This window comes from Chryseobacterium sp. UF-290, assembly GCF_058245615.1.
Genome location: NZ_JBSICB010000005.1, coordinates 57,672 through 115,342, shown reverse-complemented (window position 1 = coordinate 115,342; position 57,671 = coordinate 57,672). Strand labels below are relative to the sequence as shown.

Genomic DNA, 57,671 nt, shown 5'->3' with positions numbered 1-57,671 from the left:
CCTAATTCAAATGTTACGGTGGATGCTGAAACAAACATCAATGTAACATGGGATGTAAACCAGACCAATGTCTTAAAAAACACGGTCAATATCCTTCTTTCCACTGACGGAGGAGATACTTTCCCCTATACACTTGCTTCAGATGTTCCTAATAATGGAACGGCTACGGTAGCTTTGCCATTTGTTCCCTATACAGATAAAGCAAGAATTAAGGTTACTGCTGTAATTAATGATTATGCAGAATTTTTTGATGTGTCCAATACTAATTTTATCATCAACTCCGATTGTAATGCTTTCCAGACTATAATGGTAGAAAATCCAAAGTTGGTAACAGCAATACAGGGAAGCCCGGAAGCTAATCTTAATCTGCTGCCGCAAACTCCGTCTAATGATACCTATCATTCTAAAACACTAACTTTTGATGCGGCTAATATGAGCCCAAGTAGCTGGTATATATATAATCAGACGCAAACGGCTCCTCATCTGCTTAATTCAAGTGCAAGTATGCTGCCTTTCAGAATTAAAGTAACGGAAACCGGAAATTATACGCTAAGCTATCCTTCTCCCAGTGGAGTGGCTGTTACCCTATATAAAGGAAATCAGACAGGAACGTCTAATTTCTTAACTTCCAACGCGGTTTATTCCGGAACCGGAACCAGCTTTACGTATTACAGATCATTCAATGTAAACCTGGAAAAGGGGACAGAATATTTCGTGACCACCAGAAACCTGAGCAGTACACCGGCAGGATCAAGTGTTGTGCTTAGCATTAACGGACCTGGAAAATTCTATGCTATTGTAGATGCGCCTGCCGGAGTTAATTTCACTTATGCAGCCATTAATACTGCTACCAATACGATCATTGCTACAAGCTCCACAGCGAACTTTACAACTTTACCTGTAGGAACATATACCGTTCAGGGAATTTCATTTACCGGAGCAGAAAGTACCTTGCTTAATAAGTCTATTGCTGAGCTTGATCAAGCCAAAGCCTGCTACCAATTAAGTAAAAACAATATTACCTTACATATTACTTCCACATTGAGTACCATAGAGCCTGACAAAAAACAAATCGGCCTGGTTCCGAATCCTGTAAAAGATTATCTTCAGGTGCATAGTGATGAAAAAATCACTCATTATGAGATTTATGATATTTCAGGAAGACTGATGGAGAATAATACGATGAATGCTTCAGAAATCAACTTCTCTAAATTTAAAACAGGAGTCTATATGTTAAAATTATTAAATGGTAAAACTTTGATTCACCAATCAAAAATTATCAAGAAATAACAGACAATACACATGTAAAGAGGGCTATATCAATATAGCTCTCTTTTTTGTATAGAATTTGTATAAGTATTGGATAACTTACCATTCAAGAAGATGAAAAACATTTTAATATTTTTATTTTTTACGATATTTTGTAACGCACAAGGGCAGTCCCAAAGCTTCACTTTCGCTTTTAATCCTAAAAAATTCATACAGGAAAATAAGCTGGACGAGGTGAGCAGGAAAGAAATTATTTTTAATTTATATGATATAAACGGTAAGGAAACAAAATACATTACGGTAGATAAAACAAGTGAAATATTGAGAAAAGAGAAGATCTACAGTTTTAAAGGCAAATCTGAAGATGGTACAAAGCTTATTACCTTAACCATTGCTTCCGGAAAGCTGACAGGGGCTTATCTGGAGAATGGCACATCTTATTTCATTGAGCCGCTGGAAAAAAAATGTAAGAAGAAATACAGGATCTATATAAAATCCGACAAAGGCTACCACGTCGGGCAGCCTGATGATTTTGTCAGATAAGAGTATTATTAATACGTCAATACTCTTTGAAATTATATTTTTAAATATTTACCTGTTTCATAGAAGTGATTTTCTTTCATTTTCTTAATTTTACTCTATGAAATTTTCATTCAAAAACGACTATTCAGAGGGATGTCACCCGAATATCTTACAGGCACTTTTACAGTATAATCTCGATCAGCAGGCCGGTTATGGCGAAGATGAATATTCAGTGAAAGCAAAAGCACTGATCAGGGAAAAAATCAGCAGTAAAGACTCTGAGATCTATTTCGTTTCCGGAGGAACCCAGGCGAATCTTATTGTGATCTCTGCCATTTTAAAACCCTATCAATGTGTAATCTCTGCTTCTTCAGGACACATTCTGAATAATGAAACGGGAGCGATCGAAGCAACCGGTCATAAAGTATTAAGCATCGAAAAAGAAGACGGGAAACTGACACCATCAGATATTATCCCGGTATTGGACAGTCATAGAAATGTTCCGCATCAGGTAATGCCGAAGCTGGTGTATATCTCGAATTCTACAGAATTGGGAACGATCTATCAGAAAAAGGAGCTGGAAGAGCTGTCAGCATTCTGTAAGCAGAATCATTTGTATCTGTTTATGGACGGGGCAAGATTGGGACATGGGCTCACATCGGAAATCAGTGATTTTACCCTGGAGGATGTCGCTTTGCTGACTGATGTGTTCTACCTTGGAGGAACCAAGAACGGAGCTTTGATAGGAGAGGCTATTGTCATTAATAATCCTGTCCTTCAGGAAGATTTTGCCTTTAATATCAAACAGAAAGGGGCGTTACTTGCCAAAGGCAGACTGCTGGGAATACAGTTTTTAGAACTGATGAAGGATAATCTGTATTTTGATCTGGCGAGACATGCCAATCAGCAGGCCATGAAAATGAAGAATGCTATGCAGGAAAAAGGAGTGAAATTTCTTTCGGATACCTATACCAACCAGATCTTTCCTATTCTGCATCATGATCTTATTCAGGTATTATCAGAAAGCTTTGAATTTTATGTCTGGAAAAGGATAGATGAAGATTATTCAGCGATCCGGCTTATTACTTCCTGGAATACCGGCGATGAAGCTGTAAACCGCTTTATTGAAATTATTGAAAGGGAATTGCCATAAAATAAAAACAGCCTGTTTTGAAGGCTGTTTTCATTATGGATGGTTATTTTAAAGCTTTGGCTACCACTTTACAGTCCGCGGTATTCAGGGTTTGCCCGTCTTTATAGCTGATCTTCTTTTCATCAGCATATTTCGATTGTCCGTCTTCTTCTTTGTGATCACCAATTCCTTCCGTCAGGGTATTCTCTTTTTGAAGGAAGTAAATGTCTCTTTTGCTTTTCTTGCCTTCAGAAGTAAATTCATAGGTAAGTTTCAGGGTATCTCCGGATTTGAAACCGGTTACATCACCTGTTGAACTGTCTTTTTCGCTATTCCTGTAAGATAATTTTCCGGTAATGGTTCCCAAATTATCATCAATAGAAGCAAAAACACTGTCTTTTCCTGTAGCTCCTGCATAGCAGAAGGATTTTGGACCCAAGGTATCCACTACAGGTTCAGAGACAGCAATAGTGTCTTCTTCCACTTTCGGAGCCGGGATTTCAGTTTTCTTATTACAATTGATCAGAAAAACTGATACGGCTCCCAATAACATTAATTTTTTCATATCCTTAATTATATTAGCATCAAATTTCTATGCTGCTAAATTAGTAATAGTATTTGTATATTAAAAATAGGATATCAACGGATCATGTTTTTATGTTGAAAATTGGTTTTTAAATTGTGGTTTTTAAGAAAAAATATTCATTTGCCGGATGGATGGAGGAGGGGGATGCTATATTTTAACCGCAGGTACAAAAGTTTTTGAACACTTAAGTTATCTGAAGTTTAATTGTCTGAGTCTATAAGTTTACATAAGCTTTGAAAAATCGAAGTTTTTTCAGTCCGGATTCTATACTCTTATACTTTTAAACTTCCCCTAAAGCCTCTCGCTGCATAATAAGAATCGGCTCCGTTGTGATAGGTGAAAACGGTGTTGTAACGTCTGTCACAGAAGATCGCTCCGCCAAGTTCTCTGATGGAAGATGGCGTTTTTATCCAGCTGGAAGTTTTCAGGTCAAATTTTCCGAGCTCCTGCAATTGACGGTATTGTTCTTCTGTTAAAAGCTCAATCCCCATCTCAGAAGCTTTATCAATGACATTGCTTTCAGGTTTATTGGCTTTTCTTGATTCCCAGGCCGGATAATCATAGCAAAGGCTTCTGCGTTTCGGGCTTTCAGGGGAGCAGTCGAAGAAGATGTATTCGTCTGTTTTTTTATTATAACTTACGACATCGGGCTCGCCTTCCGTTTCCTCCATTTCGTTCAAAGACCATAACTTTTCAGGCTGAGCTTCCAGTTTTGCCTGTATCTTTTCCCATTTCAGGTCTTTGTGACGGTTCATATTTTTTTCAAAACGGCCTTTCAGTATTTTGAGAAGAGCTTCGGTTTGTTTCGGAGTTAATGGTTTCTTTTTCATATCAAATTTTTTAAATGGTTTTAAAATATAAATATAAAAGTATTAAGGAGTAAGGGAAATTTTCCTGTTGGCAGGTCTGAAATACCAGGAAATGATCACTAAAGCAAACAGCAGTACAGCAGGTAATGTTCTGGCGGCCGTATCCCCGACAATGAGATGGGAGATTACCGCTCCTGACATGACGAAGAAAAATCCAGCGTAGGCCCATTCTTTTAATAATAAACGTTTCGGAATCAGTATTGCTATAACCCCTAAAATTTTCCAGACTCCGATGATGACCATCAGGTAGGAAGGGTAGCCCAGATTAGTAAAATTGGCCAGCTCGTCTTTATTTTGCATAAGCTGGACGATAGCTGTTGAAACCATTCCCAATGCCATCCACAGGGTAAATATCCAATAGATGATCCTGCTTCTTTTTTGTGATTGATGTTGTGTTTCCATATTGGCTGGTTTTATATTGTTAATCGTTCAATCCTTTTCCGGTAAGGATTTGTGGAATATATTTTTCAATTCTTGCTTCCCGTGTTTTGGATTGTTTGGCGGAAGAAAAATGGAGCAGGTAAGCTCTTTGCCGTCCCGGAGTCAGCGCTTCAAAAGCTTCCTTTAAAGCTGGGTTGGTGTCCAGTTTATGCTGAAATTCTTCAGGCACTTCAAATTCTCTGGTTTTCTTCATGGGAACTTTTATCCCTGATTTTTCTACTTCTACCGCCTCGTAAACATAGGTTCTTATCTCTTTTTCCAGATCTTTGATTTCTTTCAGGCCTGTAAAACGGATCTGCCGTGCTGCCTGTACATTTTCAGTCTGTTGGGTCAGGATCTGGTTGGTGTCATTTAATAAGGCTCCTTTGAAGAATAAAAGTGCACAATATTCTTTGAATCCGTGGATCAAAACAATATTTCTGCCGTGATAAGTGTAACAGGGACAGCCCCATTTAAGCTCTTCTTCCAGCCCTATGTCCAGCAGAATAGTTCTTAATTTTTTAAATTCTTTTTGCCATTGTCCTTCTGCTTCGAAGAAAAAATCAGTTTTTGGATTCATGTGTTTTAAGTTTGAGGGTTTTCTAGGTTTGAGGGTTTGAGAGTATTAGAGTCGGTATGGCAATTTCATCGTTTCAGTATCTAGCTTCTAACCTCTAATTTCTAACTTCTTTAAAAATTTCCTGCAAACGGTTATGCGCCATATTGATTCCCTGTGCAAATGGTAATTTCAGGTGCTGATCCCTGAAGTCCACAGATTGATAAATGGTTTGAATGGTAATTTTGCTGGTGTTTTCCGTTACTTTGTCGAACTGTAAAAATTCGATCTGGGCAGGGAAAGGTGTATTTTCCATTTGAAATGTCCGTACGATCTTCTGATCGGCAACAACCTCATGAATGGTTCCGTTAGCACTGAAAACCACATCACCCTGAGGATTTGATGTTTCAAACCGGTATCCTCCGTGCTGTTTGTTTTCGAGTTTTATGACTTTGGTTCCCATCCATTGTTCGATCAGCTCAGGTTCTGTATAAGCTTTGAAAAGCAATTCTACGGGAAGATCAAATTCTCTGATAATGAAAATTTCCTGCTTTCCGTCTTCAGCGTGGATTTTTGTTTTGAGTTCCATATTTTGAGTTTGAGGGTTTTAGTATGGTAGAAAATTGATACTATTTGAGATCTATTATCTATTCGTCTCTCATCTTTTATCTCTTAATTATTTATGACTAACGTTCTGATACGCTTTCATCACACTTTCCAGTTTGTTGAACCGGTCGTCCCACATTTTTCGGAAAGGCTCTATGAAGTCAGCAATTTCTTTCATTTTATTGGGATTCAGGTGATAGATAATTTCACGGCCATTCTGTTCTGATCTCAGCAACTCACATTCTGTAAGGATCTGGAGATGCTTTGAAACGGTAGGTCTTGCGGTATCGAAATTGGAAGCAATAGCTCCAGCAGTCATGGATTGAGCTGCCACCAGCATCAATATGGATCTTCTGGTAGGGTCGGCTATGGCCTGAAATACATCTCTTCTTAAATTCATTGTGTAGCTATTTGACTACAAATATATGTGTAGTTATTTAGCTACGCAAGTTTTTTGTGAGAAATTGTTGATTTTGCTGGATCTAATAATCTCTCGCAGATTTTGGGGATTAGGCAGATTGGGAAAGTATGGAGATCTGCGACATCTGCCTGATCAGCGAGAGGTAAATTCAAAGCTCTAAATGAAATGGGTCCTATTTAGAGAACTAATAAGGGTAGGTTAGCCTTCCTGATGAAGGTTTAATAATCTCTTGCAGATTTTGGGATTAAGCAGATTGGAGAAGTACAGAGATCTGCAATATCTGCCTGATTAGCGAGAGATATTATTCTTTTGGTTTTTTATTCAAAACCGTGCATTTGACGATGATATTGTAAATTTGAGATATTTAATGTATGGTTAGAGTTAATTACTAACTCACCCGTTATATTTCCAATGAGTTGCAAATTATTTGTAATTGAAAATACACCTTTATCAAACATAATATGATGATTAGGGCAAAGGCAAATAAGATTATTTGGATTATCATCTCCATTATGTGGTTTACCTAATGGTTTGATATGAGCACCTTCTGCATAGTGGCCCAATTTTGTCGGAATGGAAATTTGGCAAATTTGGCACTTGAAATCATATAATTTTTTTATTTGCCATGCAACTTTCGTATCTCGTACGATTCTTAAAACCGTACTTTCTATTCTTTTTTTTGTTCTTTCAGAATAATCTAATTCAACTTGACGAACTGTTTTTTTTAATTGATTATTGCCAGAATATTCTAAACGGAATCTGCAAATTTTGAAACCACTTTTACCAATCTCTTCCCAAGCATCTACTACGCTATACAATCCCGCGTAGGAATAACCTTCTTTAGGTGAAAAATCAGATTTATGTGCTGAACCACGAATAACCCTTACTGGCAACCCTTGATCCATGCTTATTAGAAGGCCTGCATTTCCTCTATTTTCCCAAGATTGATCTTCTATTTGCTTTCTTGTAATAGGATCATTACCTCCAGCACCAGTATAAACAATCTCCTCTCCAAAATCTAAATCATCTTCATATCCTCCGGAAAGAACAATAGCAGCAGTTCCTTCTTTCGCATTCCCATCAATTCCAGTTCCCCAATTTCTATGAAAGCTTGTTGGCATCATTTCTTTTCTATTATTAAAATGATATCCCTCTTCAATACCTTCAATCTCACCAAATATAATAGGTTTGCTCATACTTTTTGTATAATTGCAAATATATGGTTTTAGGTGAAAAAAATAACTGTAAATAAACTGTTTTAGTATAATTTATTTCTTAATAAGAAAGAATATCATGATTTTTTCTTATTAAAATCAATATATGTAAAACGGCAGAAGAAAGAATGAAAACAAGCCCTATAAAACGGAAGATTGAGTTTTATAGGATGAATTGAGAATATTTTTACTCTTACATATAAAACACATTAAACTTATGTCCATCAGGATCTGCAAAGACAAAACCATAGTAATGATCTCCAAAACTTTCAGGTTCTGAAACTATTTTCCCGCCGGCTTTCTCCACTTCACCGGCCCAATGATATCTACCTGATCTTTGTTTTCAGCCGACAGAGTAAATATGATTTCATTGGGACTTTGCGAATCCGCAAATTGTACGTTTTTCACATTGGCTTCGAGGAGTTCTTTTAAGAAAAAGTGAATGATAAATTCATTTTCACCGGCAAAAAAGCTTACCAGCTCTTTTGAAGACTGAGGACCATTGGGCTTAAATCCAAGTTCTGTATAGAATTTTTGTGTCCGTTCCAGGTTGGCTACAGGTAAGTTTGCCCAGATCATTTTAGGTTTCATACTATTTTATTTTGGTTGAGATAAAGGTATTGGGTTTTGGCGTGATAAAGCTTGTCATGTGGCAAGATTTTGTATTTTTAATGCATAGATGATGATAATGGAAAAAACGCTTCAAAGATTAGATTCACATATTAAAAAATTAAGGCCGGATTTTTATAAAAGCCTGCATGAACCATTGAGCAAAGAAGAAATTCAGAGACTGGAAGAGCAGTATAATGTTCAGATTCCTGATGACTTAAAAGCTTTCTATCAATGGAAAAACGGGCAGGAGAGCAGCTGTTATGATTCGTTTGTTAATAATTCGATGTTTATTCCGTTGGATGAAGCCCTTGAAACGGCAGAGGAGCTTACTTCCATGATCGGGACAGATTTTGAAATAGAAAACTGGTGGAACAGAAACTGGATTCCGGTTTTCCATAATGGAGGGGGAAGTTATTTGTGTTATGATAGGGAAGGAACATTTACCGGAAATAGAGGACAGATTCTTGAATTCTGGAACAGGGACTATGACCGGAATGTCATAGCTCCAGACTTTCAGCACTTTTTAGAACAATTGAATATATATTATTATATGGGCAAATCTGCCGAAGAATTTGATGGGTTTTTCGATGTTGAAGATATTGACGGATTTCCCAAAAGGTTTATTGTCGGTTGATTTAACATAATATTATCTTTTAATACATAATTTATCCTAAGCTTTGAAAATTAGCACTATAGTTTGTGCGGTATTAAACCGTTAATAAATAAGAAACAAGCCAGAAATGAACGAACAGATTATAAATAAACTGAATATATTAGGAGGAAAGACGGATGCAGTAAGTGCTGGTAAAAGAGTTGTTAAAGAATACCTGGAAAGGAAATTTGGAAAATAAAGGATTCTAAGGCTTTTAGTGCTCTATTCTGATTATAATTATTTTATCCTATAATTTATATTATGTTAAATTGTTTATAATTGTATATTTATTAGAACTTTTTTTGTTATAAATTGACTGCATAATTCAATCCAATCATCTATTGTAATTTCTCCGTTAATTTTAATTAGCAAATTGCTAATGTATAATATAAACCCTAAACCCGTAATTTTTGCAAACTACTGTTAGCAGACGTTTTTTTATTTATTTAATTTTTCTAATTCGGGTAATTCACTTTTATACTTTTCAACGTCCCAAATTAAATTCCAATTTTTAACATAGTCAGAGATTGGACCTAACCCAACTTCTGTTCTTCTTTTATCTACATTGTCAGGATCAATTAAAGGTAAAACATATAGAGTTTTATTATTTGGATTGGTTCCTATTTGACTTCCATATATTTGTTTTCTACCTTCTCGAATTTCTATTCTGTCAATTAACAAAGCTAAAGAACCTGAACTTGCATTTCCTTTTGTTACAGCGTCTTTCATCATAGGTAAATATTTTTTTTGCGTTTCCAAATCTGAATGTTGAATGACAAGAAATAATGCACTATTGGCTTGTGCGCCTACTTTGTCTTTACCAACCCAACCTTTTTCATCTAATATTTTTTTTACTTTTAATAAGTTAAGTGAATCTTTCTGAATTGTTATTTTCCAAAGGTCATTCATTTCTTTAGAATCTGGACCGAATTTTTTTTGAGTTTCATTCATTTGCATTCTATATTTTTGGTCTTCCTCAAGAATTGTCAATAATTCAGCCTGCAATGGTTTGTCATAATTTGCTTCTATTACCTCTATTTTTTTTTCTAACTTTTCAATTGTTTTCCCCCATTCTTTTTTTGAATGTAAATTTTCTAAATCAGTATCAGAATTTAAGTGCTTTAGATTTGTCCAACCTTTTTCTATTGATAAGTTCAACCATTTAAATGCTTTTTTTGTATTTCCTGCTAAAGAAGATGCGCATGCGCCATTATATAAGTGATTTGGATTTTTGCTTTCAATTTTAAAAGCTTTATTATATAAATCAGTAGACATTTTATAATCTTTTGTTTTATATAATTTATCAGCTTCACTTATTAATTTTGAATATTCTTGTGCATTAATGCTTGTGAATAAAAATAATAATAACAAAGTATAAATATTGTTTCTCATTTTTTCTGTATTTAATTGCTAAATTTTAGATGTTTACATCCTGTTTTCAAAATGTCTGCTAACTTTCAAATTTACGCATTGCATCAACTGATTTATATAACTTTCGTAAAGCCATTTATGCTACTAATATAAAATTTATTTTGATGATTTGATTGTTAAGTGATTATAAATATTTTTCATCTTAATTTTTTAAAGCAATACTGATTCTTATCCTAAAGCTCCATTATTGTTTGATCACAATCAAAATGAAGACCTCATATAATCCAAAAAAAACCGCCCTTTTCAGAGCGGTAGACATTTTAATTTTTTACTGTGTGCTGATTAGCAGGTAGAACCACATTCTAGCAATCTGATGTGGATCACACCATTGATTACGCATTGTGTCTGGCATAGAGCGTTTCCAACAACGGTACCAACACCGCCAACTACTCCACCAACTGTAGAACCTACGCCGGTAACAACACCGCCTACGATAGTTCCTACACCTCCTACTACTCCACCAACTACTCCACCCAGTCCTCCGATCAATCCTCCGATTGGATCAAGAAGTCCTTCTCCTGAAATAGCTTTTAATTCGTTTCTGTCTAATTTTTTTAAGTTTTTCATAACTATAATTTTATATGATTATTACATCACGAATATATGAATAATTATAATAACTGTATATTTTTTCGAATAAAATAATTAAATATTTTTATAATTTAATATTCTATTAATATAAATGTATTTTTATGCGAATATGATTTTTATTTATATCTGATTGATTTTCTAAATGTTAAAAAACATAACTCAATTTGAAAAAGGTGGAGTTAATATTTTACATTAAATAATGCTTTTTTTTATGATTTTTTTCAAAGCTTGAAAAAATGATTCATATTGGGATGAAAACCGATCTCATCAGGTAAAAATCAACTCCAAAAAAGTGAGCGAACTTAAACATTTAAAAAAAACTGTTGAAATTCTCCATTTCTTAAGGTAAAACCTGTGCCAATCGTTGATCACGAAAATCAAATTTTGTATTTTTGCCCACATACTTTTATCAATGTCGATTTTTTCAAATAATATACGCTTCCTAAGAGCAAGGAGAAAGCTCTCCCAACAAAATGTAGCCGATGAATTAATGATTTCCCGTGTCCGGTATTCCAAATATGAGAACGGAATATCTGAACCCCCGATTGAGCTTCTGGTAAAAATATCCAAATACTTCCACGTAAGCATCGATCTTCTGCTGTCTGTTGACATCCAGAAATACCCTATGGACGAAATGCTTAAACTTCCGGACAACAGGATCGTTCTTCCGGTGGCTGTAGATCATCATGGAAATGATACGATCGAAATTATTCCCCAGAAAGCGTCAATGGGATATCTGGAAGGCTATAGTGACGTAGAATATATTGAGAGTTTACAACGTATTGCTCTCCCCTTTTTAACCAACGGAAAATACAGAGCCTTTCCTGCAGACGGAGATTCTATGCCGCCATTCAGAAACGGCTCTTATATTGTAGGAAAATATGTGGAGGGAATCAATGAGCTGAAACCCGGGAAAACATATGTATTTGTAACCCTGAATGATGGGATTACTTACAAACGCTTTAAGGAAAGAAAAGGAAATTCCATCTGTGTAAGTGCTGACAATTCGTTTTATGAGCCATATGACATTCCGTTTGAAGAAGTGGTTGAAATCTGGCAGTATGCTTCAGGTATTTTTCCTGAAGATTTTGAGCCCGGAGATTATGAAAGCTATAATTTTAAAGAAATGTTCCGGGAGCTGAGACAGGATATAAAAGAGCTGGACCGGAAAGTTTCCGGTCGCCGAAGAAAGTCATAAGATAAGTTTCTTCCGGACCATTATAATTGTGGCCTTGACATATCGTTCAAGGCCACTGTATATTGTATATCTCCAGATTGATGATTACACTTTTTGCTTTGAAACTGCAAATTCTACAGCAGCATCCACATGAATTTTGATGGTATCAAATACCGGAACGGAGACATCTTCCTGGCTGATCAATAACGGAATTTCTGTACAACCCAAAATAATACCTTCAGCACCGCGGTCAATCAGATCCTGGATAATTGTAAGGTATTTTTTTTTGGTCTCAGGATTGATAATTCCCCGGCTCAATTCATTTCTTAAAATATCTTCTATATAATCCCTGTCTTCCCTGCTTTCAGGGATCAAAGGCTCCAAACCGCCTTCAATCAACTTGTCCTTATAAAAATCCAGTTCCATCGTATAGCTGGTTCCCAATAAACCGACTTTTTTTAATCCTTTCCGGCTAACAGCATTGGCTGTAGCTGTTGTAATATGGATGAGTGGCAGTCCTATTTGCTTTTCAATTCTATCAGCAACAATATGGGCCGTATTTGCACAAAGTACAATGGCTTCAGCTCCGGAGTTTTTTAAATTTTGAGCAGCATCAAAAAGTAGCTCAAATGTAGCATCCCAATCGTAATCGGCGTTAAACTGTTGGAAATAGTTGAAATTAACTGAATAAATGATACATTCTGCAAAATTCAATCCCCCCAATTCCTGATTAATCCTTTCATTTAATAAGCGGTAGTAATCCAAAGTAGAAGCCCAGCTGATCCCTCCTACTAATCCTAGTTTTTTCATATTCTTCTTATTTTTTTATTCTCAACAAAAGTATATATCTTTATCCTGTTGTAACAGATACAAAAAATGAATATATTAATGTAACAGATGAAGGATTTTCAATATATAGCCCTTGCAGATCAATTTGAGCTCTTTATTAACAACGGTACCTATCCTGTTGGGTCCAAGCTTCCATCACTGCGCAGTGTCCGGGAGCAATTAAAAGTAAGTGTAGGTACTATACTCAAAGCTTTTATGGTTCTGGAAGACAGGGGGCTGGTTGCCGGAAAAGAAAGATCGGGTTTTATTGTACTCCGTAAATCGGTCTCTTCCATAAACCTCCCCCGGTATGCAGAAAATAAAACGGTCGCCCAGGAGGTCACTATTGGAAAAGTTTTGCGGGAAGCCTCATTTCCTGATCCGGAAAATAACTCTTATGTATCGTTTTTTAATGCTGTTTTAAGCCCTGACCTTTTACCTTTTAATGCTTTACGGAGAAGTTTACAGCAGGCCTCCAGAGATTTAACCGGGCAACATCTGCAGTATGAATCCGCCGCCGGAAATATCCACCTGAGAACAGAAATTGCCAAAAGATCTTTTCTTTGGCAGGGAAAATTAACTGCCGATGATGTAATCATTACCAATGGTGCTTTGGAAGCGGTAAGCTTATGTCTGCGTGCTGTAACAAAAATGGGTGATACTGTCATTGTTCAGTCACCTGTCTACTATGGGATATTACAGACTATAGAAAGTCTGGGTTTAAAAATAATTGAATTACCGGACAATCCTCTTACCGGAATCAATGTTCAGGACTTGGAAGAAATCTGCAACAGTCAGAAGATTTCAGCCTGTATATTGATTTCAAACTTTAATAATCCAAACGGTATTATTTTCAGCAATGAAAAAAAACATGATATAGCCGCTTTTGCCGAAAGAATGAAAATACCGGTAATAGATGATGATATTTATGGTGACCTTCATTTTCAGGCACAGCGACCTGCAAATATAAAAAGTTATGATGAACAGGGCTGGATAATGCTTTGCTCTTCTTTCTCTAAATCGGTTGCGCCTGGCTACAGAATCGGCTGGTGTGCTGCTGGGAGGTTCACAGATAAGGTGATAAAGCTAAAAGCTGTTACCAATGTAGCGACTGCGAGCATCGTGCAGCTATCTTTATTACAGCTTTTAAAAACAGGTGCTTATGACAGGCATTTGCGAAAGTTGAGACCCGAATTGCACAGGCTCATGTTATTAACTACACAGGCTATAGAAAATTATTTTCCTTCAGATATACGGATGAGCCGTCCTGAAGGAGGTCTGGTGCTCTGGATAGAATTGCCGGGCTATATCAATGCTTTTGAACTTCAGCAGAGGGCAATTGATCAGTTTGTAAATGTTGCTCCCGGCCCTTTATTTTCCAATAACGGGGATTATATCAATTATATCCGGATCAGTTGTAATAATGTATGGAATGTTAAAGTTGAAAAAGCCTTAAAAAGACTAGGTAGTATTATAAAGAGTATGCGGTAAAGCCAATAGTTAAAATAGATCTTCTACTTTATATAATATTATAAATCATAGTACAACGATTTCAGGGAATATAATAATTAAAACGAGGCGAATAGTATTCACCTCGTTTCCTTCAAATTAAATATGATATGAAAAATATGAATAAGATTATACAGGAGAAGCTTTCAGCATCAGATCATGCAGATCTGTATTTTTAATAAAAGGCTGTAGATGTTCACTTCCTGGCCCATAGACGGCTACTTCCACATAATCTCCTGAATGGTCCATGCTGATCCAGCCTACAGAATTATGTTTTTTCTGAATTTCAGAATAGAACTTAAAAGGCAGCTTTTTATAATTGTAGAGGCCGTCTTCCTTTTCAAGTCCGTTATAAAAGCTGAGCAGATGTTTGGCTTCGTCATCATTCAAAACAATTTTATTCCCTTTGTAGATCCAGTCTTTGATCTGTTTTACCGAATAATCTTTGTGGATTTCATTTAAAATGTACTCATTGGTATATTGGTAATCCGAGATGCTGTTAAAATTTTTAGTAGCATCAGATCCATAGATTGTTCCCGGATTTGCATTCCCATGATCTGTAGTGATGATGACTAAAGTATTTCCGTCTTTTTCAGCAAAATCCATTACGGTCTTTACAGCTTCATCAAATGCCAGCTGATCGTGGATCAGTGCTGCAACGTCATTAGCATGGGCTGCCCAGTCCACTTTCCCGCCTTCTACCTGAAGCACAAAACCTTCCGGGTGCTCTTTCATCTGGTTGATAGCAGTTTGGGTCATCTCAGCCAGTGTAGGAGTATTTTTAAATTCAGGAAGATGGGCTCTGTCAATACTGTAAGGCAGAGCGCCTGTACTGAAAATACCTAAGACCTTCTCTCCTTTTTGTACATTTTTCAGATCTGTACGGGCTTGCAGGATCCGGTACCCTTTCTTTTGATAAACAGAATAGAGATCTTTTTGGTCCTCTCTTTTGGCGGGATTAAAAAATTCGTCTCCACCTCCCATCAATACATCCACCTCCAGGTCCGCATACATTTCTGCTATCTGAGGCTCTGCGTTTCTCCTTGCGGAATTGACACAAAAGCCTGCCGGTGTAGCATGGGTAATGGTAACTGTCGTTACACAACCTGTCTTTTTTCCTGCTTTCTTAAACTTCTGCCATATAGGAAGATGCTTTTCGCCATTGGCTCCTATATTCAAGACTCCGTTTTTTACTCTTATTCCTCCTCCGAAAGCTGAGCTTGCAGCGGCTGAATCGGTTACCATAGAGCTTGCTGAAGCAGTATCCATTAATGCACGTGAAACTTTTTTCTCATGATACAGATTCATCCACCGGCTTCCTTTCCCAAGAATATTTCTGGAATACTGATCCGCCATTGACAGAGTTCCCAGGCTCATACCGTCACTTACCATGAAGATGATATTTTGGGCTTTTCCCTTATGGGGATGTTCAATATTTCTTTTGGAGCTCCAGAGCTCAGAGGGTGATAAGGTTAGTAACCCAGAAAGAAGTGCTGAACCTTTCAGAAATTTTCTTCTGTCCATATGCTGTAAAAATAATACTGCAAGTTATCATATTTAGTTTCATATGGTAACTTTGTTGCATTAATAAATAGTTAATTTTAAATGTTTCTTGGAAAAGGATCTTCAAAATTTTGTTTTTGCTCAAACAATTCTTTTTCTGATCCATTGATAAGACAATTCTGAAGATCAGACAATATCTGATCTTTGTTCAGATTCTGTCCTATAAAAACAAGCTCGTTGATTCTGTCGCCCCAGTTTTTGTCCCATCTGCTCTCTATAAACTCCTGATGCTCCGCAAATGAAGCATATTGCATTCTGTAATTCATTGGCATGCTGCACCACCATACTCCTGCCTTTTCCAGGCGGAAAGAACCTCCTGCCTGAGAAAAATTCAAAGCATCGTCCGGCCTGGAAGCCAGCCAGAATAAGCCTTTTGCCCTGATAGCACCCTCAGGGTACTGATGATTAAGATATTTCCACAGCCTCATGGGATGAAAAGGTCTCTTATCTCTGAATATCAACGAACTTATACCGTATTCTTCCGTTTCAGGAGTATGATATCCGGCCTGTAATTCTTTTTGCCAGCCTGCAGAAGACTGAGCTTTATCAAAGTCAAAAAGTTTTGTATTTAAAATCTGTTTAGGATCAACCTTACCGAATTCCGAATGAAGAATAGTGGCCTCGGGATTCAGCTTTTTTATAGCAGCCTTTAAAAATCCTGCTGTTTCAGCATCTATCAGATCGGTTTTGTTGAGAATAATGACATTGGCAAACTCGATCTGGTCGGTAAGAAGATTCACAATGGTTCTGTGATCTCCTTCCATATCGGTAAGATTACGGTCTGTCAAAAACTCATTGGAGCCAAAATCTTTTATAAAATTGAAGCCATCAACTACAGTGACCATAGTATCTATATAGCTGAAGCGGGAAATATCAATTCCGCTTTCTTCATCAATGTAGGTAAATGTTTGAGCGACCGGAACAGGTTCGCTGATTCCGGTACTTTCAATGAGCAGATAATCAAAACGGTTTTCCCGGGCCAATCGTTCCACCTCTATCATCAGATCTTCCCTGAGTGTACAGCAGATGCATCCGTTGCTCATTTCCACCAGCTTTTCTTCTGTCCTTGAAAGCGTATTTTGGTTTTCAACGAGACGCGCATCAATATTCACTTCACTCATATCATTCACAATGACGGCTACTTTCAGCCCTTGTTTATTATGCAGGATATGGTTCAGCAAAGTTGTTTTTCCGGCTCCCAGAAATCCGCTCAGTACCGTTACAGGAAGTTTTTTGGTCATATCGTTAATGTTTATGATTTTTAAAGTTGATAAGGTGTCCTGTAATTAAACCTGCTGCTCCAGCATATATTAAAGGAATATGAACTTCAAATATGAGGTCGGTCAGTACGGAAATGAAGATCAGGATAAGAGAGGTCCAAAACAAAAGTTTCAGCCAGCGACTCGTTATTTTTTGAGTGACTCTGAAAACAACAACAGCACCGATGGCTAAAAATGCCATGTCGATATAAGGGTTATGTGAAATGCCTAAAGGAATGATCATCAGTAACGGGAAAACAATACAATGAACCAGGCATAAAACAGCAGCAGAAATTCCTACAGCATCGAGGATTTTTGATTTCATAAAGCGATGGGATTTAATTTTTATTGTAACTTTATTGCAAAAGTAAATATAAAAATCTAAATAACGCAACTTTGTTGCATTAAAATATGAAACAGATCAGAAATACTCACGCAAAAACTGAAATTTTAAATCTCATTAATAAGTCTGATGTAGCCCTTACCCACTCTGATATTCAGAAAAAATTAGGAGATCTATGCAATAGGGTTACTATTTACAGAGTATTGGAAAGACTTGAAAATGAAGGAGCCATTCATAAAATAGTCAATGTGGATGGTGTCGTGAATTTTGCAAGATGCGGCGGAAAATGCACACATGAGGAGCATTTTCATAATCATGTTCATTTTAATTGTAAAGTATGTCATTCAGTTACCTGTATAGAAAATGCAATTCCTGAAGTCAGCCTGCCTGAACATTTTGTGGCTCAGGAGTATAATTTTGTCATCAGTGGAATCTGTCCAAAATGTTCTGATTCATAGGTTTTATACAATGGTGATCCTTATAATTTAGAAAAGGGGGCTGTAATTCATTTAAAATATATTAATTTGGAGAATATAACTAAGCTTTTTATGAGTGCCAAAACAGAATTTACGAAAACAAAAGGTTCTGAACAGTCTGTAGAGCAGCTCTATGATGTAATCTATCCTTTAATAGTTTCTGAGGAATAAAAAACCTCCTTAAAAGCATTTTTAAGGAGGTTTTTTATGGCTGAAATATCTGCTATAAAGGAGATATATAGACTTCTATTTTGGTTCCGTCATAGTTAAAAGTTCCATCGGAATTCTTTTTTCCTAAAACCCATTTCAGGTCCACAGGAACTGACCAGGCAGATCCCAGGGAAAAACCGTTTACTGACCGGATTTCATTCATATGTCCGGTAGTAATGGCTGAATGGAAAAAAGTTTTATCTATAAGCCTATAGAATCCAATTGCTTTTCCTTTAGGGATGATAGAATATCCGTCCCATTTTTCTCCTGAAGGATAATTAAATTTGGTTAACCATCCTTGTCCTGCAGACTGTACCAGCTCATCCGGACTAATGCGTGCCCCATACATATATAAGGTATAGGCTACTACATCATGACATACGCCGCTATTGTACTTTGAAATATTTTCCGCACCTGCAAGTAGTGCATTGGCAACGGGTTTCCTTTCCGCTAAACCTAACTGGGCTTTTCTGGCTCCTTCTGGTGTTATGAATGACATATTAATAATTTTTTGGTGTACGTAAAGATACATCTTTTATATTAAATGAGTCAGGAGCTGCAATCTCATGGTGTATTCGGTCAGAAAGCAAAAGAGCGGTTAATGCTGATTTAAAGAATCTGTTTCATACCTGATTCTGATCCAATTGATACTGTCTGATGTCTGAAGTTCCTTATCAAATTGCTGTTTCCAGTTCTTTCCCAAGTTTTTTTCAAGGCTTTTGAAATAGATCTTGTTAGAGGCTTCATATTGTTTTTTCAGATCTTCTATACTGTCTGTGATGATACATCCGGCCTCAATGCGTTCGTAGCACAGATTCCATTTTTTTACCAGGCTGTCGATAGCCGAAACATCAATATCCTGCAGACCTCTGCTAGCTACCATTATTTTCGTCAAAAAATACCAAAAAATGAACAGATTTTCTGCTTATTCAGAATGGGTATAAATTCCATCTAATTCACAATGATCCGTTGGGTGGAGAAAATAAAAATATTATTTTTATCGCCCTAATTAAGATAAAGACTAATTATGCCCACTGATGCTTCTCACAAGCTGATTCCGATGACTGCCTTCGTTATTGAATATTATTCAAACGAAGGATATGCCGATCTTCAAATATTAAGTTTGATGAAGAACTATGCGAATTTTCTGAAACAATCCCTTACACTGGGAATGTTTGTTCCTGTAGATGAAGATGGCAATGTATTGAAAGAACCTAAAAATTATGCTTCATGGAAATTGCCTGAGCATAATGAAGGAAAAAAAGCACATGCTGCCGGCTCCGGAGAATATAATGATTATCTGAAGGCTGAGCAGAATTGTATGTTTGAAGGCTTTAGGGTTGATTATAACGGATATTCAAAAGTAAGGATCGTGGCTTCATATGATCCCTCTATAGAATTGTCTTTTAACAAGAATGATCTGTTGCCTTCAGGATTTACGGATGTTGAATCACTTATTGTTTTTGATGACATTTACCTGACTTCAAGTGCTTTAAACAGAATCGGGATAAAAATAAAATCCTGACTTCATAAAAATTACAAAATAAAACTCTTTATCTGCTCTGGTAAAGGGTTTTTAAATTAAGTAAACTTATCTGGTGCATTCTCGAAAAATTATAATTTTATTAAAATTAAATATATTTAAGGGTCTGTTTGGCTTTTTAATCTTGCTCCTAATTCTATGATCAGCGAAGCTTGTGCAGGATTAATCCGCTTCTTTGCCTCTTCTGAAATGAACCACTCCCATTGGTCTACTTCAGGTATTTCGATTATTCTACCTGATTTGGGAGGCCATTCTACTGATAAGGTATTACTGTAAAGATCTGATGTTTCGATATCTCCTTCCAGCGCCCAGGCGTGAACGGTCTTGCCTCCTTTTTGTCTCACAGGTAACAATTCGATAAATTTTTCTGCCATCAAAGCTTTTCCGGTTTCCTCTTCAAATTCGATCAGTGCACGCTCCAATGGATTTTCATCAGGAAGTATCTCTCCTTTGGGAATAGACCATGCTCCGATGTCTTTATTTTTCCAGAACGGTCCACCAGGATGAACCAGGAAGTAATACAGATCTTCTCTTTCTTTTTTAAAAAGCAAAATACCCGCGCTTGTTTTCATAGGATTCAATTTTGGATATTCATGAAAAAATTGCACCAATAAATAAAAATTGCAAAGGTAAACTTGTTTTCTCTGCTTTCTTTACATTAAAGCTGTTGAAATTTTTCTAATGAAAACCGCAAAAGACTCATAAAAGGTTAAACACTTAAGTTGCTTTAGGTAACAAGCTTTGTGCATAATAAGTACACTTAAGTTTTTGAGAATCTTTGATTTTCTTCTTATGTGGATTTTTTATACAATATCATTTTAAACTAACTTAAGTGGGCTAAAGTGTTTAGAATAAATATTTTAGCGTCTTTTGTGATTGAAAAACATCTGTGATTGAAAAACATCTCCATTCTTAGGAGATAAAAAGTTTAAACAGTTTCCTTATAAAAGAAGAGATTTCACAATAGTAACCATGCTCATTAAAATCACTACGATCCCAACGACAACAAACATTTTCTTGGTAGGAAGTTTCGATGTGAGCATAGCCGAAAACGGGGCTGTAAAAACGCCGCCCAGCAGAAGTCCCAGTACAATATTCCAATGGTGGATTCCTATCGTAAAGATAAAGGTGATGGCACTTGTGATTGTCAGCAGGAACTTGGCAACGGTCGAACTGCCTACGACATAACGGGGAATTCTTCCTTCTTTGATCAATGTTCCGGTTACTAATGGACCCCATCCTCCCCCTGCAAAAGAATCTATAAAACCTCCCACAAGCCCCAATACCCTGAGATTGGTTCTCCGTTTGGGTTTACCCCGGTTTGTTTTTTTATCTTTAAATGCATTTTTAAGGATATTTAACCCAAGATATAAAGTATAGCAGGCAATGATGGGCTTTACAATATGAGCATAACGTTCGCCATAATGGGACAAAGTTAATGCCCCGATAATCGAACCCACTATAGCCAGAGGAAACAGTACCCAAACCATTTTTTTATTGACATTTCCCAGCTTATAATGGCTGAACCCTCCTGCTGCCGTTGTGAAAGATTCTGCAGAATGAATGCTTGCGCTGACAACAGGTGGCGGAACATTCAGCAATAACAGTATGGTTGTGCATATTACGCCATACCCCATTCCCATTGACCCGGCTACAATTTCTGCCATAAAGCCGGCAAACAGCATCCAATAGAAAATATGTCCGTCTTTACTGAGAAAATCCTGAATATCTCCGGAAAGATCAAACTGATAGACAACAAGACCAAATATTCCGAAAAAAAGCATAAGCCCTATAATGGCCAGATAAATATTGGCTCTTCTTTGGGCTGTTTTGGTAATGCTGATCAGCTTTTCGATCTCCATGTCAGACTTTTCTGAAGAGCTTTTTCCTTCAGCCAGGTATTGGGTGGTGATCTTATTGAGTTCCTTTACCTTATAATTAAAATCTCCTTTCAGCTGATTGCGGATGTTGTGCATATTATCCAGCACATGATCCATTTCATCAGGAATGATCTCTGTAAAGGTTTCCCGTAATCTCTTGGCTATGGTGGGAGACTTTCCATTGGTGGAGATCGCTATTTTAAGACTTCCTTTTTTCACTATGGAGCCCAGATAAAAATCACATAAACCGGGCTTGTCCGCGATATTCACCAATACATTTTTTTTCCGAGCTTCTTCCCTGATCTGTCCGGCTAATGCAATATCATTGACAGCGATGATCGCAAGGTCCGCACCATTAAAATCCTGGCTTATGTAAGCTCTTTCGGATAACAGTAAATTCGGATATTGGTTTTGTAACATTCTGACTTCAGGAATAATTTCCCTGGCTACCAGCTTTATGACCGTTTCAGGTGAATTACCGAGTACGGATTCCAGCTTTTCAAGAGCAACTGTACCGCCGCCGATGATAAGCAGCGAGAGGTTTTCAAGCTTTAAAAATACAGGATACAAAGAATTACTCATCTTGATCATAATTTTAGGTCATATGTAAAGGCCAGATAATATAAACCTCCGATCTCAGGACCTGCCGCATATTGAAAATAATGGCGGTTAAGCAGATTGGTCGCCCCAATCTTTACATTCGCATGGATTTCCGGTAGCTTCCAGGTCGCCTGGGCATCAATGGTGTAATAGGCAGGAATTGTCCCCGATGCTAACGGGCTTTCCCACATGAAACTATTCTGCCATCTCGCTACAAGTGTCAATCCGATATTCCTGAAAATCTCTCTGTTTCCCACACTTATATTAACCATCCATTTCGGAGTGTTGAAAGCGGTAATAAACAGATCTGAAGTAGTGTTGGAAGCAAGGTCGTTATAAGAAACATTCGTATTGATGTTATAATTTCCTGTTATATTGTAACGGATGCCTAAAGAAGTTCCATAACTCTTGTAAGTGCTGTTGCTGTTGGTATATACTCTGTACCGGTCCTGCTGGCTCCTGTCAAGCATTGCAAGAACAGCAGCATTGCTTCCTACCTGGCTGTTTTTTGGGACAGCCACTTCTACCTGCCCGAGGAACCCTTCATAGATGTTGTAGTAAAAATCCCAGTCCAGAACCAGCTTATTGTTAAAGAAAACAGATTTGTACCCTACTTCAAATGAATTGATCTTTTCAGGCTGTAATTTTTGCAGATTGGCTACCGCTAAAAGCTGTTGATTGTCCTGAGCTGCCTGACTCTGGCTTTTACCGCCGTCTACATCAGCATTTACTGCAGAAGTAAATCTGTCAATAGAAGCAAGTGTATAAGAATTCTCCAGGTAACCCAGTCCTTCATTCACTTTTGAAAGACCTCCCACTCTTCTCACATTCCCGTTATTCACAAAAGAAAGCGCTTCAAACAGGGATGGGAAACGATATCCGTTTTGAAAGGAAGCTCTGAAATTGTGCTGGTTAACAGGTGAATATACAACGCTTATCCTTGGATTCAGCTTGGCTTCAAATTCCGGATTTCTGTCGATACGTAAGGCAGCATTCAGTTTTAATTTATCATCAAAGAAAACCTTGGTAATCTGGGCAAAAGCGCCGTATTTCTGATAGATTACATCTTTACCAAATGTACCATTGGCTAAAGGAATATTTCTTTCATTTACCGGTCTGTTAAAATCTACAAAATTGTTCCCGTCCGGTGTTATACTGTATAAACGGTAATCGATACCGGCAAGAAGATTGAAAATTTTCACAAATCTGCTGAGATCATACGTTAATTCTCCCTGGTAGAATCGGGATTTCTGCTCAAGTTTAGCGCCTCCGGTTGCCGGAGCACCTGCAATGCCCACATTGGCTGAATCCCAGTTGTTGATTCCGATGATGGTATTCTTTAATTGCTCAAAGGCCGCAGTTCCCGGAACGACTCTGTTTTTGTCTGCTTCCTTACGGGCGAGAATAAAAGCATCATTAAGATTTACGCCCGCATTGATGTTGTTCTGCAAAGCTGTCTGGAATATATTTTTCCAGTTGTTGTTTGAAAGATTGGTGAGATCCAGATTGTCTGCCAAAGGTTTAAGATTATAGGAATCTCCTGTATTTTCTATGGATGCATAAGCCCGGAAAGTAAGCTCTTTACCTGTAAGCTCTACTTTGTGATTCTGGACGGTAGCATTCTGCAAACGGATTTTGTTTCCTCTCTGGAAAGTTCCGTCCAGCAATCCGTAGCGGTATACGTACGATGCTTTCCACTGATCACCAAAACGGTAATACAGTCCTGCATCAAACTTGATATTTTTGACATCAGGGCTTACAAGATCTTTTTCCAGATAACCTGTTCTGGAAACATTGAATGTCGTGGGCTTTCCGTTATAGTCTACTTTTACAGCAACCCTGTTGTTTCTTTCATCACCGTATTTATTCCAAAGATCTTCAGCAGGATTGTTGGTCAATGAAAAATTAGGATTAGCAGTGACTAAAGAGCCCGGATTTTGGTCTGACAGATTGTTAGAGATCCAGTCAGTTCCGCTGAAATAAGAGGCATTAAGCTTTACGGCCCAATTTTTATTGATCACTTTCGCAAACCTAAGGGCGCTCTCACCCAAGGTACTTATTTTATGATTGACATTGTCTACATGATTGACTCCTCCCCGAAAATAAACACTTATTCCTTCAGAAGTAAACGGATCTTTGGTCTGAAGGCTTGCCAGTCCGTTGATCGCATTCATTCCATACAATGCGGAAGCAGCACCCGGAGTGACCTCCATAGACTGTATATCCAATTCTGTAGGGCCTATGGCATTTCCCAGCGGTACACCTAACGTTGCGGACTGTACATCAACCCCGTCCACCAATTGCATAAACCGGAAGTTGTTGGGTGAGTTGAACCCTCTGGAATTCGGGATCTTTAAAGTAAGGCTGGAAGTCAGAAGCTGCAGTCCTTTTACGTTTTCCAGGGTTTCATAAAAAGAAGCTGCCGGACTTTCCCTGATCGTTCTGATATCTATCTTTTCAATCGCTATCGGAGACCGTAATATTTTCTCCGGAACCCTGGAGGCTGAAATAACTACAGCATCAATAATGGTATTCTGAGGATTCATTCCGACGGTTATCTTATTGGAAGGTGAAAGCACTTCAACGGTCTGGCGGGTAAAACCCTCTTTATTGATCACAAGACGGAAAGGGATGGTAACTCTTGTTCTTATTTTAAAGTTTCCGAGCTGATCTGTGAACGCGGAATCTTCTGTGTTTTCGATCTGCACTTTTACGGAGTCAAGACCTTTGTGTGTTCCTGTATTTTTGATGGTCCCGCTTAATTCTATAAGCTGCTGCTGTGCTTCTGCCAGATTAAAAAATAGAAATGTAAATGCGATAATTCCGGCTTTGGGTAGAAAATTTCCCTGTTTTTTGTTTTTCATTTTTCTTCATTTTTTAGGTTAAGAATGAAGCTGTCTGAACTTTTTTCAACTACACAAGACACAAATGGTTTCACCTTGAACACTTTAATTCATTTAAGTAAGTTGAGAATAGTGTTATAAAAGCTCACATAAGATGAAAACCGAAGATATTCATGAAGCTTAAGTGCGCTCTATCTACACAGATTATCACTTAAAATATTTAAGTGTTAAAAAAGCTTTTTGTGGATTTTGTGTTTATTTCATAGAAGTTTAAACAGCTTGGATGGTACTGTTATCTGAGAATCAACAACACATGCACATTCGTTTACCTGAAAGAAGAGGTTGAGCATTTTTAATTTTTTTCAGATCATCATGAAAATTAGCCATATATTCAATTTAAGGTTTGTAAGTAACGGTACGAAAAATCACCAAATGTTTCTTCTGTAAGCCTTTGCTGTACATAGATCCCGAAAAGTTCATCCAATGTGGTAAGAATCTCTTCTTCACCGATGTTCTCTTTAAATTTTGTATTCAGTCTCATCCCCAATCTGTCACCGCCGATATGCAGGTTGTATTTACCATAGGCTGTACCCACAAACCCGATTTCTGCATTCGGGGATCTTCCGCAGCCATTAGGACAGCCGGTCATGCGGATCGTGATGTCTTCCTGCAAAAGACCATACTTTTCAAGAATAGGCTCTATTTTGGTTACCAGAGAAGGCAGATAACGCTGTGCTTCAGCCAAAGCCAGTGAGCAGGTGTTCAAAGCAACGCAGGCAACAGAATTTTTACGCAGAGAACTTGCTCCTTCCGTATAATCAGAAATTCCAAATTCTTTTAAAAGGGTTTCAATTTCGGCTTTATCTTCTTCATTGATATCCGCCAGAATAAGATTCTGATTACAGGTAAAACGGAAATTGGCCTTACCGGTTTGGGCGATCTTTAATAATCCGGCTTTCAAAGGATACTCTTTGGTATTCAGAACTCTTCCGTGTTCTACAAACAAGGTATAAAACCATTCCCCTTGATGGTTCTGTATCCAGCCATAACGGTCTTTTCTCTGTTCAAACTTAAATTCTCTGGCAGGCTCAAAGCTGAAGCCTGTTCTTTTTTCCACTTCAGCTCTGTACTGATCTATTCCCAGCTTATCGATCGTGTACTTTAATCTTGATAGTTTTCTGTCGCTTCTGTTCCCGAAATCTCTTTGTACCGTGATGATCTCATATACCGCTTTCAATACTTTTTCTTCGGTATCTGCAAATCCAAGTACAGAAGCAAGACGGGCATAGGTGGCTTCATTTCCGTGGGTGGCTCCCAATCCTCCTCCTGCCGCGATATTATAGCCGACGATTTCGTTGTTCTCAACAATAGCGATCAGTGCAATATCATTGATAAATACATCTACATCGTTGTTGGGAGGAACTGCAATTCCGATTTTTAATTTTCTTGGAAGATATCTGTCCTGGTATAGAGGATCTTCTTCAGCCTTCCGGTTAACGATCAGCTCATCATCGATCCAGATATCATAATAAGACTGGGTTTTGGGAAGACACATTTCGCTGATCCTTGCTGCCAGTTCATACGCCTGCTGATGCAATGGAGACTCTGAAGGATTGGCTGTACACGTTACATTTCTGTTGACATCACCACAAGCTGCAATGGAATCAAGGTGCTGAAGATTGAAGCTCTGAATGGTTGGTCTTAAATGTGATTTTAAAATACCATGAAGCTGAATGGTCTGCCTTGTGGTGATCTTTATGGTTCCTGTAGAATGATCCTCGGCGGTTTCATTCAGGCCTATCCATTGTTCAGGTGTCAAAAAACCTCCGGGAAGCCTCAGTCTGATCATATAGGAATACAGCCATTCCAGTTTTTTGGCAACCCGCTCTTCCCTTCTGTCCCTGTCATCCTGCTGGTACATTCCGTGAAACTTGATGAGGGTCTGGTCATCTTCCCTGATCGCTCCTGTAAAATCATCTGAAAGGCTTTCCTTTAAAGTTCCCCTGAGCCCGTTACTGCTGGTTTTGATCCTTTCTACCGGTGAAAGGTTATCTTTATTGCTCATAAATTTGTTTTCTTTTTAATTGTTACAAATAGAATAGTTTACCTCCTTTTAATACACATCTTTAGCATATCTGCCGCTAAGCTCCATTTCTTCCAGATAATGAAGGGCTTCTTCTTCAGTACACTTTCCTTCATTTTGAATAATCGAAAGGAGTGTCTGCTCTACATCCCTGCTCATAGGCTCTTTGGCCCCACAAACATAAACAGATGCGCCTCCCTCAAGCCAGTAAAAAACTTCCTGGGCCTTTTGCTCCAGCTTGTGCTGAACATATATTTTCCCGGCTGTATCTCTGGAAAAAGCCAGATCTAAATGGGTCAGACTGCCGGTCTTAAGGAAATCCTGAAGCTCAGCCTGGTAAAGAAAGTCTGAAACGAAGTTCCGGTCTCCGAAAAAGAGCCAGTTTCGCCCTTCCGCACCTAACGCATCACGTTCCCAAAGGAATGATCTGAAAGGAGCTATACCCGTTCCCGGACCAATCATGATGATGTCCTTATCAGGTTCCGGCAATTTGAAATGTCCTGCATCCTGAATGTAGAATTCAACTTCCTCTCCTTCAGTGAATTCGCTCAGGAAGCCGCTGCACAGGCCATTATGTTTCTGCTGATCAATAAAGAATTCCGATTTGGCAACCGTAATATGGATTTCTGTATCACCATGCGCTTCAGGAGAAGACGATATGGAATACAGACGGGGTGCCTGTGCTGTCAATACCCGAACTACCTCTTCAAATTCATCCGCATTTTTTACAGGATAAATCCTGAGAAGGTCAAGAAGGCCCAAACGGACTTCCGGTATGGAATGTCCCGTGATCCTGGCGTATTGCGCTACCACTGATTTAAGCAGATAACTGATGTTGAGATGCTTGTGTAAAAGTTCTTTTACGGTGTCCGTCACTTTTGCTGTTTCTATCCGTTTTTGAGGATCAATGCCTGTGAGTGCGATAATCTGATCAACCGCTGATTTCGGATTGACCGGTATGATGCCCAAAGCTGCGCCGGGCTGATAAACAAGAGCTTCTTCTGTTTCTATCTCAATGTGATACGTTTCTTTTTCAGAAGTAATGTCGTTCAGATTGATAATAGTGGAAACTTTTCCTTTAAATTTTTTTCTGCCCGTTGAAACCTTTGGGGGTGAAATACTTTTTATACTGTTATTGGTTTCAGAGGTTTTGTTTACGGTTTCAAATACAAGCTCGATCCAATGGGATGCTTCCTGTTCATAGTCAATATCACATTTTTTCAATGGAATGATACGCCGGGCTCCCAATATTTCAAAACGGCAGTCTACATCTTCTCCGGTTTTGCAGAACTGAGGATAGCTGCTGTCTCCTAAGGCCAGAACTCCGAACTTCAGCTTACTGAGGCTCATTTCATTCTCATGAATGTAATCATAGAATTTTTTGGCAAGGGCTGGTGGCTCTCCTTCTCCCTGGGTACTGATAATCACAAAAAAGAATTCTTCTTTGGGAAGATCTTTAGGCTTATATTGGGATAGATCAGCCAGCTTTACCTGTATCCCTTTTTTCTTGATTACTCCTGCCAATGCGGTAGCCAGCTTTTTGCTGTTCCCGGTTTCCGTACCGTAAGCCAGGGTTATTTTCTTTACAGCATTTTGTGCCGTATTTTCAGCTTGCTGAGGTGGCAGCGTGGCCGTTAATAGGATCCCTCCGGCAACGCCGGCCAGATATCCGCTTGCCCAGATCGCTTCATCCCTGGAAAGCTCTCCGGATATTTGTTTTAATACGTTCAGTTTTGTTTCAGACAGCATATTCAAAGAAATTTTGAGTGTTGGCGATTAAACTTCCATTCTCTACCGATTTAAAATAAAGACCATCCTGTTCCGCTTTGTTCAGCCAGGAGAATTTTTCATGCAGATTCACTACTTTGCCTATGATCACCAAAGATGGAGAGGCGAAAGTTTTATCTCCAAAAGCCAGACTGAAATCATCAAATGAAGAGGTATATACCTTCTGATAGGGAGTTGTAGCCTGTTCAACGATGGCAATTTTTTTCTCATCCGAAACGTCAAGCTGCCTGAATTTTTCTACAAGGTGGGTAAGGTTTCCTTTAGACATATAGAAAACAAGGGTATCACTGGTTACAGAAAGCTCTTTCCAATATTCTTCAGTAAGGATCTCTGATTTGTAATAGGTAAGGAACCGTACTGATGTTGAATATCCTCTTGCCGTCAAAGGCATTCCGGCATAAGCTGCCGCTCCCAGGGCTGCTGTAATTCCCGGAATGATCTCATAAGGAATATGATGTTGTTTTAAAGCCAGCAGCTCATCCAGAATATTGGAGAAAATAGAAACATCTCCTCCTTTAAGCCTTACAATGGTCTTATTCTCCCGGGCATATTCCACCATCAGAGTATTGATATGAGATTGAGGGGTAGAGGCATTTTTACTGCATTCTTTGCCTACATAAATAACTTCGGTAGCTTTGTTGACGTACATTTCCAGGATCTCAGGACTTACCAGACGGTCACAAAGAATAATGTCTGCTTTTTCAATGGCTTTTACGGCTTTTATGGTGATCAGTTCAGGGTTGCCGGGGCCTGCACCGATAAGGTAAACCTTTGGTGATTTTATAATTGTTTTCATTGAAGTCGGTATTAATTAAGGATTTAGAAGAGTCCTTCTACAGACAGATACCTTTCACCGGTATCATAGTTGATGGTAAGGATTTTAGCGCCAGGTTGTATTTCCGGTAAGTGCTTTGCGATCGCTGCCAGGGCTGCCCCTGTGGAAACTCCTACAAAAAGGCCTTCTTTTTTCGCGGCATTGATAGCATATTCGTAAGCTTCATCCTTACCCACGGTAATCACTCCATCCAAAAGAGTAATATCCAGTATAGAAGGGACGAATCCGGCTCCCAATCCTTGCAATGGATGCGGTGCAGGGCTTCCTCCGCTTAATACGGGAGATAGTTCCGGTTCCACAGCAATGACTTTAACGTTGGGATATTTTTCTTTTACTGTTTGTGCAATTCCGGTGATATGACCTCCGGTTCCTACTCCTGTAATGATATAATCCAGACCGTCAGGAAAGTCTTTTAAAATCTCCTGAGCTGTGGTTTCAGTATGTATTTTAACGTTGGCAGGATTGTCAAACTGTTTTGGAATCCATGAATTGGGAGTTTCTTCTGCTAATTCGTCGGCCTTTTCAATAGCTCCTTTCATTCCTTTTTCTCTTGGGGTCAGTACGAACTCAGCTCCATAAGCTTCCATAATTTTCCGGCGCTCAATACTCATGCTTTCCGGCATTACCAAAATCAGTTTGTATCCTTTAACAGCGGCAACCAGAGCCAGTCCGATCCCTGTATTTCCACTTGTAGGCTCTATAATGATGCTGTCTTTGTTCAATAATCCTTTAGCTTCTGCATCTTCAATCATTGCTAATGCAATTCTGTCTTTAATACTTCCTCCCGGATTACTTTTTTCTAATTTGATCCAGATTTCATGATCTGTACTGAAGAGATTGTTAATTTTTACGACGGGCGTATTCCCGATCGTTTCTAATGCATTCTGAAATTTCATATCACTTTAATTTTTATTTTTTCTGTTTTTATATTTTTAGATCACAAAGGTTAAAGATTCCGGCAATGAGCTGTTATCCTTTATTTTGAGCTCACTTTTATGATAGACCAGAGAATTGGCAGGCACATCCTGGGTGATCCATACATTTCCTCCGATGATGCTTTCTCTGCCTATGGTTGTATTTCCTCCTAAAATGGTAGCTCCCGAATAGATAATCACACCATCTTCAATATTGGGGTGTCTTTTCTGGTTGGCTTTTTCTTTGGAAACATTCAATGCCCCCAGAGTTACTCCCTGATAGACTTTGACGTGGTTCCCAATGACTGTTGTTTCTCCGATCACAATTCCGGTTCCGTGATCAATGAAGAATGATTCTCCAATCACAGCTCCGGGATGAATGTCAATTCCTGTTTTGCTGTGCGCATATTCTGAAATGACCCGGGGCAATATTTTGACTTCCTGTCTCCAAAGCTGGTGCGAAATACGATAGGCATAGGTGGCAAAAAAGCCGGGATATGCCAGATATATTTCTTCGAGAGAATCTGCTGCAGGATCAAATTCCAGAATTGATTGGGCGTCCAGAACCAATTGATCATACAAATCAGGTAAAACTTCAAAGAATTGACTCACATGAATTTCCGTACTTTTTTTGTCTCCCGTTACTGTATTGATCAGGTCAGAAAGTGTTTCCTGCAAGGCATCGAAATTTTTTTCTAACTGATCTTCAGTATTGTCATTTTGGGGAAGGAAAAGTACTTCATACAGATCTTTGACCCATTTTTTGGTTTTTATTTTATCAAAGAATCCATGAATATTGTTTTGCTTCGTCTGCTGAATTCTTTCAATTAAATGATTGGAAACTGCCATTTCTCTATTGAATTATACAGGCTGCAACCGTTGAGTTGGACGTTTCATCCACTAAAATCGCAGATCCTGTTCTTTTATTATTGATAAAGCTGTCATAGACCAGAGGCTGTGCCGTTCGGAGGGTAACTTTCACAATTTCATTAAGTCTGATCCCGCTCTCGATTTGTTCACGGGTAAGTGTATTGACATTGATCTTATAATCTATTTCCCTGACAATGGCTTTTACCAGTCTGCTATTCTGCTGCAGCAAATATGTATTGCCCGGCTGTAATGGTTTCTGGTCAAGCCAGCATAAAAGAACTTCCAGGTCTTTTTCCACGGTCGGGAGTTCTTCTTCAGTGCTAAAAACATCTCCTCTGCTGATATCTATATCATGGGCAATGTGGATAACGGCGGGCTGCCCTTCAAATGCTTCTTCTTTTTCCACTCCGTTGACCTCAATTTTGGAGATTTCACTTGCTATATCTGCCGGAAGAATATGAATTGGATCTCCTTTTTGGAATTTTCCACTTAATATCTGTCCTGCATATCCTCTGTAATCATGCAATTCTTCAGTTTGAGGGCGGATCACATACTGAACCTGGAAACGGCTTCCGTTATTTTTTTCTTCATGCAGGGTTACCTGTTCCAGGTATTCAAGAAGAGAGCTTCCCTTGTACCAGTCTGTTTCGGATGAAGTGGTGACAATATTATCTCCTTTCAATGCCGAAATCGGGAAATAGCTTACATCATTCAGTCCAAGATTTTCTGCCATTTTTGAATAGTCTGATCTGATGGAATCAAAAACGTCTTCTGAATAATCCACCATATCCATCTTATTAATGGCTACCGCTACTTTTTTCAGCTTTAAAAGTGATGCGATAATGGAATGTCTTCTGGTCTGTTCAATCACTCCCTTTCTGGCGTCAATAAGAATGACCATCAGATCGGAATTGGATGCTCCGGTGATCATATTACGGGTATACTGCACATGACCCGGAGCATCAGCAATAATAAATTTCCTTTTCGGTGTTGAAAAATACCTGTAGGCAACATCAATAGTTATCCCCTGTTCTCTTTCTGCCCGCAGCCCATCGGTTAAAAGGGCCAGGTCTACACCGTCTTCATTTTTGTTTTTAGAGTGTTTCTCAAGCACTTCCAGCTGATCCTGTAAAATGCTTTTACTATCGTAAAGCAATCTGCCGATAAGGGTACTTTTACCATCATCTACGCTTCCTGCTGTTATAAATCTTAATATATCCATCCGATTGTAATTATAAATAATGAGTAATGGGCAATGAATAATGTTGTGTGGGTATAGGTAAGGTTGTCGATCCTATATTACTCATTGCTGTTTGCTTACCTAAAAATAACCTCCTTTTTTCCTGTCTTCCATTGCCGCTTCCGTTACCCTGTCATCAATCCGGGTTTCTCCCCGCTCTGAAATTCTGGTGGCTACTATTTCTTCAATGACAGCATCAATCGTATCTGCGTAAGACTCTACCGCTGCGGTACAGGTCATGTCGCCTACAGTCCGGTAGCGTATTTTTTTGGTGGTAACAATATCATCCGGTTCTAAAAATACATGCTCGGAATTGGCAAGCCATTGTCCGTTGAAGTCTACCACCTCCCTTTCGTGAGAGAAATAAATAGAAGGTAATTCAATTTTCTCTCTTCGGATATAATTCCAAATGTCAAGCTCTGTCCAGTTGCTGATCGGGAAAACCCTTACATTTTCTCCTTTATGGATTTTTCCGTTGAAAATATTCCACAGTTCAGGACGCTGAAGTTTAGGATCCCATTGTCCGAACTCGTCACGGACAGAGAATATCCGTTCTTTAGCGCGGGCCTTTTCTTCATCTCTTCGGGCTCCTCCGATACAGGCATCAAATTCAAACTCTTCAATGGTATCTAATAGCGTATAGGTCTGAAGCCAGTTTCTGCTTGGGAATTTACCCTTAGCTTCCGTGAGCTTTTTACTTTTTATAGTATCTTCAACTTTTCTTGCGACTAGATCGACATTCAGCTGATCAACCAAGTGATCCCTGAAATCCAGTACTTCCGGGAAATTATGCCCCGTATCAACATGGACAAATTTAAAAGGGATCTTTCCGTGAAAGAATGCTTTTCTTGCCAGATGAGCCAGTACAATACTGTCCTTTCCTCCGCTGAATAGTAAGGCAGGGCGTTCAAACTGTCCTGCAACTTCTCTTAATATATAAATAGATTCGGCTTCCAGCTGATCCAAATAGTTTAATTGATGTATTGACATTTTTCTCTTTTTTTATTGATGAATATGCAGGCCACATTCCTTTTTACTGGTATCTTCCCACCACCAGCGGCCGGCTCTGAAATCTTCTCCTTCTTTAATGGCCCTGGTGCAGGGTTCACAGCCTATGCTGACAAAGCCTCTTTTATGCAGTTGATTGTATGGTAAATGATGGGCTTTTACATAATCCGTTACCTGTTCTGAGGTCCAGTGAAGGATAGGATGAAACTTGATGATCTCATTATCAGGATCCCATTCCAGCTGCGGCATATTTTGCCGGTTGGAAGAATGTTCTGACCTTAAGCCTGTAACCCATACCTGATATCCTTTCAGTGCTTTTTTCAAAGGGCGTACTTTACGGATCGTACAGCATGCTTTCCTCTGTTCTACGGACTGGTAGAATGAATCGGGTCCGTTTTCCGATATAAAGGTTTTTAATTCTTCCGTATCAGGATAATACGCTTTAATATTCTTTTTAAAAAAAGCTCTTGTATTGGTCCATGTTTCATAGGTCTGCTCAAAAAGACGGCCTGTGTCTAAAGTAAAGACATCGATATCCAGGTCTTTGATCAGATGAGTGATCACCTGGTCTTCATAGCTGAAACTGGTGGAAAAGATCACCCTGCCTGGAAATCTGTTGCTTAATATCTGCAGTCCATTATCCTGGAGTAAGCTGTCAGAAGCCTCCTCCATGAGTTTGTCAAATTCATTTTTCAGATTGTTTTCCATATCCAATTGAAATTAAGTATTGCAAATATATATAAAATTCTATTACTCCTATCAAAATAGTAGAATTTAAATATAAAAAAATTTAACTTTTATTCATAAACTTAGTCAGAGTGGCCTCCATCATACTTTTTCTGGTCTTTTCACGGACAATGATCAATTCATTTCTGAGGTAGCATACTGCTTCATCCACACAGTCGTCACAGGGTTCATAGAAGTTCAGGGAAACACAGGGGGTGAGAGCAATAGGACCGTCAAAAATACGGTAAATATCAGCTAATGACACTTCATCCGGGGATTTTAGCAGGTAATATCCCCCTACTTTGCCCTGCTTACTGTTGACAAGTTTAGCTCTTTTGAGCTCCAGAAGGATTTGTTCCAGAAATTTTTTGGGAATGTTCTCGTCTTGTGCAATGATTGAAGTGGGCAGATAGCCTTGATTGTAATTTCTTGCTAGTCTGACCATTGCTTTTAACGCATATTTGCACCTTTTCGACATCATAATTTTTGCAAGTTATGACAATTTATCTGATAAATGAAATGTTTTCCGGCGAATACTGTAATATGCTTTGACCATAAAAGGTATAAAACACTTAAGTTGATTTAAGTTATAAGTTCACTAAAGTTTTTTTGAAAATCGGAGATTTACTGCCTTATCTGTGTTTTACAATGACCATTTGTAGAATCTTAATTTTTCTTGATAATTTCATTCTTCTTAATAGTTCAGAACATCTGAGCTGCCTGCTCAATCTACAGGAAAGAATATCCACAAACATCTGTGCAAATGTGTAAAATCTGCGGTGAATGAATATTCTATAATACAAAATAAGCCAGCTCCCCATCCTCTCTTATCAGGTTTTCAATTCTTCGGAAACCACTCTTAGTAAGTACTTTCTGAGATCCGATATTATGCAGGTCAGTTACTGCAACGATATCTTTTTGCTGGTGCAAAGAAAAGCAGTATTCAACAAGCGCTTTGCATACTTCTGTTCCAAGACCTCTGCCCCAATAATTTTCACCTAATGTATATCCTATTTCTATCCGATCCGGATTGTCAAGGAAAGGTCTGGCCAGGCATATTCCTACGAAATCATTATTCTGTGCATTGAAAATTCCCCATCTGCTGAACGGTCCTTCCTTATAATCTGATAATGCTTTTTCGAACATTTCTCTATATTCTTCAGGGGTTTTATAAGGTAAGTAAAGGGTAACATTTTCATTTTCAAATAGATTCATGAACAAGGTAAATTCCTGAGGAGTAAATTCACGGATGATGATTGTATCGTTTTTGTAATACATAAGAATTAAGGAATAGTGTAATAATATGAAATGATTGAATAAAAGTACGTAAATAAACTAATATGCTCACGAAATCAGATCATATCTATGTACTTTATATCTTTATATGATCCCAAAACCTTTAGACTGATCCCTTAATTCAAATATAAAGAACATAAAAATCCCCAGATCGCTCCGGGGAATAAAAAGTGTCAAAACCTATAATTTTTTATAGTGGTGTGAAATGATGTTGGAATGAAAACAACAATGGGTATGCCAAATTAATCACTATTTAATGAAATGTGACTTTTTGTGGTATCTTTTTTACTTTCAGTCTCCTTCTTCCGGTGTCTGTTTTTTTTAAACACAATAATCACTAATTTTGAGTGAAGAATTACTAAAATCATTAATTTGAAACTACCACTCTCCTATTACTCCAATCAAGATGTTCTTTTCCTGGCTCAGGATCTTTTGGGAAAAGTTCTTTTTACAGAAATCAATGGTGAAATAACGGCTGGGACGATTGTAGAAACAGAAGCCTATTTCGGAGTACAGGATAAGGCTTCCCATGCTTATGGAGGAAGACGGACAGACCGGACTGAAACGTTGTACAGTCATGGAGGGATCTCCTATGTTTATTTATGCTATGGCATTCATCATCTTTTCAATGTGGTAACCTCTGTGGAGGATGATCCCCATGCAGTTCTGGTCAGAGCTGTTGAGCCGTTGATCGGTAAAGAAATTATGGAATCCAGACGAAATATGCCGGCATCCAAAGCTGCTATTTCTTCAGGCCCCGGATCTGTAGCCAAAGCATTGGGAATTGACAGGTCATTTAATAAAAAAGATCTGGGCGGAAACGAAATATGGATTGAAGATCAAGGAATCCGCTATGCCTTCGATGATATTATAGCAGGACCTCGTATAGGTGTTGCTTATGCTCAGGAACATGCTCTTTTACCGTGGCGATTTTTTGTGAAGAATAACAAATATGTAAGCAAGCCGAATAAAGTATAATTCCGTAAGATTTATCTGTTTTTACTTGTATTTTTTCAATCAGCTCGTATAAAAAGAAAACCCGGCAACAAGATACCGGGATTCTTTAATAGAAATTCCTTATAAAGTTTTACTATTGTATAAAGCTCACATCACCTTTGAAATTTTCAGTACCACTGCAATTGGTTAGTTTAAGGTTCCATGAATATACTCCCGGAATATTTACATACGGCCCAGGATTGCCATTGGAATCAGGGGTATACCTGCCGTCCCATCTGATCTGCCCGTTATAAAAGCCAAGACAGGTTGTTTCATATTTATAGTAAACACGGTTTCCCCAACGATCGTAGACGCTCAGCTCATAGGCATAGGCATTGTAAGCAGGTATAGCATACTCGTTCATGAGAGTGTTATAAATTACAAATGGATTGGTCACGGACATGGCATTCGGTTTAAACAATCCTGGAAAAGCGCCTGTAAAAACCGGTGGCTTTATCGTTGCCGTATTGGTTCCGCAAGCACTTTTTACAGTGACCGTAGAAGTATTATTTCCTGTCACTGCAGAGGTATCACTTGTACTGCCTGTATCCCAGGAATACTTAATGCTGTTGGTGGCTTGCTGCATATGAAAACCGTAATCTGACCCTATTTCAGCTTCGGTGCCGCAAAGCTTTATCCACGGGTTGAACTTGACCGTACCTGATCCTGTACAACTATTATAGCTTACACAGCTAAAAGCTCCCCTTACATTCTGAATAAGAGTAACGTAAACCCATTGTGAATTTTTGCAGCCGTTGTATTCAAATACAATACGGTATTTGGTACATTTGGTAGGCGTTACCGTAATATCATTGGAAGGAACAAATGGGCCCCCTATAGGTCCGGTAAACGACAGGATTCCGTTACCTATAAAATTACCGGCTTCATCATACCATTTATAATTGCTTACCGCATCACTGCCCGCAAAGGTGATATTGGCCCTTAATTTAATACCCGATCCGCAGCAGATAATCTTATTGCTTGTCTGAATGACAGGATAGTCAATTTTGACGGTTTTATAAATTTCTACCCAATCACTACTGCAATTACGAACCCGAAGTTTCACCGTGTAATAATGACCGTTTTGTAAATTAGGCATATTAGACCGTAGATCGTAGGTTCCTGCTTGTCCGTTTCGTACCACTCCAAATGGTGGGCTTCCGATCGAGTTACCCTGGGCATCAGATTCGTAGGCTAACCAGACATATTGAGATTCATTAGATGTGCGGCTCCCACTAAAAAGAAGGGAATCCTCAATATTACAAACTACAGAAGGTCCTGTGAGAACGGGTACAGGAGGTACAGGCTTGCAAAGGGCGTCAATGTAGGCATAGCCGAAGTGTCCCCCATCTCTGCAGTCGGCAGTCGCGAAATAGATCGTAAGTTGCTGTCCGATATACTGAGAAGGGATGGTGAGGCACAATGTCTGCCATTCTTTCCATGAAAGGGGGTCACCATTGAAACTCATGACCTGAAAGAATGGATCAATTGCGCTGCCATTAATTTTTACGGGGTCGATCACAAGATTACCCGGTGCAGTGCTGCTGGCCAGATCATTGGTCCTGCTGACCCAGTAACTGAAAAATCCGTTAATAAAAGAATCATCGTGTGCCGCCTGTAAAACCAAAGCATACATAAATGAGATCGAGCTCCCTGCGGTGAAGGTATAAGACATGATCTCCGCTCCGCTATTTGCTGCAGAGTTTCCTAATCTGAAGGCATTGCTGCCTTCTCCTACCATTGGCAAGCCCGCTCCTACTACCGGGTCGTTGCCTATTCCCACCACGGTATGTTGGTTAGGAGAAAGACTGGGAGTAAAGGTAGATAAGTTCAGAGTACCTGTTGTATTGCTTCCAATATAGGTTTGCCAGTTGCTGAAATTGCCCGTCTCAGCATCACCGTTGGGACATTGTGCATAAGCGTATGTCATGTTTAACAGCATGAAGGCTAAAAGTATAATTAATTTTTTCATAATGGACCGGATTTTATTGAACAATGATTTTTTGTGTAACAGGAGCCTGGCCCTGAACATTGAATTGTATCAGATAGTTGCCGGCTGGGAGATTGATGTTGTGCTGAACGGTATGTCTTCCGCTTTTGATCTGCTTATCACTGAACACGATATCTGCTGTACGGCCATTCATATCTATGATCTGAAGGCTGGCCTGCCCTTCTTGTTCTACCTGATAAGTAATGTTGATGATATGCCTTGCGGGATTAGGAGCAACAAGCAGAGGAAATATAGCAAGAGATTTTCCTTTGCTGATCACTTTATATTCAGACTTTAAAAATCCTATGGTCCTGTCAATATAATAGACTGTTGCGATGGTATTTCCGGCAGTATCACGGAAAAGATAGTAGGTATTGTCATAATGGTAATCACTTTCCGTATTTTTATTCTTCAATATGTATTGGTCAAAGATTTCATACACCGTAAGGTTCTCATGTGTTTTCCCGTCAAAAACAACATTCTGGCTGTCATAATGATTAACCTTTGTATTGTGGCCTGAAGGAGCCTGTACATTCGTTTTATTGCCCTCATTTAAAAAAAGATCAGCAGGAAAGTAATCCTGTTCGCTCAATACTTCTTTGATTTCTTTTGATTGAAACTCTATTGGTCTGGTATTCGCAGATTTTCTCTGAACATAATCGGAAAGATCGTTACGTTCCTTACCATATAAAGAAATTACTGAACTGGCGGAGTAAGGTCTTTCGCTGACAGATTCACTGTTTTTGGCCTGTGCTCTGAAATGGGAAGAGAATAAAGTAATCATGGCAGAGCAAAGTAAAAACCGGGTAATCTTTTGAGCTGATCTACCATTTTCTGTTGCTGAATCCAATACAACGAAATGTCTTTTAATGAATTCGTACTCTTTTGTTTTCATAGTAATATTTTAATTGTTTGATCCTTAAATTTATCAAACAATCAAATGCCGGGTTAGAATGAATAATTAACCGGGACTACCAGATTAGTAAATGTATTCTGTTTTCTGTTAAGTGTAATTTTTAATATTTAGAGTACAACCGTTTCAAAGTAAAAATAAAACGTTTGACCTACTGTTTTTGCGGTGTCACCTTATTTTATATTCTGAATACTTGTGTGTAGTGGTAATTTTGTGCCATCATAGATGAATAACTCAATAACAACTCTCCTGCTTTTTAAAGTTTTTAGAGATTGTCAGGTTTGATGATGTCATTATAGGATTGGACTTAACCGATCCTGTCTTAAATAAAATAAGTAATATGAACTGGATAGCCTTAATTATCGCTGGAATTTTTGAAATAGGATGGCCTTTGGGAATTAAACTGTCACAGCAGCCTGAGAATAATAAATGGGGCTGGGTCCTGTTTTCAGTTGGATGTATGGCGGTAAGCGGATGGTTTCTCTGGTATGCTCAGAAAAGTATTCCTATTGGTACAGCTTACGCGGTATGGACAGGGATCGGAGCTGTAGGAACTTTACTGGTAGGAGTTATCTTTTTTCAGGACTCTGCAAATATTTTCAGAATGCTGTCTGCATTACTCATTGTGGTGGGAATAGTGGGCCTTAAATTATTTTAATGGAATATATCTGTTCCTCAATTGGCCTGCATTGGTATCCGAACCTACCTCTGTATATGCAGCCCTTACCTTTCCGAAGCTTAACTATTGTTGCCTCAATAGGTTGGAGAATATCACACTTGCAGAAACAGAAGGATAATTATAGACCCGATGCCTTTTTTAATGTTAAGAATATGTTACGAATAAGATTTTTTAAATATTTTATTTCAACATATGGTGATATTTTAGATTAAATTATTATTTTTATAGAAGTTTAAGAGCATTAGAAAATAGATATAAAAAGGGTATAGTTTCCCTCACATTAGCCCTTTTTATTTGAAATAATGACTTAAGAAAACGATGATTCTAAATGCACAAATAGCAATCGGACACAAAAAAAGAGTGGTACTATACATACCACTCTTTTGTATTGATCACAGTTTATTTTAGTTTAAATTTTTCTTTAAAACCTCTTCAAGCTCTTTACCATGAAGGTTTTTTGCCAAAATGGTTCCCTCTCCGTCTATGATGACATTGAAGGGAAGCTCATCAATCTCATAGGTTTTTGCCACAGGACTTTTCCAGAATTTTAAGTCGCTGATCTGGGGCCAGGTGATCCTGAAACGATCAATCGCTTTTTGCCAGCTCTCTTTATTTTTATCCAAAGAGACACCAAGAATCTCAAACTTATTATTCTTTACCTGTTCTGTATAAGTATCATACAGTATTTTCAGCTCAGGCTGTTCTTCTACACATGGTGCGCACCAGGTAGCCCAAAAGTCTATTAATACAAGCTTTCCTTTCAGGGAGGAAAGAGAAAATGAAGTTCCGTCTGCTTTAAACATCGTAATTTCAGGAGCCTTCTTCCCTACTTCTATTTTGTTGTTCTGGGCAGAAGCAACCCCTGAAGTCAACATTAAAAATAATAGTATACAGCGAATCTTCATATCAGTCATTTGTAGGATAATCTTTATCTAGCCAGTCCGTTTTGATATTTTTGGGAAGATTCAGAAGCTTAGCATTTTTAAAACCCATTTCCATGAGGAGTCCAAACGCAGGCCGAATATTAGGGCATTTTACAAACGGACAGCATCCGCAATAGATCACGACCTCTTTATCCTTTGGGATGTCTTTCAGATAACTTCTTAACTTTTCCAGATTCTCAGGATCATGAGTGGGCCCTATATCTACAGATCCTTTAATAATAGCTTCCGGTCCTACTGAAATAATAACAAGGTCCTTTATTTTCTTTTTTTCAATTCTGGACGCCAGCAATGCGGGATCCATCAGCTGGCTGTCTTTCCACGGATCCTGTTTTTGCTGTGCCTGGCTGAACATGGAGCCGACAAAACACGCAATGATAAACAAATACTTCATATTCTATTTTTCACAAAGATAAAATGTTTTATTGAGCCTTCTTCAACTCGTGGAGAAAATGAACAATTGCTATAGCTTCTCTGAAATCAGAATCGTTGAATTATATGAGAATCTCCCGGCTCTATGATCATTCAGGCAGTCAAATGCTTTCCTTTCATTTGTCTAATTCCACTCCACTTTGTTGATTTTTTTACCCCAAGATAGAAACGGCCCGATACTGTTAAAGATCGGGCCTGAAATAATTTTAAAATTCATTTGGTTTTTACCTTAATCAGCTAAATACACTTAAATTTTTAGCAATATCTTTCCCCGCATAAGGAGGGAAAACATCAAGTTCCAGATCAGGATTTCCAATAAGCATGGCCTTGGTATTACTTAAAGCATCAAATCCTGCTTTACCATAATATTTGCCCATCCCTGAATACCCCACACCTCCAAAAGGCAGACTGTCTATCCAGCAATGTAGATTCGTCTGGTTAATACATCCGCCTCCAAAGGATACGGAATTGAGAAAGTAATTTATATTTTCCTGATTTTTACTGAAGATATAAGCCGCTAATGATTTAGGCTTACGCTTGATAATATTACAGATCTCTTTTATATCAGAATACACCATTACCGGCAAAACAGGGCCAAAAACCTCCTGCTGCAACGCCGGATCTTCCCAGGTGCTGGGATAAAGAACGGTAGGTTCTACATACCGTTCAGCAACATTGAAGCGTCCTCCAATCACCACCTTTTCAGGAATGATATAGGAAGCGACACGTTCTGCGTCATGTTCGCTGATCATTCTTGCAAGATCGGGGCTTTGCTGAGGATCGTCTCCATACATTTTGCGGATAGAAGCCTTCAGTCTTTCAATAAAATCATCAGCAATACTTTCATGAACATATACATATCCCGGAGCAATACACCATTGTCCTGAAATTGCGTTATGTCCCCATGCGATCCTGTCCACGGCGATGTCAAGATTTGCAGTTTCATCAACAACGGTAGGGTTCTGGCCTCCCAGTTCTAAAATGACAGGAGTTAGATTTTCTGCGGCGGCACGCATTACCACTTTTCCGACATTGGAACTTCCTGTAAAGAAAATAAAATCGAAGGGTAGCTTTAATAGTTCTGTGATCTCTTCCCTGCCTCCCGTAACTGTTGCTACAGCTTCCGGCTCAAAATATTGAGGAATAAGGTCGGCAAATAGTTGGGCTACGGTAGGAGTTGTATTGGCTGGTTTTAGAATTACCGTATTACCTGCTGCCAAGGCTGCAATGGCAGGATCAAGCAATAATAATACCGGCGCATTGAATGGGCCGATTACTAAGGTAACTCCATAAGGCTCTTTATAAATAATCCCGCTGTTTCCGGTGTCTTCAAGACCCTTAGGAATTTCAGCCTTCTGGGGAGCCATCAGTTGTTGAAGATTCTCTTTGTAATACTTTATCACCCCCAGTGGTACAGTGATTTCAAATAATTGCTCAAAAGGAGGCTTACCAAAGTCTTTTTCCAGTGCTTTGCAAAAGACGTCCTGATTTTCTGTAAGAAATTTTTCCATTCGGTTCAGCTGGTCCATACGCCATTCATACGTTTTGCTTGTATCGCTGAAGAAAAATTCTTTTTGGGTATCGAAGATGTTTTGATATTGGTTCATAAGTGTTGTGTTTTTTTATTTTCAAAAAAAGTTAATTGATTATTCAGATAAAGCTTCAATGACCAATTGTGATGCTAGAAAACTGCTGTGCTGCTGCTGTGCGGTTATCAGCCTCCCATCTCTCACAGCAAAAGGCTCTAAGGGGCCTGCAACTTCAAAGTTGGTATTTGGGTTTTTTCTGGCTTCCGTTTCGATAGTATAATCATTTACGGTCATTCCAAACATTTTATTGATAATATCCTCTTCGCTATCTGCAAATCCGGTCCAGGTTTTACCATCTGCCAAAAGTTTTCCATTGCTGAGTTTGGTCCACAAAAGCAGAGACGTTCCATGACAAATGAGGCAGGTGACTTTTCCAGCCTCATAAAAATCTGCAATAAGCTTGTGAAGCTTTTCATCATCTTTAAAGGTAAGTAGTGGTGCTCCTCCTCCTGCAACACAAATGGCATCATAATCATTAACATTTATTTCCTCTATAGCTTTTGAATTTTGTAATAATTTTCCAAAAATATTATGATGGCGAAAACCTATACTAATCAGGTCATTGGGGTAAGCACCGTTCGGGTTTTCAGGATCTGAGTGAGCGTCAAATTTCACTTCCCCTCCTTTGGGGGAGCATAGATCGACATCATAGCCAGCCTGTATAAAATCAAAAAAAGGACGGGTCATTTCTTCTGCAAAAAAACCGACACTAATGCCATGAAGAAGTGTGGCATTAGAAACTAGGCACAATATTCTTTTTTTGGGATAAATGTGTTTTGGATGCCTTCTTATTATATCGTTGTGTTTATTCATATTATTATTTTTGAGTGTTGAGGTGTTTCTTATATCTTATATATTTTCTTCAACAAAGTTATTTAAATGAAAGACTTATATATGGTGAAGTTTTCGGGAGTTTGGGATATTTCATACATTAGTTTTTTCCCATTGACTGGAATATGCTGTAATGTTCCGAAAAATTAAATATCCGGAAGTTGGAAGTAAACCTTTCAAAATAATTTAATAGGTCCAAGCGTTAATATTTTATACATTTATATATTTAATATAAAGTAGCATTCAATAAAAACACCTCACAAAAATGGAAAAAACATTCCAGCCTGATGCCATCATCATAGGAACCGGACTGGCAGGACTTACTGCTGCCATGGAGATAACCAATGCAGGCAAAAAAGTACTTTTATTAGATCAGGAAACGGAAGAGAATATCGGCGGACAGGCATTCTGGTCATTTGGCGGACTTTTTCTTATCAATTCACCCCAGCAGCGGAGAATGGGAATCAAAGATTCTTATGAACTGGCCCTACAGGACTGGAAAGGAACGGCAGGGTTTGACCGTAAAGAAGATTACTGGCCCCGTCAATGGGCTGAAGCGTATCTGAAGTTTGCCGCAGGTGAAAAATATGAATACATTTCTAAACTGGGAATCAAACTGATGTTCATGGTGGGATGGGCAGAACGGGGTGACGGATCTGCTGTTGGTCACGGAAATTCTGTACCCCGCTTTCATGTCAGCTGGGGTACCGGAACAGGTGTGATAAAACCTTTTGTAGAAAAGGCGTATCAGGCTAAGGAGAAAGGATTATTGCAGATGAAGTTCAGGCACAGAGTTACCGGACTGATCATAGACCATGGAAAGGTAAAGGGATTGAAGGGGGATATCCTGGAAAATGATCATCAGGAAAGAGGTATTGCTACCAACAGAAACGTAATTTCACAGTTTGAATATGCTGCTCCCCACATTATTATTGCCAGTGGGGGTATCGGTGCCAATCATGAGCTGGTAAGAAAAAACTGGCCGGAGAGATTGGGAAAAGCTCCCGAAAATATGGTCTGCGGAGTTCCTGCTTATGTAGATGGAAAAATGATCGGTATTGCAGAAAATGCCGGAGCTGATATTATCAACCGGGATAGGATGTGGCATTATACGGAAGGCTTGCAGAACTGGAATCCGATCTGGCCCAATCATGGGATCCGAATTTTACCAGGACCTTCTTCCCTATGGTTCGACGCTAAGGGAAATCGTCTTCCAGCCCCTTTCCTGCCGGGATTTGATACGTTGGGAACGTTGAAATATATACAGGATACCGGTTTTTCATATTCCTGGTTTATTCTTACCCAAAAAATTATCAGGAAAGAATTTGCTCTTTCAGGCTCAGAACAGAATCCTGATATTACCAACAGGGATTACTCTCTCTTCCTGAAAAGGATTTTCGGTAAAAAGGCACCCGGACCTGTAGAAGCATTTAAAGAACACGGAAAAGATTTTATCGTATCAGACAATCTGAAAGATCTGGTGGAGAAAATGAATGCATTATCAGGCGATCGCCTTTTGGATTATGGGCATATCAAAACACAGATAGAAGCCAGAGACAGGGAACTGGACAATAAATTTTCGAAAGATACACAGGTCAATTATATCCGGAATACCCGGAATTATTTAGGGGATAAGTTGGGGCGTGTCGCTGCTCCCCATAAGATCCTGGCGCCTGAAAACGGACCGTTGATCGCAGTACGCCTAAATATCCTGACCCGTAAAACGCTGGGAGGAATTAAGACAAACCTTAACGGACAGGTTTTAAAAGAGGATGAAAGCATTATTGAAGGATTATATGCCGCAGGAGAAGCCGCAGGATTTGGAGGTGGCGGAATGCATGGCTATCGTGCCCTGGAAGGAACATTCCTCGGTGGGTGTATCTTCTCAGGAATGAAGACCGGAAAATATATTGCAGGATTGAAGTAAATAATAATAAAGCACAGTGAAAAATGAACAATTATTTTAATGATAAGGTAATCTGGATCACAGGAGCTTCATCAGGAATTGGAGAAGCCCTTGTAAAAGAACTTACAGTACATAGCAATGCCAGAATTATCCTTTCGTCAAGAAAAGAGGAACAGCTGTATAAGGTTGCTCAAAAAGTTGGGTTGAGTCCCGGTCGGTATGCTGTTCTTCCTTTGGATCTTGTCAATTATAAAAACATGCCCGATATTGCCGCCAAAGCCCTGGAAAAATTCGGGAGAATTGATATACTGATCAATAATGCAGGGCTGTCCCAGCGATCTTTGGCTATGGAAACCGATATAGAAGTCGATAAACATTTAATGGATACTGATTTTATCGGGACCGTTGCCCTGACAAAAGCTGTAGTTCCTTATATGATCAGAACTGGCGGAGGTCAGATTGCCGTTGTATCCAGTCTCATGGGAGTCTTCGGAGCTCCGATGCGCAGCGGGTATGCAGCGGCGAAACATGCATTACACGGATTTTTCGACGCTTTGCGGGCGGAATTGTATGATCAGAACATCCTTATAACGATTATCTGCCCCGGATTTATACAGACTGACATCTCCATAAATGCCGTTACAGGTAATGGCACACAGCAAGGAACAATGGATGATGCTACAATGAAAGGAATGCCGGTGGATGTTTTTGCCAAAAAAATGCTCCATGCGATCGAAAAACGGAAAAATCAAAAAGCTATAGGAGGTAAAGAAGTAATGGCCGTTTACCTGAAAAGATTCTTTCCGGCATTGTTGGCAAAGGTCATCCGTAGAGCAAAAGTTGTTTAGAAAGATGAGTTATTAATAAATAAGATCCCACTAAACAACTTTAAACCTTGAATAATTTCCCCTCCTCTCAATTATCAGGAGCCCGGAACCTGTGCTTTTTCATAGATCAGACCTTCAGCTTTCAGTTCCTGCCAAAATTCAGATGGAATATCCTTTTGCAGGGCTTTCCAATTGTCATGTACCTGTTCTGTGCGGCTTGCCCCCGGAATGATAGAAGCAAATTCATCGGCAGCGAGTACAAAATGAAGCGCCGCATCAATGATATCCGTATTATATTTTTGGGCAATGGAAGCTATTCTTTCACGCTTTTTATCCATTCCTTTCGGGATAACGTCCTTGTAATTATAACGTTCTCTACCTGCGATATATCCTGAATTGTATCCGGCTCCTGAAACCAGCTTTACGCCAGCCTTTTTCACGGCGGGAAGAAGCCTGTCCACAGCATCTTCATGCTCCAGTATAGAATATTGGGTAGCTGAAAGACAGATATCAGGATCAGCAGACTCAATACAGTCTAAAATAGGTTCTATTTTGTTGACACCCATTCCCCAGGCTTTGATGATGCCCTGGTCACGGAGTTCAGACAGAACTTTAAAAGCGCCTTTTCTTGCCTGTTCCAGAAAATAGGGATAGCGGTCTCCTACCTGATCTTCAGACAGGTCATGAATATAAACAATATCAATATGATTCAAACCGGTTCTTTCCAGGCTGTCTGCAATAGATCTTTTGACAGCATCAGCCGTATAATCATGCCGGAAATCGTAATTCAGTGGATTTTTCCACATGGTAGGTGGTACCTCAGATTCTGGAACTTCATGAAACAGTCTGCCTACCTTGGTTGAAAAAATAAAATCTTTCCTGTTCTGATCCTTCAGGAAACTTCCAAATCTTCTTTCGCTCCTGGTGAGACCATACCAGGGAGAAGTATCATAATATCTGATCCCGGTATTCCAGGCCGCCTGCAGTATTTCATAAGCCTGCTCATCTGTTATATCTTCAAAAGCTGTACCTATAGCTACCCCACCGATTCCCAGTAGGTGTTTTTCTGTTAAAACATCTGTTTTCATATGAATATATTTAAAGTGTTGGATACTTAAGCAGGCAACAAACATCGTGCAGATTTGGTTATACACATTAAAAAGAATAATTGCTTTCTGTACTGGAAACCCTTATTGAAGAGTGATATTAAGCGTGTTTTGTAATTTGTTACATTATGTTAAATATTTGCTTCTGAGCTTCTTTGGTCCTGTTATTGAATGAAATACAATATACCATTTCAATATCCACTTAATATGAAAAAGCACGTTCTAATCGTAGGAGGAGGATTTGCAGGCATTAATCTTATCAAATCTCTCAAAAACGACAACAGGTTCAGAATAACCCTGGTCGATAAAAATAATTACCATTTTTTTCCGCCACTGATCTATCAGGTAGCGACTTCCTTTATAGAAGCTTCCAATATCAGCTATCCTTTCAGGAAACTGTTCTCGAATAATAAAAATGTGAGATTTCATATGGGAAGTCTGACCAGGGTAAACCCTGGAAACAAAACAATTGAAACTGACACGGGTAATCTGAGCTATGATTATCTGGTTCTTGCATTGGGAACAGAATCCAATTTCTTTGGAATGGAAAACGTACGGAAGCATGCTTTGCCTATGAAAAATATAGACGAAGCGCTCTATCTGCGGAATCATATACTTCTGACATGGGAAGAAGCTGCCCGTAATAAAGACATCAAAGAAGCTGAAAAACTGCAGAATATCGTTATTGCGGGCGGAGGCCCTACAGGCGTTGAGCTGGCAGGAATGCTTGCAGAAATGGGGAAATATATTGCTCGGAGAGAATATCCCGAGATCAGATTAAGCCTTTCCAGCATTTATCTGATTGACGCTTTACCTTCCCTCCTTTCACCGATGAGTCAATTGGCTCAGGAAACTGCCTATGAAAAATTAAAAGAGCTTGGCGTTAAAATTCTTCTGAATGTTTCTGTGAAAGATTATGTCAACTGCAAGGTTATTTTAAGTGACGGAAAAACTATAGAAACAGAAACCCTGATATGGACTTCCGGGGTAATAGGCCGGGAAATTCCGGGGTTGCCGGAAGAAAGTATAGGAAAAGGAAAACGTGTATCTGTGGATGCTTACAATAAAGTGGAAGGCACCACCAATATATATGCATTGGGAGACCTTTGCCTGATGCTCTCAGAAGAAAAATTTCCGAATGGGCATCCTCAGCTCGCGCAGGTGGCGATTCAGCAAGGTAAGAATCTGGCGGCCAATTTCAAACGGATAGAAGACGGCAAAGTATTGGAGCCGTTCCGGTATAATGATAAAGGAAGTATGGCTATTATTTCGAAGTATAATGCTGTAGTGGATCTTCCGAAACATTCCTTTAAAGGCTTTATAGCCTGGCTTACGTGGCTTTTTATTCATATTATCCCTCTTGTCGGGTTCAAAAATAAAGCTCAGCTCGCATTGGACTGGTTTCGCTTGTTCATCACCAATAACCCTTCTATCAGGCTTATCCTTTTACCGAAAAAAAATACGGGAAACGGATGATCATCGATCACAATTATTTTTAATCAATAACAGTCAACCCACACTTAAATCTACATATTATGAAAAATCACAGAAAACCTCCTTTTTTTGGAGAAACAGTTGTCATTACCGGTGCCTCAAGCGGAATTGGTAAAGCTACTGCAGAAGCTTTTGCAGAACAGGGAGCTGATCTTATCCTGGCTGCCCGTAATGAAGAAGCTCTGAATGAAACGGCAGCGCTATGCCGTAAATTTGGAGTATCGGTCATAGCCGTTCCTACGGATGTCTCTGTGGCAGAAGACGTATTACATCTTGTAGACGAAGCGCTTGAGTTCAGTGGTAAGATCGATTATTGGGTCAATAATGCGGGAGTACTGGCCTTTGGAAAGTTTGAGGAAATCCCGTCAGAAATTACAGATCAGATCATCAAAACGAATCTTTTGGGCTATATGCACTGTGCACATGCGGTACTTCCTGTTTTTAAACGGCAGAAAAAGGGAGTTTTGCTTAATAATATCTCTATCGGAGGGTGGATGCCAGCCCCTTACGGAGCAGCTTATACTGCTTCAAAATTTGGGATACGGGGAATGGTAGAAACTTTACAGGGAGAGGTATCAGATTTTCCTGATATTCATATCTGCGCTCTTTATCCCGGATTTCAGAAGTCTTCAGGAATAGAGCATGCCGCTAATTATTCAGGAATAAAGCTCAGTACTCCTCCTCCTTCATTTGATCCCCGTGAACTGGCTGCTTCGATTGTAAAGACAGCCAAGAATCCCACAGAAGTGTCTTATCCGGACTGGTCAGCAGTTGTTTTTAAAAATTTATACGAAATATTTCCCGGACTCATTCGCAATATTTCATCTGCCGGAATGCGGATGATGATGAAAAAAGCCCGTAAAAATGAAAATACGGCAGGTAATGTACTGGCTCCTTCGAAAGGTAATACGGGAATTGACGGGAAGACATTATTTTCTGTTTCTCCTAAGGTATTGACCTGGGCGGGTGCCGGGATTATAGGAGCTGTTGCTGTAGGATTACTGTTTTCTGGGAAAAGCAAAAAAATAGAATGAGAATTTTGTGACGCTGTGGTAAAACAGGCGTAGAATTGAGCCATTAAGGGATAACGAAGTTCTTAGGAAAGCCTAAGCCTTTACAGACGTTCATTGCAAATCAAAGGGGAAGCAATCTCACTTTAAAGTAATGTTGTTCTTACTGCTCTCAAACTTTGATGATCTCTTAATGGTCTAAGGCTCATTGTGCGGCTTAAAAAGGATCTTTTTACAGTCTTTTGTCAGATATTTCATAAATTTACAGTGCTGTATCCAATTGACAACAGCATTAAAATTCTTCCCGGTGAAAATTCACAACAAAAAAAAGTACTTAAGTTTCCTTAAATTTAAAAGAGATTTCCAGAAATACGGATTGGAAAAAGCACGCAGCTATGAGCTTATTCTCCATTGGCTGAACAACAGACTGAGCAGAAATCAATTTCTGGTGCTTTCCGGAATCCTGGTCGGCTGTACGGCCGGTCTTGCCGGAGTGATCCTGAAAACGCTGGTCCATAACATCCATTACTTTATTACTGATAAAGTCCATTTTGAATATCAGGTCCTGTTTTATATCGTTTTTCCTTTTTTAGGAATTGTGCTTACTACAATGATCGTTCTCACCCTATTCAAAGGACAGGACCGGAAAGGAATCGGAGCCATTCTTTATGAAATCGCCCAGAATTCCAGTATTGTGGCTTCCGTTAAAATGTATTCGCAGGTGATCCAGAGTGCGGTTACCGTTGGATTGGGAGGATCTGCAGGGTTGGAAAGTCCTATCGCCGTTACAGGTGCTGCTATTGGTTCAAATTATGCCCAGACGTACAGACTCAGCTATAAGGAACGTACACTGCTTCTGGCTGCGGGAGCGACAGCAGGGATTGCATCGGCTTTTAATGCTCCTATTGCAGGCATCATGTTTGCTTTTGAGATCCTTCTGACAGGAGTTGTGTTTACCGATTTTATTCCGTTGGTAGTAGCTGCAGTCTGTGGCAGCCTTTTATCAAGAATTTTGCTGCAGGAAGATGTTCTTTTCAGATTTTATACAAGAGACCCTTTCAATTATAAAAACGTTCCCTATTATCTTATTCTGGGCCTTGTAACCGGATTGTATGCCCGTTATTTTGTGATCATTTCCCAAAAAGTAGAACATTTTATCAAAGGGCTTCAGCTTTCGAAAATGCGTAAAGCGATGTTTGGAGGGGCGGTACTGTCGTTACTCTGTGTTCTGTTTCCTCCCTTATTCGGGGAAGGATATGAGACGATAAAAGCTTTTACCAATGGGAACACCTATTCGATCATTGAAAACAGTTTTTTCAGGTATTTTGAGATCGGGGACTGGACCATTATTATATTTTTAATTCTGGTACTGCTTTTAAAGGCTTTTGCAACCTCTTTTACCATATTCAGTGGAGGAAACGGAGGAAATTTTGCTCCCTCTCTTTTTGCGGGAGGAACTTTAGGATACTTATTTGCATTGGTTTGCCAGCATATAGGATTTACGGGTGTGCCTGTAACCAACCTTGTTCTGGTGGGAATGGCAGGAGCCATGAGTGGTGTACTGTATGCTCCGCTTACTGCGATATTTCTGATTGCAGAATCCAGCTTTGGGTATGACCTGTTTATTCCTCTGATGATCGTTTCCGTGATGTCTTATCTTATTGCAAAATGGTTCTCTCCTATTTCCCCGGAGCTGAAATCATTGGCTGATGAAGGAAAGATATTCACCAGTAAACATGATAAAAACCTTCTTTTTGCCTTGAGAACAGAAGATTTTATTGATCAGTATTCACAGACCATTCATGAAAATGATTCTATTACAGAGCTCCTCGAGCTGGTAAAGAACGGAAATAAAAATATTTTTGCCGTGGTGGATGATCAGCGAAAGCTGAAAGGCGTACTTACATTAGATGATATAAGACCTTACCTGTTCAATAAAGAGATTGACCCTTTACAAAAGGTTACTCAGGTGATGAAAGCTCCGCCTGCTATACTCTACAGTGAAAATAAACCTCTGGAAATTCTTCAGACCTTTGACGATACAGGTGTCTGGAATCTTCCTATTGTAAGCGCAAATAACGAGTTTATAGGATTTATTTCGAAATCCTCCATCCTGATGAGCTACAGACAGCTTCTGAAGGAATATTCGGATTAATAATACCTTAAAAATGAGGCTGAAGTAATATTTATTTTTAATGGTAAAAAACAAGCATAAAGAGGCTGTCTCAAAAGTCAAATAATTCGGCTTTTGTCATTCTGACGAAGGAAGAATCTCATTGATGGTCAGTTGTTTGAGATTCTTCATTACATTGCATTTCATTCAGAATGACACTTTTGAGACAGCCTCTTTAATTTTAATCTATAATGAAATTTGAAAATTAGTTGCTGGCTTTATTGAGCAGATCGATATCTTCCTTGTCCAATACAAGTTTCGGAGCATTGAATAAGGTTTCGAGCTGTGATGCACTGGTGGCACTTACAAGAGGTGCTGTAATGAGAGGGTTAGCTAATAGCCATGCCAAAGCAACAGTACTTTGAGGTGCGCTGTGCTTCTCTCCTACCTGATCCAACGCTTTTAAAACTTCAAGACCTTTAGGATTTAAATACTTTCTTACGCCTTCTCCCCTTGCACTTTTGGTAAGATCTGCTTCATCACGGTATTTCCCTGTTAAAAATCCTGCAGCCAGTGACCAGTATGGAAATACACTCAAATTGTACCGTTCTGCCAGAGGAGCATAGTTCTTTTCGAACCCCTCCCTTTCCATCAGATTGTAATGAGGCTGCAATGCCACATATTTTGGAAGGTTATTTTTTTCAGCGGCTTCAAATGATGCCTGTAAGCGTTCCGGAGAAAGGTTGGATGCCGCAATATAACGTACTTTACCCGCTTTAATGATCTCATCATACGCTGAAAGGGTCTCTTCCACCGGAGTGGTATCATCATCAAAATGGGTATAATAAATATCGATATGATCTGTCTGAAGTCTTTGCAAGGATTCATCAACTGATTTCAGGATATGCTTTTTACTGATATCATAGCCGTGTTCTTTCGTTTCTGAGCCTACTTTGGTGGCCAGCACGATATCTTTACGGTTGGCACGGCTTTTCATCCACTTTCCGATGATTTCCTCAGATTGCCCGCCTTTTCCGTTTACCCACCAGGAATAAGTATCTGCTGTGTCTACAAAATTAAATCCTGCTTCTGTAAAACGGTCCAGTATATCAAAAGACTGTTTCTCATCCAGCGTCCATCCAAAAACATTACCTCCAAAATTGACAGGAGCTACTGCCAGATCGGTATTTTTGATCTCTCTTTTTTCCATAAAAATAATTTTACTAAGTGACTTCTAAGGTAAGGAATATAAAGGCAGATAAGAATCTAAAATAGCCATTCGCATCATAGTTATTATAAATAGGAGAACCTATGCTTATTGAATTATTAATAGTATAATATGCTGTAATTGTTGGATAAGTGCAATCACACAAAATGTTTAAAGCTGAATGTTGTGACGCGTAAATATTTATCTGAGATAAAAATGAGTTTTGTTTCCTGTTTTTTCAATGTAAAAACAAAAACAGCCTCCGGAGGAAGACTGTTTTTGATCTATCAATTAAAAAATCCTATTGCTTCTCAACCTGAGGAACCTCAATGGCTGTAAGCATTAGCTTGTATTCCTGTAGCTGCAGGTTTATGGCAGACCATCCGCTTTTGAAGAATGACGAAGTTCTGAACAGATTATGGTAATAGTCTATTCCTTCCAGGACATTTTTCTTGAAGGTATTCCACTTTTTAGTCTGGGAACTGGTGATCTGTATGGATGAATCCGTAATTTCCTTTTTTAAATAGTCAATATACATTTTCAGCTCGTTGATAAACATATTGGGACGGCGGTTATCAGAAAGGATATTGGTATTTCCATAGATATGCCGTACCATTTCTGAAAGAGAAACTTCCTTATCAAAAAAAGCGATATTAGGTCCCGGACATATGACAACTCCCTGCTTTTCCCCCCTGATCTCAAGATGCTGCTCCATGTATGCGGAGTTGACCAACCCTACACACAGACAGGCTTTATCCGTGATTTCTGATTTTCTTTTATTAAAAGCTTCTACAGTTAAGGTTTCCCGGGCTTCTTCAAGTTCTTTCAGCTTAATGTCCTGGTATTTCTTAGAAGCGGTACAGGTTCCTTCGGGAGAAAATTCTTTGCTTAATGCAAGCAGCTTCTTTGGGCATGAGCTTCCGTATCTGCCTCTGATTGCTTTTTCGTTCTTCAGCTTTTCGTTGGAAGTGCCTTTAACAGTATTGAAAGGAACGCCTAAAGGCGAAATATTGCTCAGATAGAGGTCTTCTTCTTTAGACTGTAAAAGAAGGTTTCTGGTTTCTGTATCTACAGACGTAGCTTCAGGTACTAACAGAAATGGAGAACCCCATCCTACGCTATCCACGTTATAATGCGTAAGCAGAAATTCATGTTCTTCCGAAGTTCCAACTCCTCCCTGTACTGTAATTTTCATTGCTAAAGGTGTGGAAACAGCAGGTTTTCCTTTCTGTTCCAAAGCGGTGATCATTAATGCATGGGCCGACTGTATCAGTTCATTTTTTTTCTGCTTAAACTCTTCCATGATAGGCCCAAGAAGCATTCCGTCCGTAGCAAACGCATGGCCTCCGCAATTCAATCCGGATTCTATTCTGTATTCTGATACCCACAATCCTTTTTTAGCCAGAAAATTCCCCTGGATCATGGCGGAACGAAAATCGCTGACCTTAAGAATAATTTTCTTTTTTATCCATCCGTTCTCATCCGGGAAAAAGTCTTCGAATTCTTCCATATAGCTGTACAAACGAGGATTCATTCCTGCAGAAAGAACCATGGAAGAAGATAATTTGCTCTGGGCAAACCCACGGAGTGAAGCATGGGCATCATTATACATCACAGGAAGCTGCTCGTTCTTATGATAATTATCCTTATCCACTTTCGTCATGATATTGACGTCAATACTTCCCGGTTTTAAATTGGATTCAATGAAATTTTTAATAGCTGAACTCCAGTTATCCTTTTGATGAATAAAAGCCTGAAGACTGTTCTTCAAATCTGAGGTATTGGGCAGCATCGCCATAAAGTCCTTTAATGCTTCTGCATTTTTGCTGATCTCCTGTTTGAAAGATTCAAATTTTTCATTCACGATATCATCCACCATATCCAGATAAGCAGTAATCCTTTTGGCCCTGTAGTCTTCTGTCTTCGTTGAAATTCCCGAATAGCTGAGATTAAACTTCTTGTTATAGAAATTTTTCATTTTTTCCAGGATCTCATCATCAATAATAGAGATGACAGAAGAAATTCCATATTGGGCAACACGGATCGGGCTGTCTATTGTGTAAGCCAGTCCCATGACCGGAATATGGAAATTGTGCAAAGGTTTTTTTGTCATATTTTTCAATAAAAGTTTTCATTAATACGCTAAAAATCCTTTCAAGCTATTCACTTCTTAAATATATTATTTTAATACGAGCTATGCATTGAATACTATTTTTAATATTAAAAACATGCGAAATATCATTGTTTTATGATTAAATAAAGGTGCGGATGATATTTCTTTGAATGTTTTTCAGCCACAGATGGACGAATAAAATTATTCTGTAGCTACTTTAGGTCAAGTAAAGTTGTATGATAACTTCTCTCCTGCTATTCCGCTTTATTTTTAAGCATCATCAGAAGGCTGTAAGCCCCTTTCTGTACAATTTTTTTATCCTTTAGATAGTCGGCTTTTATAATCTCTGTGAATTGATCATCGGAGATTCCGGTAACGACCGGAAGCATTTTATAGTTTGATTTTCCAAGATCTTCAAAAACATAATTTTTGTTTTCATAAGAAACCACCGCTTCGTTGGGAAGTCCCTGGGTATAACGGCTGCTGATGTTTACTTCAGCATTGATGTACATTCCTTTTACAAACTCAGAATTGGCAGAAGATAGCTTAGCAACAGCTGTAGCAGAACCTCCGGGTTCAATACTCGGAACCACACTGATAATTTTGGCATTGGATTTTATGTCAGGGTTCTGATTATTGTAGACCAGGAGTTCCTGGCCTGCTCTGATATCATTCACATCGTTTTCAAAAACCTTTAATTCCAGCAGCAATCCGGAAGGGTTGATCAGTTCAAATAAAGTATCTGAAGGATTGATATACTGACCGTTATTGACCAGGATTTTGCTTACAAAACCCGTGAACGGAGCATAAATATTGATTCTGCTTCTGATATTTCCGCTGGTCAGTCCTTTAGCATTGATACCGATAATATGGAGCTTTTCTTCAAGCCCTTTTAAGGTGGCATTTAAGGTAGCATAATCTGCCTGCGCGGTTTGCATGGTCTTGTCACTGCTGGCTTTACTTGTGTTAAGGTCTTTCTGGCGGTTGAAATTAAGTCTTGCGGCTTCAAGCTGGGCCTTTGTTACCAGATAATCCTGCTGAAGCTGTATGAATTGAGGATCTTCTACCACTGCCAATACCTGTCCTTTACTGAAACGGCTTCCACTGATCACGTTAATGGCTTTGATATGGCCTCCCATAATGCTTGAAACCGAGCTGATATGGGATGGAGCAATCTCGGCTTTTCCATTCAGCCGTACCAGTTTCTCCATATTCCTGTTTTGAATGGAAGTGGTCGTTAATCCTACAGAATGAAGCTGCTTTTCTGTAAGGTGAATGGTATTTTCAGTGCCTTTCGCAAATTTTGTGTTTTCATAAACGGTCTTCTCCTCTCCTTTTCCTGAACATGAAGATAGAACAAGTACTAAAGCAAGGCTGTATATTGATATTTTTTTGAAATGCATCACGCTGTTATTTTGAAATTAAGAAATTAAGTTCCGCTCCGATCTGATTGAGCCTTTCAAGCTGATCGATATAATCTGCTTTTGTTTTTACTGCCTGGTTGACCAGTATGACCCAGTTCAGATAATCAATTTCCCCTGCTTCCATCTGTTTTTGGGCTGCTTTTAAAATGGCTTCAGATTTTGGGAGCTGTTTCTGTTCGTAGTTTTCAAGAATCCTCTGCTGGTTCATATAGTTGTTCAGCTGTTGTC

56 protein-coding genes (2 of these 56 cut by a window edge) are annotated in these 57,671 nt (G+C 38.9%); 15 read left to right on the top strand and 41 right to left on the bottom strand.

Annotated elements, in window-relative coordinates:
- From AC4IF5_RS07630 to AC4IF5_RS07620, 3 genes are all read left to right on the top strand, one after another.
- Nucleotides 1-1,290, top strand: the final stretch of a protein-coding gene (locus AC4IF5_RS07630) for a reprolysin-like metallopeptidase (protein WP_490733215.1). The gene continues 1,722 nt to the left of window position 1, outside the view; 1,290 of the gene's 3,012 nt are visible here — the last part of the coding sequence; its start codon lies off the left edge, out of view; its stop codon occupies nt 1,288-1,290.
- A gap of 93 nt (nt 1,291-1,383) precedes the next feature.
- Nucleotides 1,384-1,812, top strand: coding sequence for a hypothetical protein (locus AC4IF5_RS07625; RefSeq protein ID WP_490733213.1), 429 nt, complete (start codon nt 1,384-1,386; stop codon nt 1,810-1,812).
- A gap of 97 nt (nt 1,813-1,909) precedes the next feature.
- A complete protein-coding gene (locus tag AC4IF5_RS07620; RefSeq protein WP_490733212.1) occupies nt 1,910-2,944 on the top strand; it encodes a threonine aldolase family protein in 1,035 nt (344 codons plus the stop codon).
- A 43-nt stretch (nt 2,945-2,987) separates the two neighbouring features.
- On the opposite strand, the gene AC4IF5_RS07615 is transcribed toward AC4IF5_RS07620, so the two are convergent.
- From AC4IF5_RS07615 to AC4IF5_RS07575, 9 genes are all read right to left on the bottom strand, one after another.
- A complete protein-coding gene (locus AC4IF5_RS07615) occupies nt 2,988-3,488 on the bottom strand; it encodes a hypothetical protein (protein ID WP_490733210.1) in 501 nt (166 codons plus the stop codon).
- Between the two features lie 293 nt (nt 3,489-3,781).
- Nucleotides 3,782-4,339, bottom strand: coding sequence for a DUF4256 domain-containing protein (locus AC4IF5_RS07610; RefSeq protein WP_490733208.1), 558 nt, complete (start codon nt 4,337-4,339; stop codon nt 3,782-3,784).
- Between the two features lie 42 nt (nt 4,340-4,381).
- The gene (locus AC4IF5_RS07605) at nt 4,382-4,780 is read right to left on the bottom strand and encodes a DoxX family protein (protein ID WP_490733206.1); all 399 of its coding nucleotides are present in this window, start codon (nt 4,778-4,780) and stop codon (nt 4,382-4,384) included.
- Between the two features lie 19 nt (nt 4,781-4,799).
- Nucleotides 4,800-5,378 carry a YdeI/OmpD-associated family protein gene (locus AC4IF5_RS07600; protein ID WP_490733204.1) on the bottom strand — a complete coding sequence of 193 codons (579 nt, stop codon included), beginning with the start codon at nt 5,376-5,378 and terminating at the stop codon, nt 4,800-4,802.
- Nucleotides 5,379-5,472: 94 nt separating this feature from the next.
- A complete protein-coding gene (locus AC4IF5_RS07595; RefSeq protein ID WP_490733202.1) occupies nt 5,473-5,943 on the bottom strand; it encodes an SRPBCC family protein in 471 nt (156 codons plus the stop codon).
- Between the two features lie 87 nt (nt 5,944-6,030).
- Nucleotides 6,031-6,360, bottom strand: coding sequence for an ArsR/SmtB family transcription factor (locus tag AC4IF5_RS07590; protein WP_490733200.1), 330 nt, complete (start codon nt 6,358-6,360; stop codon nt 6,031-6,033).
- Between the two features lie 338 nt (nt 6,361-6,698).
- Nucleotides 6,699-7,577, bottom strand: a complete 879-nt coding sequence (locus AC4IF5_RS07585) for a YDG/SRA domain-containing protein (protein WP_490733198.1) — start codon at nt 7,575-7,577, stop codon at nt 6,699-6,701.
- A 211-nt stretch (nt 7,578-7,788) separates the two neighbouring features.
- On the bottom strand, nt 7,789-7,902 hold the full coding sequence (locus tag AC4IF5_RS07580) for a VOC family protein (RefSeq protein WP_490733196.1): 114 nt from the start codon (nt 7,900-7,902) through the stop codon (nt 7,789-7,791).
- Entirely contained in the window at nt 7,878-8,186 is a 309-nt protein-coding gene (locus AC4IF5_RS07575; protein WP_490733194.1) for a VOC family protein, read from the bottom strand. The genes AC4IF5_RS07580 and AC4IF5_RS07575 overlap by 25 nt, the downstream gene beginning before the upstream one ends.
- Nucleotides 8,187-8,283: 97 nt before the next feature.
- Here AC4IF5_RS07575 and AC4IF5_RS07570 point away from each other — a divergent pair, with 97 nt between their 5' ends.
- Complete coding sequence (locus AC4IF5_RS07570; protein WP_490733192.1) at nt 8,284-8,841, top strand: SMI1/KNR4 family protein; 558 nt, start codon at nt 8,284-8,286, stop codon at nt 8,839-8,841.
- Nucleotides 8,842-9,297: 456 nt separating this feature from the next.
- Here AC4IF5_RS07570 and AC4IF5_RS07565 read toward each other — a convergent pair whose 3' ends face one another.
- Nucleotides 9,298-10,251 carry a DUF6624 domain-containing protein gene (locus AC4IF5_RS07565; protein WP_490733190.1) on the bottom strand — a complete coding sequence of 318 codons (954 nt, stop codon included), beginning with the start codon at nt 10,249-10,251 and terminating at the stop codon, nt 9,298-9,300.
- 321 nt (nt 10,252-10,572) lie between these two features.
- Nucleotides 10,573-10,857, bottom strand: a complete 285-nt coding sequence (locus AC4IF5_RS07560; protein WP_490733188.1) for a bacteriocin-like protein — start codon at nt 10,855-10,857, stop codon at nt 10,573-10,575.
- Between the two features lie 436 nt (nt 10,858-11,293).
- Between AC4IF5_RS07560 and AC4IF5_RS07555 the strand changes: the two genes are divergently transcribed.
- Entirely contained in the window at nt 11,294-12,079 is a 786-nt protein-coding gene (locus AC4IF5_RS07555; protein WP_490733186.1) for an XRE family transcriptional regulator, read from the top strand.
- 84 nt (nt 12,080-12,163) lie between these two features.
- Here the strand turns inward: AC4IF5_RS07555 and AC4IF5_RS07550 are convergent, their stop codons facing one another.
- Complete coding sequence (locus AC4IF5_RS07550) at nt 12,164-12,868, bottom strand: aspartate/glutamate racemase family protein (RefSeq protein ID WP_490733184.1); 705 nt, start codon at nt 12,866-12,868, stop codon at nt 12,164-12,166.
- An 87-nt stretch (nt 12,869-12,955) separates the two neighbouring features.
- Between AC4IF5_RS07550 and AC4IF5_RS07545 the strand changes: the two genes are divergently transcribed.
- Nucleotides 12,956-14,377, top strand: coding sequence for an aminotransferase-like domain-containing protein (locus AC4IF5_RS07545; protein WP_490733182.1), 1,422 nt, complete (start codon nt 12,956-12,958; stop codon nt 14,375-14,377).
- Between the two features lie 147 nt (nt 14,378-14,524).
- Here the strand turns inward: AC4IF5_RS07545 and AC4IF5_RS07540 are convergent, their stop codons facing one another.
- From AC4IF5_RS07540 to AC4IF5_RS07530, 3 genes are all read right to left on the bottom strand, one after another.
- Nucleotides 14,525-15,919 (bottom strand): alkaline phosphatase, encoded by a 1,395-nt coding sequence (locus AC4IF5_RS07540; protein WP_490733180.1) that lies wholly within the window; start codon nt 15,917-15,919, stop codon nt 14,525-14,527.
- A gap of 77 nt (nt 15,920-15,996) precedes the next feature.
- Nucleotides 15,997-17,199, bottom strand: coding sequence for a GTP-binding protein (locus AC4IF5_RS07535; protein WP_490733178.1), 1,203 nt, complete (start codon nt 17,197-17,199; stop codon nt 15,997-15,999).
- A 4-nt stretch (nt 17,200-17,203) separates the two neighbouring features.
- Nucleotides 17,204-17,542, bottom strand: coding sequence for a MerC domain-containing protein (locus AC4IF5_RS07530; RefSeq protein WP_490733176.1), 339 nt, complete (start codon nt 17,540-17,542; stop codon nt 17,204-17,206).
- Between the two features lie 86 nt (nt 17,543-17,628).
- On the opposite strand from AC4IF5_RS07530, the gene AC4IF5_RS07525 reads away from it, so the two are divergent.
- Nucleotides 17,629-18,018 carry a Fur family transcriptional regulator gene (locus AC4IF5_RS07525; protein ID WP_490733174.1) on the top strand — a complete coding sequence of 130 codons (390 nt, stop codon included), beginning with the start codon at nt 17,629-17,631 and terminating at the stop codon, nt 18,016-18,018.
- Nucleotides 18,019-18,259: 241 nt separating this feature from the next.
- On the opposite strand, the gene AC4IF5_RS07520 is transcribed toward AC4IF5_RS07525, so the two are convergent.
- A complete protein-coding gene (locus AC4IF5_RS07520; RefSeq protein WP_490733172.1) occupies nt 18,260-18,745 on the bottom strand; it encodes a hypothetical protein in 486 nt (161 codons plus the stop codon).
- 99 nt (nt 18,746-18,844) lie between these two features.
- Entirely contained in the window at nt 18,845-19,129 is a 285-nt protein-coding gene (locus tag AC4IF5_RS07515; protein WP_490733170.1) for an FEKKY domain-containing protein, read from the bottom strand.
- 144 nt (nt 19,130-19,273) lie between these two features.
- Between AC4IF5_RS07515 and AC4IF5_RS07510 the strand changes: the two genes are divergently transcribed.
- Nucleotides 19,274-19,771, top strand: a complete 498-nt coding sequence (locus AC4IF5_RS07510) for a hypothetical protein (protein WP_490733168.1) — start codon at nt 19,274-19,276, stop codon at nt 19,769-19,771.
- A 116-nt stretch (nt 19,772-19,887) separates the two neighbouring features.
- Here AC4IF5_RS07510 and AC4IF5_RS07505 read toward each other — a convergent pair whose 3' ends face one another.
- The 13 genes from AC4IF5_RS07505 to AC4IF5_RS07445 all read right to left on the bottom strand — a co-directional run bounded on the left by AC4IF5_RS07505 (nt 19,888) and on the right by AC4IF5_RS07445 (nt 35,854).
- A complete protein-coding gene (locus AC4IF5_RS07505; protein ID WP_490733166.1) occupies nt 19,888-20,361 on the bottom strand; it encodes an NUDIX hydrolase in 474 nt (157 codons plus the stop codon).
- A gap of 369 nt (nt 20,362-20,730) precedes the next feature.
- Nucleotides 20,731-22,251, bottom strand: a complete 1,521-nt coding sequence (locus AC4IF5_RS07500) for a TSUP family transporter (RefSeq protein ID WP_490733165.1) — start codon at nt 22,249-22,251, stop codon at nt 20,731-20,733.
- Nucleotides 22,252-22,256: 5 nt separating this feature from the next.
- Nucleotides 22,257-25,133 carry a TonB-dependent receptor gene (locus AC4IF5_RS07495; RefSeq protein WP_490733163.1) on the bottom strand — a complete coding sequence of 959 codons (2,877 nt, stop codon included), beginning with the start codon at nt 25,131-25,133 and terminating at the stop codon, nt 22,257-22,259.
- 370 nt (nt 25,134-25,503) lie between these two features.
- The gene (locus AC4IF5_RS07490) at nt 25,504-27,177 is read right to left on the bottom strand and encodes an NADPH-dependent assimilatory sulfite reductase hemoprotein subunit (RefSeq protein ID WP_490733161.1); all 1,674 of its coding nucleotides are present in this window, start codon (nt 27,175-27,177) and stop codon (nt 25,504-25,506) included.
- 48 nt (nt 27,178-27,225) lie between these two features.
- On the bottom strand, nt 27,226-28,944 hold the full coding sequence (locus AC4IF5_RS07485) for a diflavin oxidoreductase (protein WP_490733159.1): 1,719 nt from the start codon (nt 28,942-28,944) through the stop codon (nt 27,226-27,228).
- Nucleotides 28,934-29,779 (bottom strand): uroporphyrinogen-III C-methyltransferase, encoded by an 846-nt coding sequence (cobA, locus tag AC4IF5_RS07480; RefSeq protein WP_490733157.1) that lies wholly within the window; start codon nt 29,777-29,779, stop codon nt 28,934-28,936. Before cobA ends, AC4IF5_RS07485 begins: the two co-directional genes overlap by 11 nt.
- Nucleotides 29,780-29,802: 23 nt before the next feature.
- Nucleotides 29,803-30,714, bottom strand: a complete 912-nt coding sequence (gene cysK / locus AC4IF5_RS07475; protein ID WP_490733155.1) for a cysteine synthase A — start codon at nt 30,712-30,714, stop codon at nt 29,803-29,805.
- Nucleotides 30,715-30,750: 36 nt separating this feature from the next.
- Nucleotides 30,751-31,581, bottom strand: a complete 831-nt coding sequence (epsC, locus tag AC4IF5_RS07470) for a serine O-acetyltransferase EpsC (protein WP_490733153.1) — start codon at nt 31,579-31,581, stop codon at nt 30,751-30,753.
- 4 nt (nt 31,582-31,585) lie between these two features.
- On the bottom strand, nt 31,586-32,824 hold the full coding sequence (locus tag AC4IF5_RS07465) for a sulfate adenylyltransferase subunit 1 (protein WP_490733151.1): 1,239 nt from the start codon (nt 32,822-32,824) through the stop codon (nt 31,586-31,588).
- A 99-nt stretch (nt 32,825-32,923) separates the two neighbouring features.
- Nucleotides 32,924-33,832 (bottom strand): sulfate adenylyltransferase subunit CysD, encoded by a 909-nt coding sequence (gene cysD / locus AC4IF5_RS07460; protein WP_490733150.1) that lies wholly within the window; start codon nt 33,830-33,832, stop codon nt 32,924-32,926.
- A 12-nt stretch (nt 33,833-33,844) separates the two neighbouring features.
- Nucleotides 33,845-34,558 (bottom strand): phosphoadenylyl-sulfate reductase, encoded by a 714-nt coding sequence (locus AC4IF5_RS07455; protein WP_490733148.1) that lies wholly within the window; start codon nt 34,556-34,558, stop codon nt 33,845-33,847.
- Nucleotides 34,559-34,640: 82 nt separating this feature from the next.
- The gene (locus tag AC4IF5_RS07450; RefSeq protein WP_490733146.1) at nt 34,641-35,057 is read right to left on the bottom strand and encodes an RrF2 family transcriptional regulator; all 417 of its coding nucleotides are present in this window, start codon (nt 35,055-35,057) and stop codon (nt 34,641-34,643) included.
- A 311-nt stretch (nt 35,058-35,368) separates the two neighbouring features.
- Nucleotides 35,369-35,854 (bottom strand): GNAT family N-acetyltransferase, encoded by a 486-nt coding sequence (locus AC4IF5_RS07445; RefSeq protein ID WP_490733144.1) that lies wholly within the window; start codon nt 35,852-35,854, stop codon nt 35,369-35,371.
- Between the two features lie 390 nt (nt 35,855-36,244).
- On the opposite strand from AC4IF5_RS07445, the gene AC4IF5_RS07440 reads away from it, so the two are divergent.
- Entirely contained in the window at nt 36,245-36,850 is a 606-nt protein-coding gene (locus AC4IF5_RS07440; RefSeq protein WP_490733142.1) for a DNA-3-methyladenine glycosylase, read from the top strand.
- 112 nt (nt 36,851-36,962) lie between these two features.
- Here the strand turns inward: AC4IF5_RS07440 and AC4IF5_RS07435 are convergent, their stop codons facing one another.
- Both AC4IF5_RS07435 and AC4IF5_RS07430 read right to left on the bottom strand, forming a co-directional pair.
- On the bottom strand, nt 36,963-38,840 hold the full coding sequence (locus AC4IF5_RS07435) for a T9SS type B sorting domain-containing protein (protein WP_490733140.1): 1,878 nt from the start codon (nt 38,838-38,840) through the stop codon (nt 36,963-36,965).
- Between the two features lie 13 nt (nt 38,841-38,853).
- Nucleotides 38,854-39,753 carry a T9SS type A sorting domain-containing protein gene (locus AC4IF5_RS07430; RefSeq protein WP_490733138.1) on the bottom strand — a complete coding sequence of 300 codons (900 nt, stop codon included), beginning with the start codon at nt 39,751-39,753 and terminating at the stop codon, nt 38,854-38,856.
- Between the two features lie 358 nt (nt 39,754-40,111).
- On the opposite strand from AC4IF5_RS07430, the gene AC4IF5_RS07425 reads away from it, so the two are divergent.
- Entirely contained in the window at nt 40,112-40,429 is a 318-nt protein-coding gene (locus tag AC4IF5_RS07425; RefSeq protein ID WP_490733136.1) for a DMT family transporter, read from the top strand.
- 425 nt (nt 40,430-40,854) lie between these two features.
- Here AC4IF5_RS07425 and AC4IF5_RS07420 read toward each other — a convergent pair whose 3' ends face one another.
- From AC4IF5_RS07420 to AC4IF5_RS07405, 4 genes are all read right to left on the bottom strand, one after another.
- Nucleotides 40,855-41,355, bottom strand: a complete 501-nt coding sequence (locus tag AC4IF5_RS07420; protein WP_490733135.1) for a TlpA family protein disulfide reductase — start codon at nt 41,353-41,355, stop codon at nt 40,855-40,857.
- A 1-nt stretch (nt 41,356) separates the two neighbouring features.
- Complete coding sequence (locus AC4IF5_RS07415) at nt 41,357-41,785, bottom strand: rhodanese-like domain-containing protein (protein WP_490733133.1); 429 nt, start codon at nt 41,783-41,785, stop codon at nt 41,357-41,359.
- Between the two features lie 271 nt (nt 41,786-42,056).
- The gene (locus AC4IF5_RS07410; RefSeq protein ID WP_490733131.1) at nt 42,057-43,430 is read right to left on the bottom strand and encodes an aldehyde dehydrogenase family protein; all 1,374 of its coding nucleotides are present in this window, start codon (nt 43,428-43,430) and stop codon (nt 42,057-42,059) included.
- Nucleotides 43,431-43,469: 39 nt separating this feature from the next.
- The gene (locus tag AC4IF5_RS07405) at nt 43,470-44,225 is read right to left on the bottom strand and encodes a type 1 glutamine amidotransferase domain-containing protein (RefSeq protein ID WP_490733129.1); all 756 of its coding nucleotides are present in this window, start codon (nt 44,223-44,225) and stop codon (nt 43,470-43,472) included.
- 283 nt (nt 44,226-44,508) lie between these two features.
- On the opposite strand from AC4IF5_RS07405, the gene AC4IF5_RS07400 reads away from it, so the two are divergent.
- Both AC4IF5_RS07400 and AC4IF5_RS07395 read left to right on the top strand, forming a co-directional pair.
- Entirely contained in the window at nt 44,509-46,170 is a 1,662-nt protein-coding gene (locus AC4IF5_RS07400) for an FAD-binding dehydrogenase (protein ID WP_490733127.1), read from the top strand.
- 23 nt (nt 46,171-46,193) lie between these two features.
- Nucleotides 46,194-46,997 carry an SDR family oxidoreductase gene (locus AC4IF5_RS07395; RefSeq protein ID WP_490733125.1) on the top strand — a complete coding sequence of 268 codons (804 nt, stop codon included), beginning with the start codon at nt 46,194-46,196 and terminating at the stop codon, nt 46,995-46,997.
- Nucleotides 46,998-47,071: 74 nt separating this feature from the next.
- On the opposite strand, the gene AC4IF5_RS07390 is transcribed toward AC4IF5_RS07395, so the two are convergent.
- Nucleotides 47,072-48,064, bottom strand: a complete 993-nt coding sequence (locus tag AC4IF5_RS07390) for an aldo/keto reductase (RefSeq protein WP_490733124.1) — start codon at nt 48,062-48,064, stop codon at nt 47,072-47,074.
- Between the two features lie 225 nt (nt 48,065-48,289).
- On the opposite strand from AC4IF5_RS07390, the gene AC4IF5_RS07385 reads away from it, so the two are divergent.
- The 3 genes from AC4IF5_RS07385 to AC4IF5_RS07375 all read left to right on the top strand — a co-directional run bounded on the left by AC4IF5_RS07385 (nt 48,290) and on the right by AC4IF5_RS07375 (nt 52,741).
- Nucleotides 48,290-49,558 (top strand): NAD(P)/FAD-dependent oxidoreductase, encoded by a 1,269-nt coding sequence (locus AC4IF5_RS07385; RefSeq protein WP_490733122.1) that lies wholly within the window; start codon nt 48,290-48,292, stop codon nt 49,556-49,558.
- Between the two features lie 59 nt (nt 49,559-49,617).
- Nucleotides 49,618-50,610, top strand: a complete 993-nt coding sequence (locus AC4IF5_RS07380) for an SDR family oxidoreductase (RefSeq protein WP_490733120.1) — start codon at nt 49,618-49,620, stop codon at nt 50,608-50,610.
- Between the two features lie 283 nt (nt 50,611-50,893).
- Nucleotides 50,894-52,741 (top strand): chloride channel protein, encoded by a 1,848-nt coding sequence (locus tag AC4IF5_RS07375; protein ID WP_490733118.1) that lies wholly within the window; start codon nt 50,894-50,896, stop codon nt 52,739-52,741.
- A 223-nt stretch (nt 52,742-52,964) separates the two neighbouring features.
- On the opposite strand, the gene AC4IF5_RS07370 is transcribed toward AC4IF5_RS07375, so the two are convergent.
- The 4 genes from AC4IF5_RS07370 to AC4IF5_RS07355 form a co-directional block, all read right to left on the bottom strand.
- A complete protein-coding gene (locus AC4IF5_RS07370) occupies nt 52,965-53,909 on the bottom strand; it encodes an aldo/keto reductase (RefSeq protein WP_490733116.1) in 945 nt (314 codons plus the stop codon).
- A gap of 298 nt (nt 53,910-54,207) precedes the next feature.
- On the bottom strand, nt 54,208-56,019 hold the full coding sequence (locus AC4IF5_RS07365) for a hypothetical protein (protein ID WP_490733114.1): 1,812 nt from the start codon (nt 56,017-56,019) through the stop codon (nt 54,208-54,210).
- Nucleotides 56,020-56,273: 254 nt separating this feature from the next.
- A complete protein-coding gene (locus tag AC4IF5_RS07360; RefSeq protein WP_490733112.1) occupies nt 56,274-57,422 on the bottom strand; it encodes an efflux RND transporter periplasmic adaptor subunit in 1,149 nt (382 codons plus the stop codon).
- Nucleotides 57,423-57,429: 7 nt separating this feature from the next.
- A protein-coding gene (locus tag AC4IF5_RS07355; protein ID WP_490733110.1) for a CusA/CzcA family heavy metal efflux RND transporter crosses the window boundary here: on the bottom strand, nt 57,430-57,671 show its end. It continues 4,096 nt past the right edge of the window; 242 of the gene's 4,338 nt are visible here — the last part of the coding sequence; the start codon falls outside the window, past its right edge — the gene reads right to left on this strand; it ends in the stop codon at nt 57,430-57,432.

What these genes read in the sequence shown, in the direction of transcription:
- AC4IF5_RS07370 (WP_490733116.1), bottom strand. Translation starts at nt 53,909, where the DNA reads ATGGAAAAAAGAGAGATCAAAAATACCGATCTGGCAGTAGCTCCTGTC.
- cysK (WP_490733155.1), bottom strand. Translation starts at nt 30,714, where the DNA reads ATGAAATTTCAGAATGCATTAGAAACGATCGGGAATACGCCCGTCGTA.
- AC4IF5_RS07435 (WP_490733140.1), bottom strand. Translation starts at nt 38,840, where the DNA reads ATGAAAAAATTAATTATACTTTTAGCCTTCATGCTGTTAAACATGACA.
- AC4IF5_RS07500 (WP_490733165.1), bottom strand. Translation starts at nt 22,251, where the DNA reads ATGAGTAATTCTTTGTATCCTGTATTTTTAAAGCTTGAAAACCTCTCG.
- cobA (WP_490733157.1), bottom strand. Translation starts at nt 29,779, where the DNA reads ATGAAAACAATTATAAAATCACCAAAGGTTTACCTTATCGGTGCAGGC.
- AC4IF5_RS07505 (WP_490733166.1), bottom strand. Translation starts at nt 20,361, where the DNA reads ATGAAAACAAGCGCGGGTATTTTGCTTTTTAAAAAAGAAAGAGAAGAT.
- AC4IF5_RS07620 (WP_490733212.1), top strand. Translation starts at nt 1,910, where the DNA reads ATGAAATTTTCATTCAAAAACGACTATTCAGAGGGATGTCACCCGAAT.
- cysD (WP_490733150.1), bottom strand. Translation starts at nt 33,832, where the DNA reads ATGTCAATACATCAATTAAACTATTTGGATCAGCTGGAAGCCGAATCT.
- AC4IF5_RS07410 (WP_490733131.1), bottom strand. Translation starts at nt 43,430, where the DNA reads ATGAACCAATATCAAAACATCTTCGATACCCAAAAAGAATTTTTCTTC.
- AC4IF5_RS07565 (WP_490733190.1), bottom strand. Translation starts at nt 10,251, where the DNA reads ATGAGAAACAATATTTATACTTTGTTATTATTATTTTTATTCACAAGC.
- AC4IF5_RS07385 (WP_490733122.1), top strand. Translation starts at nt 48,290, where the DNA reads ATGAAAAAGCACGTTCTAATCGTAGGAGGAGGATTTGCAGGCATTAAT.
- AC4IF5_RS07595 (WP_490733202.1), bottom strand. Translation starts at nt 5,943, where the DNA reads ATGGAACTCAAAACAAAAATCCACGCTGAAGACGGAAAGCAGGAAATT.
- AC4IF5_RS07610 (WP_490733208.1), bottom strand. Translation starts at nt 4,339, where the DNA reads ATGAAAAAGAAACCATTAACTCCGAAACAAACCGAAGCTCTTCTCAAA.
- AC4IF5_RS07590 (WP_490733200.1), bottom strand. Translation starts at nt 6,360, where the DNA reads ATGAATTTAAGAAGAGATGTATTTCAGGCCATAGCCGACCCTACCAGA.
- AC4IF5_RS07545 (WP_490733182.1), top strand. Translation starts at nt 12,956, where the DNA reads ATGAAGGATTTTCAATATATAGCCCTTGCAGATCAATTTGAGCTCTTT.
- AC4IF5_RS07395 (WP_490733125.1), top strand. Translation starts at nt 46,194, where the DNA reads ATGAACAATTATTTTAATGATAAGGTAATCTGGATCACAGGAGCTTCA.
- AC4IF5_RS07615 (WP_490733210.1), bottom strand. Translation starts at nt 3,488, where the DNA reads ATGAAAAAATTAATGTTATTGGGAGCCGTATCAGTTTTTCTGATCAAT.
- AC4IF5_RS07525 (WP_490733174.1), top strand. Translation starts at nt 17,629, where the DNA reads ATGAAACAGATCAGAAATACTCACGCAAAAACTGAAATTTTAAATCTC.
- AC4IF5_RS07540 (WP_490733180.1), bottom strand. Translation starts at nt 15,919, where the DNA reads ATGGACAGAAGAAAATTTCTGAAAGGTTCAGCACTTCTTTCTGGGTTA.
- AC4IF5_RS07490 (WP_490733161.1), bottom strand. Translation starts at nt 27,177, where the DNA reads ATGAGCAATAAAGATAACCTTTCACCGGTAGAAAGGATCAAAACCAGC.
- AC4IF5_RS07560 (WP_490733188.1), bottom strand. Translation starts at nt 10,857, where the DNA reads ATGAAAAACTTAAAAAAATTAGACAGAAACGAATTAAAAGCTATTTCA.
- AC4IF5_RS07450 (WP_490733146.1), bottom strand. Translation starts at nt 35,057, where the DNA reads ATGATGTCGAAAAGGTGCAAATATGCGTTAAAAGCAATGGTCAGACTA.
- AC4IF5_RS07570 (WP_490733192.1), top strand. Translation starts at nt 8,284, where the DNA reads ATGGAAAAAACGCTTCAAAGATTAGATTCACATATTAAAAAATTAAGG.
- AC4IF5_RS07400 (WP_490733127.1), top strand. Translation starts at nt 44,509, where the DNA reads ATGGAAAAAACATTCCAGCCTGATGCCATCATCATAGGAACCGGACTG.
- AC4IF5_RS07510 (WP_490733168.1), top strand. Translation starts at nt 19,274, where the DNA reads ATGCCCACTGATGCTTCTCACAAGCTGATTCCGATGACTGCCTTCGTT.
- AC4IF5_RS07535 (WP_490733178.1), bottom strand. Translation starts at nt 17,199, where the DNA reads ATGACCAAAAAACTTCCTGTAACGGTACTGAGCGGATTTCTGGGAGCC.
- AC4IF5_RS07600 (WP_490733204.1), bottom strand. Translation starts at nt 5,378, where the DNA reads ATGAATCCAAAAACTGATTTTTTCTTCGAAGCAGAAGGACAATGGCAA.
- AC4IF5_RS07495 (WP_490733163.1), bottom strand. Translation starts at nt 25,133, where the DNA reads ATGAAAAACAAAAAACAGGGAAATTTTCTACCCAAAGCCGGAATTATC.
- AC4IF5_RS07555 (WP_490733186.1), top strand. Translation starts at nt 11,294, where the DNA reads ATGTCGATTTTTTCAAATAATATACGCTTCCTAAGAGCAAGGAGAAAG.
- AC4IF5_RS07390 (WP_490733124.1), bottom strand. Translation starts at nt 48,064, where the DNA reads ATGAAAACAGATGTTTTAACAGAAAAACACCTACTGGGAATCGGTGGG.
- AC4IF5_RS07550 (WP_490733184.1), bottom strand. Translation starts at nt 12,868, where the DNA reads ATGAAAAAACTAGGATTAGTAGGAGGGATCAGCTGGGCTTCTACTTTG.
- AC4IF5_RS07520 (WP_490733172.1), bottom strand. Translation starts at nt 18,745, where the DNA reads ATGTCATTCATAACACCAGAAGGAGCCAGAAAAGCCCAGTTAGGTTTA.
- AC4IF5_RS07605 (WP_490733206.1), bottom strand. Translation starts at nt 4,780, where the DNA reads ATGGAAACACAACATCAATCACAAAAAAGAAGCAGGATCATCTATTGG.
- AC4IF5_RS07415 (WP_490733133.1), bottom strand. Translation starts at nt 41,785, where the DNA reads ATGAAGTATTTGTTTATCATTGCGTGTTTTGTCGGCTCCATGTTCAGC.
- AC4IF5_RS07420 (WP_490733135.1), bottom strand. Translation starts at nt 41,355, where the DNA reads ATGAAGATTCGCTGTATACTATTATTTTTAATGTTGACTTCAGGGGTT.
- AC4IF5_RS07360 (WP_490733112.1), bottom strand. Translation starts at nt 57,422, where the DNA reads ATGCATTTCAAAAAAATATCAATATACAGCCTTGCTTTAGTACTTGTT.
- AC4IF5_RS07430 (WP_490733138.1), bottom strand. Translation starts at nt 39,753, where the DNA reads ATGAAAACAAAAGAGTACGAATTCATTAAAAGACATTTCGTTGTATTG.
- AC4IF5_RS07465 (WP_490733151.1), bottom strand. Translation starts at nt 32,824, where the DNA reads ATGGATATATTAAGATTTATAACAGCAGGAAGCGTAGATGATGGTAAA.
- AC4IF5_RS07530 (WP_490733176.1), bottom strand. Translation starts at nt 17,542, where the DNA reads ATGAAATCAAAAATCCTCGATGCTGTAGGAATTTCTGCTGCTGTTTTA.
- epsC (WP_490733153.1), bottom strand. Translation starts at nt 31,581, where the DNA reads ATGGCAGTTTCCAATCATTTAATTGAAAGAATTCAGCAGACGAAGCAA.
- AC4IF5_RS07485 (WP_490733159.1), bottom strand. Translation starts at nt 28,944, where the DNA reads ATGCTGTCTGAAACAAAACTGAACGTATTAAAACAAATATCCGGAGAG.
- AC4IF5_RS07515 (WP_490733170.1), bottom strand. Translation starts at nt 19,129, where the DNA reads ATGGTAGCTAGCAGAGGTCTGCAGGATATTGATGTTTCGGCTATCGAC.
- AC4IF5_RS07455 (WP_490733148.1), bottom strand. Translation starts at nt 34,558, where the DNA reads ATGGAAAACAATCTGAAAAATGAATTTGACAAACTCATGGAGGAGGCT.
- AC4IF5_RS07585 (WP_490733198.1), bottom strand. Translation starts at nt 7,577, where the DNA reads ATGAGCAAACCTATTATATTTGGTGAGATTGAAGGTATTGAAGAGGGA.
- AC4IF5_RS07405 (WP_490733129.1), bottom strand. Translation starts at nt 44,225, where the DNA reads ATGAATAAACACAACGATATAATAAGAAGGCATCCAAAACACATTTAT.
- AC4IF5_RS07445 (WP_490733144.1), bottom strand. Translation starts at nt 35,854, where the DNA reads ATGTATTACAAAAACGATACAATCATCATCCGTGAATTTACTCCTCAG.
- AC4IF5_RS07425 (WP_490733136.1), top strand. Translation starts at nt 40,112, where the DNA reads ATGAACTGGATAGCCTTAATTATCGCTGGAATTTTTGAAATAGGATGG.
- AC4IF5_RS07380 (WP_490733120.1), top strand. Translation starts at nt 49,618, where the DNA reads ATGAAAAATCACAGAAAACCTCCTTTTTTTGGAGAAACAGTTGTCATT.
- AC4IF5_RS07575 (WP_490733194.1), bottom strand. Translation starts at nt 8,186, where the DNA reads ATGAAACCTAAAATGATCTGGGCAAACTTACCTGTAGCCAACCTGGAA.
- AC4IF5_RS07625 (WP_490733213.1), top strand. Translation starts at nt 1,384, where the DNA reads ATGAAAAACATTTTAATATTTTTATTTTTTACGATATTTTGTAACGCA.
- AC4IF5_RS07365 (WP_490733114.1), bottom strand. Translation starts at nt 56,019, where the DNA reads ATGACAAAAAAACCTTTGCACAATTTCCATATTCCGGTCATGGGACTG.